The 55,287-nt window shown below is 67.5% G+C and carries 57 protein-coding genes, 1 pseudogene and 1 riboswitch (2 of these 59 only partly in view); of the genes and pseudogenes, 26 read left to right on the forward strand and 32 right to left on the reverse strand.

The window, feature by feature from the left end; translation table 11 throughout:
• Together AC5RTY_RS06620 and AC5RTY_RS06625 are read left to right on the forward strand one after the other, a co-directional pair.
• On the forward strand, nt 1-81 hold the end of the coding sequence (locus AC5RTY_RS06620) for an MFS transporter (protein WP_494139264.1). The gene continues 1,245 nt to the left of window position 1, outside the view; the window shows 81 of its 1,326 coding nt (coding positions 1,246-1,326); its start codon lies off the left edge, out of view; it ends in the stop codon at nt 79-81.
• 9 nt (nt 82-90) lie between these two features.
• Nucleotides 91-1,359, forward strand: a complete 1,269-nt coding sequence (locus AC5RTY_RS06625; protein WP_494025900.1) for an ArgE/DapE family deacylase — start codon at nt 91-93, stop codon at nt 1,357-1,359.
• A gap of 64 nt (nt 1,360-1,423) precedes the next feature.
• On the opposite strand, the gene AC5RTY_RS06630 is transcribed toward AC5RTY_RS06625, so the two are convergent.
• On the reverse strand, nt 1,424-2,707 hold the full coding sequence (locus tag AC5RTY_RS06630; protein WP_494025899.1) for a M20 family metallo-hydrolase: 1,284 nt from the start codon (nt 2,705-2,707) through the stop codon (nt 1,424-1,426).
• Between the two features lie 332 nt (nt 2,708-3,039).
• On the opposite strand from AC5RTY_RS06630, the pseudogene AC5RTY_RS06635 reads away from it, so the two are divergent.
• Nucleotides 3,040-3,216: pseudogene (locus tag AC5RTY_RS06635) on the forward strand (IS21 family transposase); the annotation flags it as partial.
• Between the two features lie 156 nt (nt 3,217-3,372).
• A complete protein-coding gene (locus AC5RTY_RS06640; protein ID WP_494109240.1) occupies nt 3,373-3,810 on the forward strand; it encodes a protein-tyrosine phosphatase family protein in 438 nt (145 codons plus the stop codon).
• A 13-nt stretch (nt 3,811-3,823) separates the two neighbouring features.
• Here AC5RTY_RS06640 and glgA read toward each other — a convergent pair whose 3' ends face one another.
• On the reverse strand, nt 3,824-5,020 hold the full coding sequence (gene glgA / locus AC5RTY_RS06645; protein ID WP_494109239.1) for a glycogen synthase: 1,197 nt from the start codon (nt 5,018-5,020) through the stop codon (nt 3,824-3,826).
• Nucleotides 5,021-5,109: 89 nt separating this feature from the next.
• Between glgA and glgC the strand changes: the two genes are divergently transcribed.
• The 4 genes from glgC to AC5RTY_RS06665 all read left to right on the forward strand — a co-directional run bounded on the left by glgC (nt 5,110) and on the right by AC5RTY_RS06665 (nt 11,104).
• Nucleotides 5,110-6,402 carry a glucose-1-phosphate adenylyltransferase gene (glgC, locus tag AC5RTY_RS06650; RefSeq protein WP_494109238.1) on the forward strand — a complete coding sequence of 431 codons (1,293 nt, stop codon included), beginning with the start codon at nt 5,110-5,112 and terminating at the stop codon, nt 6,400-6,402.
• Nucleotides 6,403-6,596: 194 nt separating this feature from the next.
• Nucleotides 6,597-7,616, forward strand: a complete 1,020-nt coding sequence (locus AC5RTY_RS06655; protein WP_494109390.1) for a YeiH family protein — start codon at nt 6,597-6,599, stop codon at nt 7,614-7,616.
• Nucleotides 7,617-7,655: 39 nt separating this feature from the next.
• Complete coding sequence (pepN, locus tag AC5RTY_RS06660; protein ID WP_494109237.1) at nt 7,656-10,271, forward strand: aminopeptidase N; 2,616 nt, start codon at nt 7,656-7,658, stop codon at nt 10,269-10,271.
• A 179-nt stretch (nt 10,272-10,450) separates the two neighbouring features.
• The gene (locus AC5RTY_RS06665; protein WP_493999681.1) at nt 10,451-11,104 is read left to right on the forward strand and encodes a dihydrofolate reductase family protein; all 654 of its coding nucleotides are present in this window, start codon (nt 10,451-10,453) and stop codon (nt 11,102-11,104) included.
• Nucleotides 11,105-11,133: 29 nt separating this feature from the next.
• On the opposite strand, the gene lplAB is transcribed toward AC5RTY_RS06665, so the two are convergent.
• The 4 genes from lplAB to AC5RTY_RS06685 all read right to left on the reverse strand — a co-directional run bounded on the left by lplAB (nt 11,134) and on the right by AC5RTY_RS06685 (nt 13,601).
• A complete protein-coding gene (gene lplAB, locus AC5RTY_RS06670) occupies nt 11,134-12,195 on the reverse strand; it encodes a lipoate-protein ligase LplAB (RefSeq protein WP_493999680.1) in 1,062 nt (353 codons plus the stop codon).
• 286 nt (nt 12,196-12,481) lie between these two features.
• Nucleotides 12,482-12,817 (reverse strand): DMT family transporter, encoded by a 336-nt coding sequence (locus AC5RTY_RS06675; RefSeq protein ID WP_493999679.1) that lies wholly within the window; start codon nt 12,815-12,817, stop codon nt 12,482-12,484.
• A gap of 10 nt (nt 12,818-12,827) precedes the next feature.
• Nucleotides 12,828-13,142 carry a DMT family transporter gene (locus AC5RTY_RS06680; RefSeq protein ID WP_493999678.1) on the reverse strand — a complete coding sequence of 105 codons (315 nt, stop codon included), beginning with the start codon at nt 13,140-13,142 and terminating at the stop codon, nt 12,828-12,830.
• Nucleotides 13,143-13,152: 10 nt separating this feature from the next.
• Nucleotides 13,153-13,218: riboswitch (guanidine-III (ykkC-III) riboswitch) on the reverse strand.
• An 89-nt stretch (nt 13,219-13,307) separates the two neighbouring features.
• Complete coding sequence (locus AC5RTY_RS06685) at nt 13,308-13,601, reverse strand: hypothetical protein (RefSeq protein WP_493999677.1); 294 nt, start codon at nt 13,599-13,601, stop codon at nt 13,308-13,310.
• A 122-nt stretch (nt 13,602-13,723) separates the two neighbouring features.
• Between AC5RTY_RS06685 and AC5RTY_RS06690 the strand changes: the two genes are divergently transcribed.
• Nucleotides 13,724-14,104 (forward strand): hypothetical protein, encoded by a 381-nt coding sequence (locus tag AC5RTY_RS06690; protein ID WP_494109236.1) that lies wholly within the window; start codon nt 13,724-13,726, stop codon nt 14,102-14,104.
• A gap of 292 nt (nt 14,105-14,396) precedes the next feature.
• Complete coding sequence (locus AC5RTY_RS06695) at nt 14,397-15,242, forward strand: HNH endonuclease family protein (protein WP_493999675.1); 846 nt, start codon at nt 14,397-14,399, stop codon at nt 15,240-15,242.
• A 7-nt stretch (nt 15,243-15,249) separates the two neighbouring features.
• On the opposite strand, the gene AC5RTY_RS06700 is transcribed toward AC5RTY_RS06695, so the two are convergent.
• The 3 genes from AC5RTY_RS06700 to AC5RTY_RS06710 all read right to left on the reverse strand — a co-directional run bounded on the left by AC5RTY_RS06700 (nt 15,250) and on the right by AC5RTY_RS06710 (nt 17,498).
• Nucleotides 15,250-15,819 (reverse strand): DapH/DapD/GlmU-related protein, encoded by a 570-nt coding sequence (locus AC5RTY_RS06700; protein ID WP_494109235.1) that lies wholly within the window; start codon nt 15,817-15,819, stop codon nt 15,250-15,252.
• Nucleotides 15,820-16,355: 536 nt separating this feature from the next.
• Nucleotides 16,356-16,493: a hypothetical protein gene (locus tag AC5RTY_RS06705; RefSeq protein WP_493999673.1), complete on the reverse strand. Its 138-nt coding sequence runs from the start codon at nt 16,491-16,493 to the stop codon at nt 16,356-16,358.
• A 519-nt stretch (nt 16,494-17,012) separates the two neighbouring features.
• Entirely contained in the window at nt 17,013-17,498 is a 486-nt protein-coding gene (locus AC5RTY_RS06710) for a hypothetical protein (RefSeq protein WP_494109233.1), read from the reverse strand.
• A 531-nt stretch (nt 17,499-18,029) separates the two neighbouring features.
• Between AC5RTY_RS06710 and AC5RTY_RS06715 the strand changes: the two genes are divergently transcribed.
• Complete coding sequence (locus AC5RTY_RS06715; RefSeq protein WP_493999671.1) at nt 18,030-18,824, forward strand: hypothetical protein; 795 nt, start codon at nt 18,030-18,032, stop codon at nt 18,822-18,824.
• Nucleotides 18,825-18,890: 66 nt separating this feature from the next.
• On the opposite strand, the gene AC5RTY_RS06720 is transcribed toward AC5RTY_RS06715, so the two are convergent.
• From AC5RTY_RS06720 to AC5RTY_RS06740, 5 genes are all read right to left on the reverse strand, one after another.
• Complete coding sequence (locus tag AC5RTY_RS06720) at nt 18,891-19,385, reverse strand: hypothetical protein (protein ID WP_494074514.1); 495 nt, start codon at nt 19,383-19,385, stop codon at nt 18,891-18,893.
• A 158-nt stretch (nt 19,386-19,543) separates the two neighbouring features.
• Nucleotides 19,544-19,801, reverse strand: coding sequence for a type B 50S ribosomal protein L31 (locus AC5RTY_RS06725; RefSeq protein WP_493978504.1), 258 nt, complete (start codon nt 19,799-19,801; stop codon nt 19,544-19,546).
• Between the two features lie 105 nt (nt 19,802-19,906).
• Entirely contained in the window at nt 19,907-20,719 is an 813-nt protein-coding gene (locus AC5RTY_RS06730; protein WP_494139265.1) for a TrmH family RNA methyltransferase, read from the reverse strand.
• Complete coding sequence (locus AC5RTY_RS06735) at nt 20,716-21,492, reverse strand: sulfite exporter TauE/SafE family protein (protein ID WP_494049978.1); 777 nt, start codon at nt 21,490-21,492, stop codon at nt 20,716-20,718. The genes AC5RTY_RS06730 and AC5RTY_RS06735 overlap by 4 nt, the downstream gene beginning before the upstream one ends.
• Nucleotides 21,493-21,506: 14 nt before the next feature.
• Complete coding sequence (locus AC5RTY_RS06740) at nt 21,507-22,295, reverse strand: ABC transporter ATP-binding protein (protein ID WP_493999667.1); 789 nt, start codon at nt 22,293-22,295, stop codon at nt 21,507-21,509.
• A 106-nt stretch (nt 22,296-22,401) separates the two neighbouring features.
• Between AC5RTY_RS06740 and serB the strand changes: the two genes are divergently transcribed.
• Together serB and AC5RTY_RS06750 are read left to right on the forward strand one after the other, a co-directional pair.
• Nucleotides 22,402-23,295, forward strand: a complete 894-nt coding sequence (gene serB, locus AC5RTY_RS06745) for a phosphoserine phosphatase SerB (protein ID WP_494025890.1) — start codon at nt 22,402-22,404, stop codon at nt 23,293-23,295.
• Between the two features lie 192 nt (nt 23,296-23,487).
• Nucleotides 23,488-25,374: a transketolase gene (locus AC5RTY_RS06750; RefSeq protein WP_494049979.1), complete on the forward strand. Its 1,887-nt coding sequence runs from the start codon at nt 23,488-23,490 to the stop codon at nt 25,372-25,374.
• 18 nt (nt 25,375-25,392) lie between these two features.
• On the opposite strand, the gene AC5RTY_RS06755 is transcribed toward AC5RTY_RS06750, so the two are convergent.
• Entirely contained in the window at nt 25,393-26,145 is a 753-nt protein-coding gene (locus AC5RTY_RS06755; protein WP_494025888.1) for an SDR family oxidoreductase, read from the reverse strand.
• A gap of 154 nt (nt 26,146-26,299) precedes the next feature.
• Nucleotides 26,300-27,022 carry a beta-ketoacyl-ACP reductase gene (locus AC5RTY_RS06760; protein ID WP_494049980.1) on the reverse strand — a complete coding sequence of 241 codons (723 nt, stop codon included), beginning with the start codon at nt 27,020-27,022 and terminating at the stop codon, nt 26,300-26,302.
• Nucleotides 27,023-27,151: 129 nt separating this feature from the next.
• Between AC5RTY_RS06760 and AC5RTY_RS06765 the strand changes: the two genes are divergently transcribed.
• Genes AC5RTY_RS06765 through AC5RTY_RS06775 form a run of 3 tightly spaced genes read left to right on the forward strand, consistent with a single transcriptional unit; the run spans nt 27,152 to nt 28,881 of the window.
• Nucleotides 27,152-27,754, forward strand: a complete 603-nt coding sequence (locus AC5RTY_RS06765) for a DUF3099 domain-containing protein (protein WP_494049981.1) — start codon at nt 27,152-27,154, stop codon at nt 27,752-27,754.
• Nucleotides 27,751-27,981 carry a hypothetical protein gene (locus tag AC5RTY_RS06770; protein WP_493999662.1) on the forward strand — a complete coding sequence of 77 codons (231 nt, stop codon included), beginning with the start codon at nt 27,751-27,753 and terminating at the stop codon, nt 27,979-27,981. Before AC5RTY_RS06765 ends, AC5RTY_RS06770 begins: the two co-directional genes overlap by 4 nt.
• The gene (locus AC5RTY_RS06775) at nt 27,982-28,881 is read left to right on the forward strand and encodes an SURF1 family cytochrome oxidase biogenesis protein (protein ID WP_494049982.1); all 900 of its coding nucleotides are present in this window, start codon (nt 27,982-27,984) and stop codon (nt 28,879-28,881) included.
• Between the two features lie 111 nt (nt 28,882-28,992).
• On the opposite strand, the gene abc-f is transcribed toward AC5RTY_RS06775, so the two are convergent.
• Nucleotides 28,993-30,591 (reverse strand): ribosomal protection-like ABC-F family protein, encoded by a 1,599-nt coding sequence (abc-f, locus tag AC5RTY_RS06780; protein ID WP_493999660.1) that lies wholly within the window; start codon nt 30,589-30,591, stop codon nt 28,993-28,995.
• A 145-nt stretch (nt 30,592-30,736) separates the two neighbouring features.
• On the opposite strand from abc-f, the gene ypfJ reads away from it, so the two are divergent.
• The gene (gene ypfJ, locus AC5RTY_RS06785) at nt 30,737-31,636 is read left to right on the forward strand and encodes a KPN_02809 family neutral zinc metallopeptidase (RefSeq protein WP_494049983.1); all 900 of its coding nucleotides are present in this window, start codon (nt 30,737-30,739) and stop codon (nt 31,634-31,636) included.
• A gap of 43 nt (nt 31,637-31,679) precedes the next feature.
• Here ypfJ and AC5RTY_RS06790 read toward each other — a convergent pair whose 3' ends face one another.
• From AC5RTY_RS06790 to AC5RTY_RS06820, 7 genes are all read right to left on the reverse strand, one after another.
• A complete protein-coding gene (locus tag AC5RTY_RS06790) occupies nt 31,680-32,504 on the reverse strand; it encodes a Pr6Pr family membrane protein (protein WP_494049984.1) in 825 nt (274 codons plus the stop codon).
• A gap of 85 nt (nt 32,505-32,589) precedes the next feature.
• Nucleotides 32,590-32,919, reverse strand: coding sequence for a metal-sulfur cluster assembly factor (locus tag AC5RTY_RS06795; protein WP_493978517.1), 330 nt, complete (start codon nt 32,917-32,919; stop codon nt 32,590-32,592).
• A 2-nt stretch (nt 32,920-32,921) separates the two neighbouring features.
• Nucleotides 32,922-33,683 (reverse strand): Fe-S cluster assembly ATPase SufC, encoded by a 762-nt coding sequence (gene sufC / locus AC5RTY_RS06800; RefSeq protein WP_493999656.1) that lies wholly within the window; start codon nt 33,681-33,683, stop codon nt 32,922-32,924.
• 59 nt (nt 33,684-33,742) lie between these two features.
• Nucleotides 33,743-34,102: a non-heme iron oxygenase ferredoxin subunit gene (locus AC5RTY_RS06805; RefSeq protein ID WP_493999655.1), complete on the reverse strand. Its 360-nt coding sequence runs from the start codon at nt 34,100-34,102 to the stop codon at nt 33,743-33,745.
• The gene (gene sufD, locus AC5RTY_RS06810) at nt 34,102-35,385 is read right to left on the reverse strand and encodes a Fe-S cluster assembly protein SufD (protein WP_494013932.1); all 1,284 of its coding nucleotides are present in this window, start codon (nt 35,383-35,385) and stop codon (nt 34,102-34,104) included. The genes AC5RTY_RS06805 and sufD overlap by 1 nt, the downstream gene beginning before the upstream one ends.
• Nucleotides 35,385-36,869: a Fe-S cluster assembly protein SufB gene (gene sufB / locus AC5RTY_RS06815; RefSeq protein WP_493999653.1), complete on the reverse strand. Its 1,485-nt coding sequence runs from the start codon at nt 36,867-36,869 to the stop codon at nt 35,385-35,387. Before sufB ends, sufD begins: the two co-directional genes overlap by 1 nt.
• The gene (locus AC5RTY_RS06820) at nt 36,869-37,639 is read right to left on the reverse strand and encodes a helix-turn-helix transcriptional regulator (RefSeq protein ID WP_493999652.1); all 771 of its coding nucleotides are present in this window, start codon (nt 37,637-37,639) and stop codon (nt 36,869-36,871) included. Before AC5RTY_RS06820 ends, sufB begins: the two co-directional genes overlap by 1 nt.
• A 107-nt stretch (nt 37,640-37,746) precedes the next feature.
• Between AC5RTY_RS06820 and AC5RTY_RS06825 the strand changes: the two genes are divergently transcribed.
• From AC5RTY_RS06825 to AC5RTY_RS06835, 3 genes are read left to right on the forward strand one after another with little or no spacing between them, the layout of a single operon-like run.
• A complete protein-coding gene (locus tag AC5RTY_RS06825; RefSeq protein WP_494139266.1) occupies nt 37,747-38,697 on the forward strand; it encodes an ABC transporter ATP-binding protein in 951 nt (316 codons plus the stop codon).
• Nucleotides 38,694-39,440: an ABC transporter permease gene (locus tag AC5RTY_RS06830; RefSeq protein ID WP_494139267.1), complete on the forward strand. Its 747-nt coding sequence runs from the start codon at nt 38,694-38,696 to the stop codon at nt 39,438-39,440. The genes AC5RTY_RS06825 and AC5RTY_RS06830 overlap by 4 nt, the downstream gene beginning before the upstream one ends.
• Nucleotides 39,441-39,444: 4 nt before the next feature.
• Entirely contained in the window at nt 39,445-40,380 is a 936-nt protein-coding gene (locus AC5RTY_RS06835) for a COX15/CtaA family protein (protein WP_494139268.1), read from the forward strand.
• A gap of 57 nt (nt 40,381-40,437) precedes the next feature.
• On the opposite strand, the gene AC5RTY_RS06840 is transcribed toward AC5RTY_RS06835, so the two are convergent.
• Complete coding sequence (locus tag AC5RTY_RS06840) at nt 40,438-41,376, reverse strand: dihydrodipicolinate synthase family protein (protein ID WP_494139269.1); 939 nt, start codon at nt 41,374-41,376, stop codon at nt 40,438-40,440.
• Between the two features lie 105 nt (nt 41,377-41,481).
• Nucleotides 41,482-42,441: a heme o synthase gene (locus AC5RTY_RS06845; protein ID WP_493978526.1), complete on the reverse strand. Its 960-nt coding sequence runs from the start codon at nt 42,439-42,441 to the stop codon at nt 41,482-41,484.
• A gap of 406 nt (nt 42,442-42,847) precedes the next feature.
• On the opposite strand from AC5RTY_RS06845, the gene tkt reads away from it, so the two are divergent.
• Genes tkt through pgl form a run of 6 tightly spaced genes read left to right on the forward strand, consistent with a single transcriptional unit; the run spans nt 42,848 to nt 50,976 of the window.
• On the forward strand, nt 42,848-44,953 hold the full coding sequence (gene tkt / locus AC5RTY_RS06850) for a transketolase (protein WP_494139346.1): 2,106 nt from the start codon (nt 42,848-42,850) through the stop codon (nt 44,951-44,953).
• 10 nt (nt 44,954-44,963) lie between these two features.
• Nucleotides 44,964-46,088 (forward strand): transaldolase, encoded by a 1,125-nt coding sequence (gene tal / locus AC5RTY_RS06855; protein WP_494139270.1) that lies wholly within the window; start codon nt 44,964-44,966, stop codon nt 46,086-46,088.
• Entirely contained in the window at nt 46,085-47,698 is a 1,614-nt protein-coding gene (locus AC5RTY_RS06860) for a phosphoglucose isomerase-related protein (RefSeq protein WP_493999644.1), read from the forward strand. Before tal ends, AC5RTY_RS06860 begins: the two co-directional genes overlap by 4 nt.
• On the forward strand, nt 47,698-49,257 hold the full coding sequence (gene zwf / locus AC5RTY_RS06865) for a glucose-6-phosphate dehydrogenase (RefSeq protein ID WP_494139271.1): 1,560 nt from the start codon (nt 47,698-47,700) through the stop codon (nt 49,255-49,257). Before AC5RTY_RS06860 ends, zwf begins: the two co-directional genes overlap by 1 nt.
• Before the next feature lie 53 nt (nt 49,258-49,310).
• On the forward strand, nt 49,311-50,195 hold the full coding sequence (locus AC5RTY_RS06870) for a glucose-6-phosphate dehydrogenase assembly protein OpcA (RefSeq protein ID WP_494001252.1): 885 nt from the start codon (nt 49,311-49,313) through the stop codon (nt 50,193-50,195).
• Complete coding sequence (pgl, locus tag AC5RTY_RS06875) at nt 50,185-50,976, forward strand: 6-phosphogluconolactonase (protein ID WP_494025879.1); 792 nt, start codon at nt 50,185-50,187, stop codon at nt 50,974-50,976. The genes AC5RTY_RS06870 and pgl overlap by 11 nt, the downstream gene beginning before the upstream one ends.
• Nucleotides 50,977-51,019: 43 nt before the next feature.
• On the opposite strand, the gene AC5RTY_RS06880 is transcribed toward pgl, so the two are convergent.
• The 6 genes from AC5RTY_RS06880 to AC5RTY_RS06905 all read right to left on the reverse strand — a co-directional run.
• The gene (locus AC5RTY_RS06880; protein WP_493999641.1) at nt 51,020-51,406 is read right to left on the reverse strand and encodes an RNA polymerase-binding protein RbpA; all 387 of its coding nucleotides are present in this window, start codon (nt 51,404-51,406) and stop codon (nt 51,020-51,022) included.
• Nucleotides 51,407-51,546: 140 nt separating this feature from the next.
• Nucleotides 51,547-51,798 carry a preprotein translocase subunit SecG gene (gene secG / locus AC5RTY_RS06885; protein ID WP_127515609.1) on the reverse strand — a complete coding sequence of 84 codons (252 nt, stop codon included), beginning with the start codon at nt 51,796-51,798 and terminating at the stop codon, nt 51,547-51,549.
• A 46-nt stretch (nt 51,799-51,844) separates the two neighbouring features.
• On the reverse strand, nt 51,845-52,660 hold the full coding sequence (tpiA, locus tag AC5RTY_RS06890) for a triose-phosphate isomerase (RefSeq protein WP_493999640.1): 816 nt from the start codon (nt 52,658-52,660) through the stop codon (nt 51,845-51,847).
• A gap of 139 nt (nt 52,661-52,799) precedes the next feature.
• On the reverse strand, nt 52,800-54,038 hold the full coding sequence (locus AC5RTY_RS06895) for a phosphoglycerate kinase (protein ID WP_493999639.1): 1,239 nt from the start codon (nt 54,036-54,038) through the stop codon (nt 52,800-52,802).
• Between the two features lie 35 nt (nt 54,039-54,073).
• Entirely contained in the window at nt 54,074-55,084 is a 1,011-nt protein-coding gene (gene gap / locus AC5RTY_RS06900; RefSeq protein ID WP_494025877.1) for a type I glyceraldehyde-3-phosphate dehydrogenase, read from the reverse strand.
• An 81-nt stretch (nt 55,085-55,165) separates the two neighbouring features.
• Nucleotides 55,166-55,287, reverse strand: partial view of a hypothetical protein gene (locus tag AC5RTY_RS06905; RefSeq protein ID WP_493999637.1) — the 3' portion only. It continues 73 nt past the right edge of the window; only the last 122 of its 195 coding nucleotides appear in the window; its start codon lies off the right edge, out of view; its stop codon occupies nt 55,166-55,168.

The raw sequence follows: 55,287 nt of genomic DNA on the forward strand, positions 1-55,287 counted from the left end.
ATGGCCGTGTCCCTGATCACCGCTGCCGGCGGATTCTACGGCGAGCGGCTCCGGGTCAAGGACAAAGCGATCGTACGGTAGGGCGGCGCCATGCTGAACCCAGAAACAGCCCGTCGAGTTATCGACAGCGTTGATGCGGCCTTCGACCGCCAGCTCGAGTTCACGGCGGAGCTGATCCGCCATCCCTCGCTGCGGGCCGCCGAGTCCAGCGCCCAGGACCTGATGTTCGCGGAGCTCCAATCCCGCGGGTTCGCCATGGACCGCTGGACTCTCGACGGCGAAGCCCTCGCTTCGCACGTCGGTTACGGTCCCAGCACAGTGGCCTTCGAAGACCTCACCAACGTCGTCGGAACCTATACGCCCCCGGCGGAGAACGGCCGTTCACTCATCCTGAACGGGCACATCGATGTAGTTCCCACCGGCCCGCTGGAGACGTGGGAACGCAGCCCCTGGGACGCCGTCGTAAAGGACGGCTGGATGTATGGACGTGGGGCAGGTGACATGAAGGCCGGGCTCGCTGCCAACCTCTTCGCCTTCGACGCCATCCGGGCTGCCGGCTTGGCGCCGGCAGCCACCATCCACTTCCAGTCAGTCGTGGAGGAGGAGTGCACGGGCAACGGGTCCCTTGCAGCGCTGCTGCGCGGCTACACGGCCGATGCCGTCATCATCCCGGAACCGGAAGAGAACATGCTGGTCCGCGCCAATGTGGGGGTGATCTGGTTCCGTGTGCGTGTTACCGGCAAACCGACCCATGTGCGGGAAATGGCATCCGGGTTTAACGCCATCGACGCCGCCTACACCGTCATGGGTGCGTTGCGGGAGCTCGAAGCCAAATGGAACGCCGATAAGGGCAGCCACCCGTACTTCGAGGATCTTGACCACCCCATTAACGTCAATATTGGCATGATTTCCGGCGGTGACTGGCCCTCAAGTGTCCCGTCCTGGTGCGAGTTCGACGTCCGCGCGGCCCTGTATCCCGGGGTTCCGGCCGCGGATGCCTGGGACGAGATCCAGAAGTGTCTCCGGACCACCACCGCGGCCGGGGCAGCAGTTTCGGCCGAGCGGACGGGTTTCTTTTCCGAGGGCTACGTCCTGGAGGAAGGATCGGAAGCTGAGGCAATGCTGGCCGCTGCGCACCAGGACGTCTTCGGCTCAGCGTTGCAGAGCTTCACAACCCCGGGCTATCTGGACGGCCGGGTCTTCACCCTGTACGCGGGAATCCCGGCACTGGTTTACGGGCCGGTGTCCGAGGCGATTCACGGGTTCGATGAGCGTGTGAGCATCGAGTCGGTGCGTCACGTGACCAAGACCATCGCCCTGTTCATAGCCGACTGGTGCGGCGTGACCGAGACAGCGTAAACCCTTTTCGGCAGTATAGAAGCCGCCCTGTCATTGGCAGGGCGGCTTCTATACTGCGTGCTCGCTAACGAGGGTCGAGTTCCCCGAGGCAGAGGCTACGGACGACATCCGTCAGCACGTGCAGCCCGCTGACGACGTCCTGGTCGGTGGTGTACTCGTGCTCGTTGTGCGAAATGCCCTCCACGGACGGGACGAACAACATCACCGTGGGGACGACGTCCTTCAGATTGGTGGAGTCATGTCCGGCCAGCGTCTTAACCCGCGTGTAAGTGAATCCGCGGTTTGCCGCGATCTTTTCGGCCAGCGCAACTCCTTCCGGCTGATAGGGAGTGACCGGCCAGCAATGGGATCCGGTTTTGTTGATCTCCACCCGGGCAGTCTGTTCAATCTGTTCGATACGGTCGTGCAGCATCCGGTCCGCCTCGGCGAGAAGATCCTCATCGGCCGACCTCAGGTCAAGAAGCAACGTGACCAGGGACGGCACCACGACCGGCGAGTTCGGGTAGACATCAAGCTGACCTACCGAGGTGTGGACGGCGCCGTCTGCAAAGTGGTCCGCAATCTCCCTTGCAGCAACAACCAGCATTGACCCTCCGAGGAGGGCATCACGCCGGTCCGCAATGACTGTCGAGCCGGTGTGCGCCTGTTCGCCGCGGACCTCGAACTGGTACTTGTTGGCCGCCCAGTTGGAGTCCACCACGCCAATAGTGATGCCGTCCCGCTCCATGCTGCGGCCCTGTTGAATATGGATTTCGGCAGCGTAGGCCGCCCTCGGCCCGGTGCCCTCGCCGAGTGCGGCGGTTGCTTCCAATGCCTCACGGACACTGATGCCTGCCGCATCCGTAATGGCGAGGACGTCCGCGGGCGACATTTTTCCGGTGTAGACGGAGCTGCCCATCATCGACGGTTTGAAGCGAGCACCTTCCTCATTGAACCAATTCACAACCGCCAAGTTGTACCGGGGAGTTGTTCCCGCGGCACGCCACTCTGCCGCGAGGCTGAACGCTACATGGGTCGCGGCAAGCACACCATAAGCGCCGTCATACCGCCCGGCCGTTGGCTGCGAATCAAGATGGGAGCCGACCAGCACGTAGGGTGCACCGGGATTCACCTCGAGCAGGCCAAACTGGTTACCCACTTGGTCAAAGGAAACATCGAAGCCCTTCTCCCGAAGCATGGCGGTCAGCCATGCCCGCTGTTCCCCGTCTGCAGATGAACCCGCCTGCCGCTCCACTCCCCCGCCAGGCGTAGCGCCAAAAGCGCTCAAGGTGGCGAAGTCCCGCAGGAACACGGCATCAGCTCCTGTGAACTTGCGTGGATCTGGTTCCGGCACAGCACCGTTGCTCATGATGGCTTGTCCTTCACGCTGGATGATTGGCGTACCTAAATAGTCTCAGGAGCGCGCGGGGGGAGGCACTGGGTCGAGGCAACCAATTCAGCCAGCGGCAATGTGAATCTGCAGACCAGTGTAAGCGGTCATGAAAAACTGCCCGTAGGTGGCCACGGAATTACCCGTTGACGGCCACGGGGACTGCCCGTAGGTGGCCACGAAAACTGCCCGGTTGTGGCCGTTGGTTTGCCCGCATTGTTCACTTTCCCCGCCGCGTCGTGAGACGGCGGGGGCCTCTTCCCGGTTGGATATCGGTGTCGAATCGAATCCTGAGCAGGAAGAGACCCTGAATGAAGGATGCCGTAGAAACCGTGAAAATACGCGCTGCTTATGACCTGACCAAATTACTGAGGGGTGGCCGCCGAACTTTCCGGCTGCTCCCACCACACTGTGGACCGCCTTGTGAAGGCTCGCGATGCCGGTCGCCCGCCCGGGGCCAGCGCCGGCCGCGGCCCCGGGTCACCGATCCTGGTTGCTGGCCCAAGGCGAACGGAGTAGTGGCGACATGACTGCAGCGGACAAGTTCTTCGCCTACTACACGCAGTCGAGCGCGCTCTTCGCGTGAACCCCAAGCATCCAGAGTGGTGCGACAAAGCCCTCCGTCCGGGACTATCCTCGCTGCCATGGGATCACCGTGGGAGCTTGGGCTGCCGGGAGTGCTGCGGCTGCCGTCGGGGAGGCTGCTGCGAGGCCGGGCGCTGCGTGTTCCACTGCCGCCGGGGCCCGCGCCGGAATTCGCGCTGTACTTGAAGCACCGGCCACCGGCACCCACCCTGTGGGAGCAGCGGTGGGTGCGCTGGCGGGATCTCCGGCTGCCGGAAGACCTGTCGGACGCCGAGGCGGCATTCCGCGAAGCGTGGCTGCGCGCCGGCAACGAACGGGTGGAGGTCGCCTGCTACGGAGGCCGGGGGCGGACCGGCACGGCCCTGGCCTGCCTTGCCATTCTCGACGGCGTTCCCGCCGCCGACGCCACCCGCTATGTCCGTGAGCACTACCGCCCCGGCGCCGTCGAAACCCCGTGGCAGCGACGGTTTGTGCGCCGGTTCCCCGGACGCCTGTAGCAGGCTGCTCCTCCTACGCGAGCACGCTGCGGTAAAGACCCAGGGTCTTCTCGGCGATGGAGTCCCAGGAGAAGTGCTCCTCGGCGCGCCGGCGGCCCGCCTCGCCCTGGCGGCGGGCCGCGGCCGGGTCATCCAGCGTCTTGTTGAGTGCGTCGGCGAAATCGCGGACGAACTGTTCCTCGTCCAGCGGGGTTCCCGTCCCGTCGCTCGCCTGCTCCAACGGCACCAGGGTGCCGGTGACGCCGTCGTCGACCACCTCCGGAATGCCCCCGGTGGCGCTGGCCACCACCGGGGCGCCGCAGGCCATGGCTTCAAGGTTCACGATGCCCAGCGGTTCGTAGATCGACGGGCACGCGAAGACGGTGGCATGGCTGAGCACCTGGATCAGTTCCGGCCGCGGGAGCATCCGCTCGATCACCACGACGCCGTCGCGGGCCCCGCGCAGCCCAGCCACCAGGGCATTCACCGCGGCCGCCAGCTCCGGTGTGTCGGCAGCTCCGGCACAAAGCACCAGTTGTACTTCCGGCGGCAGCAACGCCGCTGCACGCAGCAGGTACGGCACGCCCTTCTGCCGGGTAATCCGCCCCACGAAGACCACGCTGGGCCGGTCCGGGTCGATTCCCAAGGCGCGCACCGCGTCGTCGTCGTCATCCGGTTTCCATTCCTGCACGTCCACGCCATTGTGGACCACGTGCACCCTGTCCGGATCCACGTCGGGGTAGCTGCGCAGAATGTCCCTGCGCATCCCGGCGGAAACGGCCACGACGGCGGCGGCCGCCTCATAGGCGGTGCGCTCAGCCCAGGACGAGAGCCGATAGCCCCCACCCAACTGCTCCGCCTTCCACGGCCGCAACGGCTCCAGCGAATGCGCGCTCAGCACGTGCGGCACATCGTGCAGCAGCGACCCCAAATGCCCGGCCATATTGGCATACCAGGTGTGGGAATGAATCAAGTCCGCACCGGCGAAGCCGTCCAGCATCTCAAGGTCGACGCCGAGGGTCTGCACCGCGGCATTGGCTTTCCGCAGTCCGGCCGGGACCCCGTAGCTGCGCACCGTCGCGCCATGGAAGTCGGACGGCCGGTCGGCCCCGAAGGCATGCACGTGCAGATCCACCCTGCCGGCCAGCACCCGGCTGAGCTCGGCCACGTGTACGCCGGCTCCGCCGTAGATTTCCGGCGGGAATTCTTTTGTCACAATGTCTACACGCACGACACCTAACGTAGTGCACGCCCGGCCCTTCCTCTACTGTGTGTTGACAAGGGGGACGTGTGTCGGTCCGGCACTGGACCGCGAATGCGATGGGATGGACGATGCCACAGAAGAAGGTTTTGGCCGTTGTGCTAGCCGGCGGCGAGGGAAAGCGCCTGATGCCGCTCACAGCCGACCGGGCCAAACCGGCCGTGCCCTTTGCGGGCAGCTACCGGCTGATCGATTTCGCGTTGTCCAACCTGGTCAATTCCGGATACCGGGAGATCGTGGTGCTGACGCAGTACAAATCGCACAGCCTGGACCGGCACATCTCCGAAACCTGGCGCATGGCCGCGCAGCTGGGCAACTACGTTGCCTCGGTACCGGCGCAGCAACGGCGGGGCAAGAGCTGGTTCCTGGGCAGCGCCAATGCCATCTACCAGTCCCTGAACCTGATCCACGACGCCCGGCCGGACATCGTGGTGGTGGTCGGCGCGGACCACGTCTACCGGATGGACTTCTCCCAGATGGTGGAGGAGCACATAGCGTCCGGCGCGGCCGCCAGTGTGGCCGCGGTGCGCCAGCCGCTCTCGCTGGCCAATCAGTTTGGCGTGATCGAGTCCGAGCCCGATGCCCCCACCAAGATCCGCGCCTTCGTGGAGAAGCCCGCGACCACTCCCGGCCTGGCGGATGACCCGGACAGCTTCCTGGCGTCCATGGGAAACTACGTCTTCAACACTGACGCTCTGCTGGAGGCCTTGGAGGCCGACGCCGAGCGCCTGGACACCAACCACGACATGGGCGGGGACATCATCCCCTACTTCGTGGAACGCGGCGAAGCGGCCGTCTACGATTTCACCGCGAACGACATTCCCGGCTCCACCGGGGCCGACCAACAGTACTGGCGCGACGTCGGCACGCTGGATTCCTACTACGAGGCCCACATGGACCTGATCAGCCCGCTGCCCGCCTTCAACCTCTACAACCTGCGCTGGCCGATCTATACGCGCCAGTCGGTGTCTCCCCCGGCCAAGCTGGTGCGCGGAGTCAGCGGCACCGCCGGCACGGCGCACGACTCCCTCCTGTCCCAGGGCGTGGTGGTTTCGGGAGCAGAAGTCACCGAGTCGGTGCTCTCCACCGACGTCTTCGTTGCCGAAGGCGCCCAGATCCACGGGAGCGTGCTGTTGGACAAGGTGACGGTGGGTGAGGGAGCCGTGGTCCGGAGGGCCATAGTGGACAAGAATGTCCGCATCCCGGCCGGTGCCACCATCGGCGTCGATCCGGAACTGGACCGCGCACGGGGCTTCACTGTCACCGAGTCCGGGCTGACCGTCCTGAGCAAGGACCAGAAGGTGATCCTCGGCCCCACGGCGAGCGCCGAGCACAAGGCTGCTTCTTTGTAACAGCGGGCACAAGTTCTTGGCCTTGTCCCCCCGCCCACCCTTTCTGTTGAAGGGAGGGTGCCGATTGTGCCCGGACCGCGGACTGCAGGCGGTACGGTAGCGAAGTGCCTCAACCTCAGTCACCGAAGCCCCGCCCTGCCCGGCCCGGACAGTCCGCGGGGCCGCAGGATCCGGGTCCGCGCGCCACGCCCTGGCTGCTCCGCGTCGGTCCGGGACTGCTCTTTGCAGCGGCCGCAGTAGTTGCCGCCCACGGCCTGCACTGGCTCGCGCCGGCCGTCCCGGTGATGAGCTTCGCCGTGGTCCTGGGGATCCTGGCGGCGAACCTGCCGCTTACTGCTTCGTGGACGCGTGGAGCGGCGCTTCCCGGGCTGGCTTTCTGCGGGCGGACGTTGATGCGTGCAGGGATTGTGCTGCTGGGTGCCCGGTTGGCGCTCTCGGACCTGGCCGAGCTGGGCTGGTTCGCCCTGGTGCTGGTGGTCCTGGTTCTGCTGCTGGCGTTCGGCGGAACCTACCTGCTGGCGCGCTGGCACCGTTTGCCCGGCGACCAGCCCGTGCTGCTGGCCGCCGGATTCTCCATCTGCGGGGCCTCGGCCATCGGCGCCGTCGCCGCTGCCCGGGGCAGCCGGAGCCAGGACACGCTGATGCCCGTCGCCCTGGTGACGCTGTGCGGCACGCTGGCCATCGGCGTCCTGCCGGCCGTCATGGCGGTCACCGGCATGACCCCGGAAGTGTTCGGCTTCTGGGCCGGGGCCTCCGTGCACGACGTCGGACAGGTGGTCGCCACCGCCCAGAGTGCCGGCACGGCGGCCCTGACCATCGCCGTCGTCGTCAAGCTCGCCCGCGTGGTGATGCTGGCACCCGTCACGGCCGCCTCGGCCTTGCACAGCCGGCGGAGGGCCAAGGCCGGCGCCGTCCACGCGGACGGGACCGTCGGGCCCGGCAAGCAGCCGCTGCTGGTGCCGCTCTTCGTGCTCGGTTTCCTCGCCCTGATGATGCTGCGCAGCGCGGGGTGGTTGCCGCAGCCGGTCCTGGACGGGATGGCGTCCGTGCAGGAACTCTTGCTGGCCGCAGCACTGTTCGGGCTGGGCGCTGCCGTCCGCCTGCGGGAACTACTCCGCTCCTCGCTGCCGGCCGTCTCCACGGCCCTGCTCTCCTGGCTGCTGATTGCCGGACTGGGGATCGGCGCAGCCTGGCTGGCGATGGGCGGACGCTAAGGGGCCGCGACCGGGCCCGCGCATGGTTAAATGGGCCGGATGACGAACCAGAACCTCAGCCGCGACGAAGCGGCCGCACGGTCACGCATCCTGCAGGTGGAGCGCTATGAGGTCTCGCTGGACCTGCGCAACGCCGAGGACCCCGACGCGCCGGGTTTCGTCTCCAGCACCGTCATCACGTTCAGCTGCAGCGAACCGGGCGCCACGGTGTTTGCCGACTTCATCCACGGCGGTGTCCACTCCGTCACGCTCAACGGCCGGCCCCTGGACCTCGACGACGTGGTGGACGGTTCCCGGATCACGCTGCCCGGCCTCGAGGCCGAGAACCAGGCCACGATCACGGGCACCGCTCTGTACAGCAGCAGCGGCGAAGGGCTCCACCGGTTCGTCGATCCGGAGGACGCGCGAACGTACCTCTACACCCAATACGAACCGGCCGACGCGCGCCGCGTCTTCGCCAATTTCGAGCAGCCGGACCTGAAGGCCAGCTTCAGCTTCCACGTGGCAGCCCCCGCCCACTGGCTGGTGGCCTCGAACGCCGCGGTGGCCGTGACCGAGCCGATGGGCTCCGCGCCCGGCTACTCCGTGCGCCGCTTCGAGCCGACGCCACGCATCTCCACCTACATCACCACCGTCCTGGCCGGGCCCTACCACGCGGCCACGGACAACTGGCAGGGCACCCTGCCCGACGGCGGACAACTGAGTGTGCCGCTTGGCGCCTACTGCCGGGCCTCGCTGGCCGACTCCTTCGATCCGGAGCAGATCTTCGCCGTCACCAAGACCGGCCTGGATTTTTTCCACGAACTTTTCGACTACCCCTACCCGTTCGGCAAGTACGAGCAGGCGTTCGTGCCCGAATACAACCTGGGCGCCATGGAGAACCCCGGCCTGGTCACCTTCACCGAGGCCTACGTGTTCTCCTCCCGGGCCACCGACGCCCAGTACCAGGCCCGCGCCAACACCATCCTGCACGAGATGGCGCACATGTGGTTCGGCGACCTGGTCACCATGAAGTGGTGGGACGACCTCTGGCTGAAGGAATCGTTCGCCGACTACATGGGGTCCCTGGCGTCCGCCGAGGCTACGCAATGGACCAACGCCTGGATCACCTTCGCCAGCCGGCGCAAGGGGTGGGCGTACGTGCAGGACCAGTTGCCCACCACCCACCCCATCGTCGCCGACATCCCTGACCTGGAAGCGGCCAAGCAGAACTTCGACGGCATCACGTATGCCAAGGGCGCCTCGGTGCTCAAACAGCTGGTGGCCTATGCCGGTTTCGACTCCTTCGTCGGTGCCTCGCGCCGGTATTTCCGCGAACATGCCTACGGCAATACGTCGCTGGCGGATTTCCTCACCGCCCTCAGCGCGGCTTCCGGCCGGGACATGGAGCAGTGGGCGCGGCAGTGGCTGCAAACCGCCGGCATCTCCACCCTGGGCGTGGACCTCGAGTACGACGGCGGTGCGATCGCCTCCGCGGGCGTCGTTCAGGAGGCGGTGGATCCGGTGACGCAGGAGCCGTCCTTCCGGCCGCACCGGTTGCGGCTGGGCCTGTACAACCCGGACGCCTCCGGCCGGTTGGTCCGCACGGACCAGCTGGAGCTGGACGTGGCGGGGCCGCGGACCGAGGTTCCGGAACTGGCGGGCCGGGACGTTCCCGCCCTGCTGCTGCTCAACGACGAGGACTTGAGCTACGCCAAGGTCGTCTTCGACGCCCGCTCCCTGGAAACGGTGCTTTCCGCCCTGGACCAGGTCACCGATCCGCTGGCCCGTGCCCTGTGCTGGTCGACCCTGTGGGACATGGCCCGCGACGGGCGCCTCCCCGCCGCCGACTACGTGGAGGCCGTGCAGCGGTTCGCACCGGCAGAAACCGAGAACAGCGTGCTGCAGGTGGTCTTGGACTGCGCCAAGACGGCGATGGACCGCTACGCGCCGGCGGGCCTCCGGACAGGCCTGCGGGAAGCCTTTCTGGCTGCCGCCCGCCGGGAGGCGGAAGCGGCGGAGCCGGGCAGCGACCGGCAGCTGACCTGGGCACGGTCGCTGGCAGCGGTCGCCCGCGCCAATGACGGCCAGGCGCCTTTCCTGCGCGGCCTGCTGGACAAGACCACCGTGCTGGAGGGGCTGAAGCTGGACACCGATTTACGCTGGCGCCTCTGGCAGGCGCTGGCGGCCACCGGCCACGCCTCGGCGGCGGAGCTGGATGCGGCCCTGGAAGCCGACCGCAACGCGGCGGCGCGTGCCGGCCATCTGGCCGCCATGACCGCGCGGCCCGCTCCGGAAGTGAAGGCCGAGGCCTGGCACACCGCGGTGCATACCGATTCGCTGTCCAACGAGCTGCTGGACGCCACCATCGATGGTTTCTGCCAGGGCCCGCCCGGGCTTCACGCCGGGTATGCCGAACCGTACTTTGAGGAACTCGATCGGATCTGGTCGGCGAAGAGCATCGAGATAGCGGGCAGGCTGGTTCGGGGGCTCTACCCCATCGCCCAGGACCTGGTCCCCGGACAGGCCCCTGCGGACCACCCCCTCGTCGTACGCACCGATGCCTGGCTCGACAGCCACGCGGAGGCGCCGGCCGCGCTTCGCCGCATCGTCGTTGAACAGCGCGACCATCTGCTCCGGGCACTGCGCGCGCAGCAGGCCGGCGCCCGGGGCTGAGCGCAGGGCGGCCGAGCGGACGACGGCTGCGGACGGCGGGCGAGCGGCTGCAGGTGTATCGGCGGCCTTTGGCGCGCCGGTAGCCGCTGCACGGTTCCCTGCGCAGCCTCCGTGGAATAGGCTGTCGTCTTCCAGGGACCCGGCCCCTTGGACGCCGGGGTTCAGGAGCAGGAGGATTCGTGCCGAGACTGCGAGTGCACAATTTTTCCGTATCGCTCGACGGCTACGCAGCCGGCCCGAACCAGAGCGTTGAGGACCCGTTGGGAGTGGGCGGCGAACAGCTGCACGAGTGGGTGTTCCGGACCGCGGCCGGCAAGCGGATGGGCGGCGAGGGCGGGGGTTCCACCGGGCTGGACAACGACTTTGTCGAGGCCGGGCAGGAGGGCATCGGGGCCACCATCATGGGCCGGAACATGTTCGGGCCGGTGCGCGGTGAGTGGCCCTCCGTGGAGTGGCGGGGCTGGTGGGGCGAAGACCCGCCGTTCCATCATCCGGTCTTCGTGCTGACGAACTACCCGCGGCCGCCCATCACCATGGCCGGCGGAACCGTCTTCCACTTTGTCGACGACGGGATCGAGTCCGCCCTGCACCAGGCCTTCGACTCCGCCGCCGGGCAGGACGTCCGGCTCGGCGGCGGCGCATCTGCAGTCCGTCAATACGTGCGAGCGCGGCTCGTGGACGAACTGCACCTGGCCATGGTGCCCGTTCTGCTCGGCTCCGGCGAGCGCGTGTTCGAGGATCTGGACGCCGCGGCTCTCGGCTACGAATGCGTCGAATTCGCCGCCTCGCCGGCCGCGGCTCACGCCCGCCTGGTCAGGAGCAGGGACCGGTAGCCCGGCCGCTTTGGCTACCGCCGCTCACCCTACGGTACGCGGTGCAGCCATTCTTCCGTGCCGAACTTGGTCTCCACGAGTTCCCGGGCCATGGCCAGCTCTTCCTCGGAAAAACCGCTGTCCTCGGCGGCATAGCGGTCCTTGAAGGTTCGGATCATCACGTCGATGATTTCCTCGCGGGTCAGGCCGGTCTGCCGGCGCAGCGGATCCACCCGCTTCTTGGCGCTGGCGATGCCCTTGTCGGAAATTTTTTCCTTGCCGATCCGAAGGACATCGGTCATCTTGTCCGCGTCGATGTCGTAGGACATGGTCACGTGGTGCAGCATCCCGCCATTGGCCAACCGCTTCTGCGCCGCGCCGCCGATCTTGCCCTCCGGCGTGGCGATGTCGTTGAGCGGCTGGTAGAACGCCTTGATGCCCACCTTCTCCAGCGACGCCATGACCCAGGCGTCGAGGTACGCGTAGGACGCTTCAAAGCTCTGCCCGTCCACCAGCGTCTGCGGCAGGTACAGCGAGTAGGTAATCGCGTTACCGCGTTCCATGAACATGGCGCCGCCGCCGCTGATCCGGCGCACCACGGTGATGCCGTGGCGTTCCACCCCGTCCGGGTCCACTTCGTTGCGGACCGATTGGAAGCTGCCGATCACCACCGACGGCGCCTCCCATTCCCAGAACCTCAGCGTCGGCGGGCGCTTCCCGGCCCCCACCTGGCGGGTCAGGACCTCGTCCATCGCGACGTGCAGGTGCGTCGGCAGCGGGGTGGGTGGAATAACCTGCCAGTGATGGTCAAGCCAACCGGTGGCCTTGTTGAGCGCGCGGCGCACGGCCACGGCAACCGCATCGGCCGAGAAGCCAAACATTTGCGCGTCCGGCCGCAGCGCGGCGTTAATCGCGCTGGCATAGTGGCCGTGGGGGCTTTCGATGCTCATCCCGTCAAGCGCTGCGTTGATGTCCGCCAGTGCTTCATCCGGTTCCAAAAAGAAGTCGCCGCTGACGGACGGCCGGGTGATCTGTCCGTCCGCCACCTCGAAGTCCACGACCACGAGCTTGCCGCCCTGGACCTTGTACTCTCCATGGCGGTGGTCGGTCATGTGCGCTCCTTGGCAGTCTTCGGGCTATCGTGGCGGGGACGGTACCGGCAGCCAGGCGGCTGCGGTCGACGGTTTTCCCAGTCTAATCAAGGCCCGCGGGCAGCCCGTCCGCGCGGGACTCAGGTTCCTCCCAGCTGCTGCCGGGGCTGTGCCCAGAACCCCCTCGTAGTGTCATAGACACCTCATCACGGTGCGAGTGAAAGAGGGGCCGGACGTGCCCGGTCCAAGCGCCGGCGGGTATTGGAGTAACCCCCCCCCAACCTCTCCACTACCCGCCGGCGCTTTTTCATGCCTTCTTCCCGTCGCCCGTATCGGCAAGCTTCAGCCCGATCACGCAGCCGATGATCCCGGCAACGAAGAGCAGTTTGAGCACGCTCGCGGGTTCTCCGCCGAACAGCATGGCGTAGCCGACGGTCAATGCTGCCCCGGCGCCGGTCCACACTGCATACGCCGTACCAATGGGGATGCCGCGCATGGCATAGCCCAGACCCACCATGCTCAGGGTCAGGGCCACGAAGAACACCACGGCGGGCCCCGTGCGGCTCAGTCCGTCCGACATCCCCAGCGCTGTTGCCCACACGGCTTCCAGGACGGCACTGATCAACAAAACAGTCCAATGCATGCCAGCCCCCTTAACCGATCGCCTTGAGGCCGACGACGCAGCCGATGATGCCCAGCAGCAGGAGTACGCGTATCAAGGTCGCCTTCTCGGCGCCGGTGACCATGGCAACCGCCGCGGTCAGCACCGCACCGATGCCGACCCAGACCGCATAGGCGGTCCCCACCGGTATGGCAGTCATGGCGTAGGCCAGGCCGGCCATGCTCAGGGCCATGGATACTACGAAAATGACGGTGGGCCAGAGCCGGCGGAAATTCTTTGATGCGCCCAGCGCCGTGGCCCAGACGGCTTCCAGGACGCCGGACAGAACAAGTATCAGCCATTCCATGTGTGATTCCTTTGGCCAGTCTTGTCGCACACCGGGTACTGAACCGTCGTCCGGAGACCCAAGGAACAGGTCTTGGACTTGAAAATAGCAAAGTACGACGCCGGTGCGCAGCTTTGGTGGCCAACCTCACCAGCCTGTGGCCTGGCCCCGGTCGTTGATGGCCCTCTAATCGTTTGTTGCTTTCCTGCGTTTCGCCAGGTGCCACGCAGCTCGAAGGGCCGATACAACTGCCATCACGAAGCCGAGCGCGCCTAGCCCGAGGAAAACCAGAACGAAACCGATCCTGAGAGGGGCAGGAGCCAGTCCTTGATCGGCCTCGCTGATTCCCCCGAAACCAATCCACGTAAACAAGGCCAACACGAGGCCAAGGAACACCATGGAGATGCCGGATGCGAAGGCTGCCGCAACGGGGATTTTTTTCATGAACTGCCCGCCCCTTTCGCTGCGTTTTAGGTGCATGCTGCGGACTCCTTGGGACATTGAACGGACGGCCACTCCTCGAACTATCGAATGATACGTCCTGTGGGGATACCCTGATCAGAAAAGCCTGGGCGCTGGAAGGCCGAAATTGGAAGAGGGCAATGCGTAGAACATTCAAGATCGCGGTTGCCTTAGTAATCGGCATGATCCTGGTCAGCGCCGGGTTATTCTTCATTGGATATCCGAAATGGGGAGGATATGCCATCGAGGGTTTGATGCTCATCGCCGTGGTGGTATTTGTAGCCCGGCTTGCGCTTGGAGGTAGAAAGAGCATGTCTCAACCGATGGCGGAGCCCGGAGAGACGCTCAACGATCTATACCTGGGCGCCACCTACACAGGCCCAAGACTCCTCGCCCCTCCCCGAGGAACGCCTGCAGAGTTGGTCATCGATGATGATGAGCGGTTGCAGTTCCTTGAGGCTGTCAAGAACGCAGACGAACGCTCACCACGTGACGTCCCTGGGGAACCGCACCGCCCCTAGGCTTTCCCGCAGCGCGTTCCCGGGAATTCCAATAACCAGCGCTCAGCCAAGCGAAACCACTTTCCTACTCGCCCTGCCTCGTTTTATCGATAGTTGGATTTGGGCCTGCATCACTCGACCATTCCGTCTGCGTAGTCGATGAGCTCCGGATCTTCGACGTGGGAAACGAAGGCCTGCCGCACAAAGGCAGGCCTTTTGTATGGCAGGATAATTCCCAGGCAATCGCACTGAATCCGTGCGTGACTGTTGCCGGACATATTCGGGGGAATACTTGCGCAAGACTCCGGGCCGAATGCTGGCCTCCATCCTTACCGCCGGAGCCCTGCTGCTTGGCGGGTTCACGTCCGCAGCCCCGGCTGAGGCCCTCGGGCCGAAAGCCACGGGGCCGAACGCCTCCTCGGTGCTGAACACCCTGCCGGTCAAGGGCAAGGCCGCCAAGACCGGCTATTCCCGGGACAAGTTCGGACCCTCATGGAAGGACACCGATCGCAACGGCTGCGATACCCGGAACGATATCCTCAAGCGCGACCTCACCAGGGACAGGTTTAAGCCCGGCACGAATAACTGCGTCATCGCTTCCGGGACCCTGAAGGATCCCTACACCGGCAAGACCATCAGCTACGTCCGCGGCGGCAACAAGGTCGACATCGACCACGTCGTGGCTCTGGGCCAGGCCTGGGTGTCCGGTGCCCAGAAGCTCTCCAGCGCCCAGCGCACCGCGCTGGCCAACGACCCGCTGAACCTGCTGGCCGTGGATTCCTCCGCGAATCGGGCCAAGGGCGACCGCGAGGCCAGTGCGTGGCTGCCCAAGAACAAGTCCTTCCGTTGTCCCCTCGTCGCCACCCAAATCGCGGTCAAGAAGAAGTACGCCCTGTCGGTCACTCCCGCAGAGAAGGCCGCTATGAAGCGGGTCCTCACCTCCTGCCCCGGGCAGAAGACGGTGAAGGTCACCGCCATCAAGCCGGCCAGCAAGGCAACGCCGACGAAGGCCGCCAAGCCCTCCACTGCATTGGAGGTCTCCCCCGGTGCTTTCTGCGCCTCGTCTATGAAGGGCAAGCGGGGCATCGGCAAGACCAATGGCAAGACCTACACCTGCAAGGCGTCCTCCACGGACAGCCGCCTCCGGTGGCGGGCCTGAACGGGGTTCAGGAGGAAAGGAAGCGCACGACGCGTGCGGGTGAACCTACAACGATGGAATTTTTGGGCACGTTTTTCGTAACTACGGAGGCAGCCGCCACGACAGCATTTTCGCCAATGGTCACGCCGGGCAGGATGGTGGCGTTCGATCCGATCCAGACATTGCGGTTGATGACGATGGGAGCCGGGTGCATGTCCCCGCGGCGGCTCGGCGCAAGGTCGTGGTTGAGTGTGGCCAAAACGGAGTTGTGCCCGATAAGACAGTCGTCACCAATCACCACGCCGCCCTGGTCCTGAAATTTGCAGCCTGAGTTGATGAAAATCCTCTTCCCGAGCGTGATGTTCTTCCCAAAGTCGGCGTAGAAAGGCGGGAAAACCGTCACGGATTCGTCAATCGGCTTGCCGGTCAGCTGAGTCAACAGCTCCCTCACCCGCGCAGGTTCCTGGTAGGCGCCATTAAGCTCGCCGGTAATACGCAGCGCATCCTGGCTGACCCGGTGCATGACGGCATGGAACGGCGAGCCCCCCGTGATGGTTTGGCGGGCGTTCAGGGCTTCAAGGAGATCTTCGAGTTCCATGGTGTCCTTCATGTTCATCCCGGAAGAGCTCGCCCAGACGTGGCCATGCATCCAGCGTATGTTGCAGCCGGCAGATGGCGACACCTCTCGGGGCATTACAATCCCCGGATTCGAAGGAACGCCGCGGCCTACAGCAGATCACTCGCCAGAGTCGTGTGCACATGCCGCTGTTGGTGGTGCTAACGAACCACCCACACATTGCGGCGAAAGCTGCCAACCATACGCCCATACCGTCCTAACGGGTGCGGTTATTGACTCTGTCCCTGTACCGTCCCGACCTGTTTCGGGGCCTACAGGCACAGCTCTGCCCTCCACCTCCCGAGCCTTCTAATGCGGTGTCCGATTCTCCAGAAACGTTCCTAAGCCCAGGCGCTCATGGAGAGACAGACAAACCCTACGGGCAGTACCCCAGACAGGGGACCACGACGGCAGGGGCTGGCAAATGCGTAGATGATTTTGGAAGGTTGTTCCGCTGGCGCTGCGCAACCCCAGCAGAAGTTAGAGGCCGAGGACAAGCGGGTTCCCGGCGGAGCCGCTTAGTTGATGTGCGGGGTGATGAGAGGCATGACATAGAGGGGTAGGACAAGGTTCACCAGGAGGCCGACGAAGCCGGTGGCGCCGATGCCGACAGCGGCACCCGACAGTGCCGGCCCGTTGCGCTGCCGCAAGCACATGGCCCGATGATGACCGCCGCAAGATCCAGGGCAATAACGACGCCCAAGCCGATGTACATCACGGTGAAGATGTTGTCGTAGTCCTCATGGTCGAGAGCCTATGCTGCCGGGCCTGCAGCCGTTGGAGGATGGCGTCACAGGCTCGACCCGCGTGGCACAAGTCGCCCCTACTCGGGGGCGCTGCGCTAGGCATCACATGGCTTAGCCATGGCCACTCCGCTGGAGCTATGCGGCCAAACCATGCATGCTGTGCGTCCGACCGGACCACCTCATGCCAATGACACTGTTGAGCGAACACTCGGAAGGAACGCGACGGACGACATCGCCCGAGTGCTCTTGCTAATTCCTGAGATGCCGATGAACATCACTGCGTGGGCTGTGCTGAAGGGCCTCCCAATCGGCCAGACGCAGTCAGTGAAGCCGTTCGGGGTCAGGCTCGATGGCCAGCCCGTGCACCGGTATCCCGGAACAACTTCCTACCCTTCGGCTGTGAGGCTGGCGCGAGCTTGAAGCCCTGTCCTAGCGAAGCTGTAGCTCGCACTCCCTGCCCGTCGGTATTCCGTCCAAGGTGAACCGTATCCTGAGGCTTCGTGCTGCTTCCGGGGGGTTGGGGAGATAAACCCAGGAGGCATCCCATTCGGTTCCGTCCCCGGCCACCTGCCCCTGTACGCACCGATACTCGGTGCCGCGGCCGTCATCCAAGAGCGCATTCACCCGTTCCAAGACCGGTACTCCAGGCATTGTGGGAGAAGGGCCCGCAGCTTCAATGCCCTGAGCCTTCATTCGCCTGATCCACGCGTCCCGTGTGTCTAGGAAGAGCACATCACGCCGCTGTGTCTCTTCGCCCCGGACGCCCGCCAGCCTGAGCCGTATACCCTTGCCACCCTCCGGGTGCTGAGGGCCGGGTGGCACATCGGTGTCGAGTTCGATGCCTCCAAAGCGCACATCAATACCGTCGCTGGTGGCAATGACGAGGTCGGCTGGGGCAAACACGATCGATGTCATAGCCCCCAGCATAGGAAAGTTCCCCCACGCGACGTATGGCCAGTGCAGAGGACCGACGAACTCCCTCTGACCGCCCCAGCGCAAACACCAAACTTTTGGAGCCACCGTCTGGGTGTTGGCCTATCCGGGCAAGAGTCGATTCCGATGTCGAGCATGCGACCAGGGCCTATCACCGGTGCGAGCATCCAGAGACTCTGGCTAGCCGCGCCGCCGTCTGAAATTAACCCGCACGGCCTCTCCAGGTGCGACGATGATCGAATGCAGAACAGGGCCGACTTGCTCCTTGAGGGACCGCGCGGGCGACGCCTATGCCTCGAGCTGGCGAAGGCGCTCAGCCCGGACGTCAGAACGGCCGCATCCAGGCTGGCATACGAACTCGATTCTGGAAGGGGCTCCTCAACAGTCCTGCTGACCGCCGGTCAAGGTGTTGCTCTCCCTCCTGCATCACCGAAAGAGTTTGCGGCAGCGATTGCTTCCCTGGATCCGGGTGCCCTGAAGGGTGTACTCATTCAATCGGCGCTGCAACTAGCCGTGGCGTCGGCCAGGTACTGGCAGGAGCCGGAGGGTGAAGACGTGCTCGCCGGGCAGCCCGACGTCGTCGGCGCCCTCTACCCCGTGGCCGAACAGGTCATGGATTCGTCGACGGGGCGGCAATGGGGTCTGCCTCGCCGGATCGAGCAGTGGGCAATTGACTGGCGATCGGCGGAGGATCCGTCGCCGCTGCCCAAAGACCCCCAGCGAACCTTGGCTGAGTGGGGACGTGGAGAGCGAGCCGAAGAAGCTCGGGCTGCGAAAGACCGGCCCGATGACCCCGGGGCACCTTGGTCCGGCACGTGGTGGTCTATCCCGCAGGGGTTGCTCCAGACCGTCGGGCAGATTCCGTCAGGGTTGGACCTCGTCGAAGACAGCCTTGGCGGGGAAGATGCCACCACCATCCCGGTCCGTGGAGTGGGGCGAACCTATGAGATCCGCACGGGGGATGACTGGATCCGCCTGTGCCGCGCCTTCCCCCTGGAGGTTACCGCCTCCCGCCGGCACGACTGGTACCGCACTACCGGACGGACCGGCCGATGGGTGATTCCGGACTGGGCACAAGTTGCGCAGGAATGGGATGCCGTCCACCTGACTGTTGTCGCATATCTCAACGGCGCCACGCGCCCGCTCCGGATTGATTCAGCCACGGCAAGTGTCGTCGCCGGGTGGAACCCCGATACCACGATCTGGCTCACCGACGTCGCACGCGAATGGGAAGGGCCCCGGCAAACGTGGCATCGTACGCCGCAGGGCGGCTGCTGGTCTCCGGGGTCACCGCAGACCGAGCCATGAACCAGCTGGCGCAGCACGGACTGAGCTGCGCCTCTTTGGTCACGCGATCAGCTCCCGCCCGGCAACCTACCCGTCGGCGGCGCAGAACAGCTGCAGTTCAGCGTCTCCGTCACGGATGTAGTGCAGCCCTGTGAACCCGTGTCCCCCGGCGAAGCGGGACTGCAGGGAGGCGCCGTCCTCCAGCTGGTACAGCATGGTCGCCAGCGCTTTGCCGGACTCGTCGGTAATGGCCAGCGAGACGGCGCGGCCGTCCGGGGCCTCCCCCGTGTAGCTTCCGGACAGCCGGAACGAGCCGGCGATCAACTGCTGCCGGTCCCCCGTCGTGCCGTCGACCCTGGGCAGGACCAACTGGCCGGCCTCTTCTCCGGCGCTGCCGCCAAAGTCCGGACGGTACTGCGTGGTGCAGGTGATTTCGGCCGGCAGTTGCTGTTGCCCTGCTGCGCATGCCGTGAGCAGAAGGGCGGAAACGGCCAGCGTGACCGGGCCCCCGATCGCCCGCGGGCGGCGATGGTCCCGGTGCCGCCCAGTGCGGACCGCTTCACGGTGTGGAGTTGGTGCCATGCCAGCAGCCTAACGTCGCGGCCGGCAGGGGACGCCAGGAGCCGGTGCACGACGCTCCAGGCCCCGGGCCACAAACCCGAGCCAATAGGCCGCCGCATTAAACGGCAAAGCCCGCACCGGGCGGTGCGGGCTTCGCTGAAGACTTGCGGGGAGAAGTGTTACTTCTTGCCGCCGAAGCCCTTGAAGCGTGCGTTGAAGCGCTCCACGCGGCCGGCGCTGTCCATGATGCGCTGCTTGCCGGTGTAGAACGGGTGGGACTCCGAGGAGATTTCAACCTCGATCAGCGGGTAGCTGTTGCCGTCTTCCCACTCCACCGTCCGCTTGGACGTCGCGGTGGACTTGGTCAGGAAGGAAACGCCGGAGGCCAGGTCGCGGAACACGACCGGGGCGTATGCCGGATGGATATCAGACTTCATAGTTGTACCTTTTCTACGCGCCCCTGGATTTTGCCAGCGGCTAGAAGGATGGAAAGATGGCAGCCCCATCAGGGCCAGCACACAACTCTACCGCATTCGGCGGGCTCACGTCGAAGTGACACGGCAGGCCCAGAACGCGACCGCGCTGGCGGCCGCAACGTTCAGGGAGTCCACTCCCGCACGCATGGGGATCATCACGGTCCAATCCACCCGGTCGAGCGTTTGCTCCTTCACGCCGGCGCCCTCGGTGCCCAGCACCAGCGCCAGCTTGTCGTAGCTGCGCCGTTCCAGCTCATCCAGGGCGATGGCGTCCTCGGTCAGCTCCAACGCCGCCGTGATGAACCCGGCGTCGCGGAGCGCGGCAATACCCTCCGGCCACTCCGTCAGCCGGGCCCACGGAATCTGGAAGACCGTGCCCATGGAGACCCGGATGCTGCGCCGGTACAACGGGTCGGCGCACTGTGGACTGAGCAGCACCGCGTCCATGCCCATGGCGGCGGCGGAGCGGAAGATCGCGCCCACGTTGGTGTGGTCCACGATGTCCTCCAGCACTGCCACCCGGCGGGCACCGGCCAGCACGTCCTCGACGGGCAGCGGTGCGGGCCGGTGCATGGCGGCCATCGCGCCGCGGTGCAGGTGGAATCCGGTGATCGCCTCCAGCACCTCGGGCGTCCCGACGAACACGGGCACCTCGGGGAACCGGTCGATCACATCCCGCAGGTCGTCCAGCCACTTGTCGGTCAGGAAGAAAGACCGCGGGGTGTGGCCGGCGGCGATGGCGCGGCGCAGCACCTTGGAGCTTTCGGCGATGTACATACCCTCGGCGGGCTCGCGGCGGCGGCGCAGCGCGGTGTCCGTCAGCTGCGCGTAGTCGGCCACCCGCGGATCGGCGGCGGAGTCCAGGCGCACCAGGTTCATGCGACGAGGTTCCTGACCAGCACGAACAGCGCCACCAGGCCAAGGGTGACAATGATGCTGCGCAGCACCACCGGCTTCAGCCGGCGTCCCACGGCGGAGCCAATCAGCGCACCGATCAGCGAACTGATGGCGATGACCAGCACCACCGGCCAGTCGATCCGGTCGAACGCGAAGAGCATGTAGGAGACGGCGGCGATGATGTTCACGCCCAGCACCAGCACGTTCTTCACCGCGTTGGCCTGCTGCAGGGTGCCGTGCAGGAAGACCCCGAGGATTCCCACCAGCAGCACGCCCTGCGCGGCCACGAAGTAGCCGCCGTAGACACCGGCGAAATAGACCAGCCCCAGCAGCAGCCACGGCCGCGGCCGGGTCCGGGCCTGCGCGGCCTGGCGGTCCCGCACCCAGGCCTGGAGCTTCGGTTGGAACACCACGAACAGCAGCGCCACCACGATCAGGAACGGGGCCGCCACGCCGAAGACTTCCTCCGGCAGGTGCAGCAGCAGCCAAGCGCCGGTGATCCCGCCCAGCAGTGAGGCCGGAAGCAGGATGGCCAGGGTGCGGCGCAGCCCGGCCAGTTCCCTCCGGTAGCCGTAGACGCCGCCCACATTGCCGGCGATCAGGCCCATCGCGTTCGAAATGGTCGCGGTCACCGGCGCATAGCCCAGCGCCACGAGAATGGGGAACGTGACCAGCGTGCCGGAGCCGACAATGCTGTTGATGGTGCCGGCCCACAGCCCGCCCAGCCCGATCAGGGCAGCGTTCAGCACATCCATGAGGCGGGCGCCGCCTAGGCGCGCTTGGCTACGGCAGTGTAGCGGCCGCCGTCGTGCTTGACGCTCAGCGGCATGTCGAAGGCGGTGCTCAGGTTCTCTTCGGTCAGCACCTCCGCGATGGGCCCCTGGGCCACCACCCCGCCCTCGCGCAGCAGCATGGCGTGGGTGAAGCCCGGCGGCACTTCCTCCAGGTGGTGGGTGACCAGCACCAGCGCCGGCGCGTCCTCGTCCCGGGCCAGTTCGCTCAGCCGCCGCACCAGATCCTCGCGGCCGGCCAGGTCCAGGCCGGCACCCGGCTCGTCCAGCAGCAGCAGTTCGGGATCGGACATCAGGGCCCGGGCAATCTGCACGCGCTTGCGTTCGCCCTCGCTCAGGGTGGCGAAGGTGCGGTTCATGAAGGTGGACATGCCCCAGGCGTCCAGCAGCCGGAAGGCCCGGCGCTCGTCCATCTTGTCGTACTGTTCGCGCCAGCGGCCGGTCACCCCGTAGGCGGCGGTGACCACCACATTGAGCACCTGCTCGTGCTCGGGGATCTGGCCCGCCAGCGCGGCGGAGGCCAGGCCGATCCGCGGCCGCAGCTCGAACACGTCGACCTTGCCCATGGTCTCGTCCAGGATCCCGGCGATCCCGCGGGTGGGATGCAGGCGTGCGCCGGCGATCTGCAGCAGCGTGGTCTTGCCCGCCCCGTTGGGGCCGAGCACTACCCAGCGCTCCCCCTCCTTGACCTGCCAGTCAATGCCGTCGAGCAGGGTTTTCCGCCCGCGGACAACAGTGACCCCGGCAAATTCAAGTACATCGCTCATATCAGTAGACAGTAGGCTAAAACGCGTAGTATTCGCCAAACGCGGCGCCGGAGCCTGCCATGATGGACCCGGCCCTCCCCCAAGCTTTGCGTAGAACGGAATCATCATGCCCTCGCTCCTCCGTGTCGTCTCCTACGGCCGGGAACTCCCCGACGCCTACCTCGCTGCCGTGCAGGCAGCGGTCACCGGAGCCGGCGGGAGCATCAGGGAGCTGGAGAACGCGGCCAACGACCGTTTCCAGGTCACCGTCCTGACGGTGGAGTACGACGGCGGTGCCTCCGACGGCGTCGCAGCCTTGCGGGCGGCGCTGGCCCCCGTCCTCACCGACGACCTGGGCACGGCCGTGATGGACGCGTCGCTGGCCGGGCCGCAGCGCAAGCTGCTGCTCATGGACGTGGACTCCACGCTCATCCAGCAGGAGGTCATCGAACTGCTGGCCGAGCATGCGGGCAAGCGCGAGGAGGTGGCCGCCGTGACCGAGGCGGCGATGCGCGGCGAACTGGACTTCGCCCAGAGCCTGCACGCCCGGGTGGCCACCCTGAAGGACCTTCCGCTCGACGTGATCGACCGTGTCCGTGCCGCGGTGCGGCTGACGGACGGCGCCCGGGAACTCGTGGAGGCTTTCCTGGCCGCCGGCCACGCGGTGGCCGTAGTCTCCGGCGGCTTCAGCCAGATCCTGGATCCGCTGGCCGCCGAGCTCAAGCTGACCTACCACCGGGCCAACCTGCTGGGCACCGACGCGGAGCTGCTGACCGGCACGGTGGACGGCGACGTGGTGGACCGGGCGGTGAAAGAGGCAGTGCTGCGCGAATGGGCCGCCGCGGAGGCCATCGACCTGGCGCAGACCATTGCCATCGGCGACGGCGCCAATGACCTGGACATGCTCGCGGCCGCCGGTCTCGGCGTGGCGTTCAACGCCAAGCCGGCGGTCCGGGCGGCCGCCGACGCCGCCATCAACATCCCCTACCTGGATGTGGCCCGCTACTTCGCCGGCGTCTGACACCGCCCGCGGAGTCTGACCCCGCCCGCGACGGCCGGACCCGCCATCCCGTGCCGGCCGGTTTTCGCCGGACGCGGACCCTACCGCAGGGCCACGTGCCGGAGTAGGGTCGGTTGAACCTCCCCGGACCGCGCCCGTGCTGCCGTCCTCCGGGCAGGGGTTCCCGGAACCTGCCGTGAAGGAGAACCAGCGATGGTCACGCACTCCACACCAACCGCCACCCTGGATCCGGACGCGGCCGAGACGTGCCGGCGCTTGGCGGCGCAGCTGCGGGTCGACTCCATCCGGGCCACCACCCGCGCCGGCTCCGGCCACGCCACCTCGTCGCTCTCGGCGGCCGACCTCATGGCGGTGCTCCTGGCGAACCACCTGCACTATGACTGGCAGCGGCCGGAGCTCGCCGCGAACGACCACTTGGTGTTCTCCAAGGGGCATGCCTCGCCGCTGCTCTATGCCATGTTCCGGGCCGCCGGAGTGATCGACGAAACGGAGCTGCTCGATTCCTACCGGCAGTTCGGCGGCCGGCTGCAGGGACATCCCACGCCGGCCCTGCCCTGGGTGGATGTGGCAACCGGATCACTCGGCCAGGGGCTGCCCGTGGCCGTCGGCATCGCCCTGGCCGGCAAGTACCTGGACCGGCTCCCCTACCGGACATGGGTCCTCTGCGGGGACAGCGAGATGACCGAAGGATCCATGTGGGAGGCGCTGGACAAGGCCGCCTACTACCGGCTGGGAAACCTGACGGCGATCGTGGATGTGAACCGGCTGGGCCAGAACGGGCCGACCGCACTGGGCTGGGACCTGGACCGGTACTCCGCAAGGATCAGGGCTTTCGGCGCGCAGCCGCTGCCGATCGACGGCCATGACCTCGCCGCCATCGACGAAGCCTTCGCCACCGCGCGTGAGACCACCGACCGGCCCAGCGTCATCCTGGCCCGCACGGTCAAGGGCAAGGGCGTTCCCGCGGTGGAGGACAGGGACGGCTGGCACGGTAAGGCGCTGCCGGAGGACGTCGCCGCGACCGCCATCGAGGCACTGGGCGGCCCGACCAGGCTGCGGATTACCCCGCTGCCGCCGGAACCCGGCGACCCGGCCATCACACCCAACCCCGCGGCCGCCGTCGCGCTGCCCGCCTACACGGCGGGCGATTCCGTCGCCACCCGGACCGCCTTCGGCGAGGCTCTGGCTGCCCTCGCCGCCCGGCCCGAGGTGGTGGTCCTGGACGGCGAGGTGGGCAACTCCACCAAGGCCGGGGAGTTCAGCAAGGCGGCGCCCGAGCGCTTCTTCGAGATGTTCATCTCCGAACAGCAGATGGTGGCGGCGGCGGCCGGACTCTCCGTGCGCGGGTATGTGCCGTTTGCCGCCAGTTTTGCAGCGTTCCTCGTCTCCCGCGGCTACGACTTCATCCGGATGGCCGGGGTATCCGAGGTGGACATCCGCCTGGTCGGCACCCATGCCGGCGTCGAAATCGGCCAGGACGGGCCGTCGCAGATGGCGCTGGAGGACCTGGCCGCGATGCGGGCGATCCACACCTCGACCGTCCTCTACCCCGCCGACGCGCCCTCGACCGCCGGTTTGGTCCGCGCCATGGCGGACACTTCCGGCATCTGCTACCTCCGGGCCACGCGGGGCGATTACCCCGTGCTGTACGGGGAGGGCGAAGAATTCCCCATCGGCGGGGCGAAGGTGCACCGGGCTACGGACGACGACGTCACCCTCGTCGGAGCGGGCGTCACCCTGCACGAATGCCTGGCCGCGGCCGCCCGGCTCGCCGACGACGGCATCGGCGCGCGGGTGGTCGATCTCTATTCGATCAAGCCCATCGACCACCAGACGCTGCTGGCGGCGTGCCGGGCCACGGGCGGCCGGATCATCACGGTGGAGGACCACTATCCGGAAGGCGGGCTCGGTTCGGCCGTGGCCGATTCCCTGACCCAGGCGCGGGTACCGGACCTCAAACTGGTCCGGCTGGCCGTGGAAGGCTTGCCGACTTCCGGTGCGCCACAGGACCTGCTGGACGCGGCGGGCATCTCGGCGCGGCACATAGCCGCCGCCGCGCGCCGACTGGTCCGGGAGTAGTCGGGTTCTTGCGGGCCCTTAGTCCTGCGCCTGCAGGAAGGACTCAGCCCCGCCCACGTATTCCGTGTGACCGGAGGGGACATCGGCGGTAACCATCTTGGCCACTTCCGCGCCGAACTCTTCCACCGAGTAGAGCTTGCCGGCCTCTGCCCGGCGGGCCTCGATCGCGCCGGGGCGGGCACGGTCCAGCAGCGTCGCGGTCACCGTGCCTTCGATCATGTCGCCGGACACGACCACCAGCGAGATGCCCTTGGCCTCCAGCTCCGGCAGCAGTTCGCGCAGCGCGTCTTCGCCGGCGCGCTTGCTCAGGGCCACCGGCTCATACTCCGGCATGGTCGGCACGGTACGGATGAAGTGGGCCTGATGGCTGGTGACGAACACAACCCGGGAGCCGGCCGGCATCGCCTCGGCCGCGGCCTTGAGCATGTTCACCTGCGCGTCGCGGTTCAGGCGCAGGGCATAGTCCTCGCCCATGCTGGACTCCATGCCGCCCGACGCGTTGAGCACCAGCACATCGACGCCGCCGAAGTTCTGCCTGGCGGCCTCGACCAGCGCCTCGGCGCCCTCTGCCGCGGTGAGGTCGGCGGCAACGGCGACGGCGCGGCCGCCGGCTTCCTCGATCTGCGCCACTACCTTGTTGGCGCGGGGTGCCTTCTGGCGGTAGTTGACTACCACCGACGCTCCCTCGGCGGCCAGGAGCTTGGCCACCTCCGCGCCGATGCCGCGCGATGATCCCGTTACAATTGCTGCTTTGCCGTCCAGTGCGCCCATGGCTGCTCCTCGAGGTTCTCAGTGGTGGTCCGGCCGGGCGCGTTGTAGGAAACGCCCAACCGGAAAAGGCTTCGGGTTCCATCTTGCCAGTCCCCGAAGCCTTATCCGTTGTCGGGAGCCGACAAAACGCAGGCCGAACACCTGCCCGAGCTGCCTAGTGGCCCATTCCCAGTCCGCCGTCCACCGGGATGACCGCGCCGGAGATGTAGGCGGCTTCTTCGCTGGCAATCCAGCGGACCACCTTCGCGACTTCTTCGGGCTCGGCGAAGCGGCCGGCCGGTATGGACGCCAGGTAGTTCTTCTGCGTGTCTTCCGGCAGCACGGCCGTCATTTCCGTGTTGACGAAGCCCGGGGCCACCACGTTGGCGGTGATGTTGCGCGATCCGAGCTCGCGGGTCAGCGAACGGGCGATGCCCACCAGGCCGGCCTTGGACGCGGCATAGTTGATCTGACCGGGCGACCCGTAGAGGCCCACCACCGAGGAGATCAGCACCACGCGGCCCTTCCGCAGCCTGATCATGCCCTTGGAGGCCCGCTTGATCACCCGGAACGCACCGGACAGGTTGGTATCCACAACGCTGGTGAAGTCTTCTTCGCTCATCCGCAGCAGCAGCATGTCGCGCGTGACGCCCGCATTCGCGACCAGGACCTCCACGGGACCGTGGGCAGCCTCGACCTCGGTGAAGGCAGCGTCCACGGACCCGGCATCGGTCACATCGGCCTTCACACCCAGGAGTCCGTCGGGAACCTCGCCGCTGCGGTAGGTGATCGCCACCTTGTCCCCGTTCGCTTCGAAGGCCCGGGCAATCGCCAGCCCGATTCCCCTGTTGCCGCCGGTGACCAGCACGCTGCGGCCGGGCTGCTGTTCGTTGCTCACTCTTACCTCCATCACGCTGCTGTTTTCCTATGGAATCCTAGCCCGGGATATCCGCCGCCCGGTCATCGTCGCGCGGCTTTAGACATTCCGGCCATCGTGGGAGAATTGATACAGCCCTGATGGAGTGTGATGAGCAAGCAGCCTGACGAGAAGCCGGAAGTCCTGAGCATTACGGACGTCCCCGAAAGTCATACCGATGAGATGCACCGGCGCATGGTCCAGTACACGCTCGCCATGGGTATCCGGCTGGCATGTTTGCTGCTCTTTTTCTTCATCGACAGCTGGTTCCGCTGGTTCTTCGTGGGCGGCGCCGTTTTCCTGCCGTGGATCGCCGTGATCATCGCCAATGGCGGCAGCGACAAGTCGAACCTGCAGCACAGCACCGCCCTGCTGGACCAGGCGCCGCAGCCGGAGTTGGAGGCCCCCTCCGCTCGGGCGGGAGACGCAGGGGCCGACCCGGACGAAGTCCTCACCGGCGAACTTATCGACGACGCCGGGCAGGGACCGGACGACAGCCCCGGCCCGTCCTCCCCGCCCGCTCATCCCGCCTCCGACCGGTCGGAGCCGCAGGGCCCGGCCCCGACGGCGGCCGACGCACCCGCCGCAGCCGACGCTCCCGACCCAGGGGACGTTCCTGCGCCCGACGGCAGCCAGGCCGACGACCAGCCATCCGCGTTTCTCGGAAACCTGAGCCCCGTCACCAAGCGGCGCCGGCGGAAGGCGGCCGCGTGAACCTCCTGGACCAGCTCGGCGGCGGGCTGGCGGCCGACTCCCCCGTCTGCTCGCGCAAGGGCTGCCGTCAGGCCGCGCAGTGGCAACTGCTGTGGAACAACCCGAAAATCCATACCCCCGAGCGCCGCAAAATCTGGCTGGCGTGCGGCGGACACCGGGAGTGGCTGCAGGACTATCTCATCCAGCGCAGCCTCTGGCGCGAAACGCTCCCCTTGGAAGGTGCCTGAATGTCCTACCGATTCCTGCTCAGCGGCAAGTGGCTGGGCTGGCTGCTGATCGTTGCCCTGCTGGCCGCGGTGTGCGTGCTGCTGGGCAACTGGCAGATGGACCGCCGGGACCAGGCCCGCGACGTCATCGCAGCGGTGGAGAACAATTACGACGCCGATCCGGTGCCGTTCAGCGAGGTGCCGGACATCTTCGCCAGCGCCGATGACGCGGTGGAATGGACGCCGGTGGTCCTCGCCGGCGAGTACGACGACGCCGGGCAGCGGATCGTGCGCAACCGCCCGCTGAACGGCCGGCCTGGCTACGAGGTACTTGTCCCGCTGCGCCTCGAGGACGGCAGCGCCGTGGTGATCAACCGGGGCTGGCTCCCGATCGGCAACCACCAGGCCGGCCATCCGGACACCATTCCCGCCGCCCCGGAAGGCGACGTCACCGTCGTCGCGCGGGTCAAGCCAGGCGAAGGCCCGGTCAGCCGCGGTGCCCCGGACGGCCAGCTCGCGTCCATTAACCTGGACGCCTATGCGGCCGAGCTGGGGTACCCAGTGCATACGGGCAGCTACGGCCTGATGGCGGCGGAATCCCCCGCCGCGGCCGTACAGCCCGTGCAGATCCCCAAACCGGCCATCGACGAAGGACCGCACCTGTCGTACTCGATGCAGTGGTACGCCTTCGGTGTGCTCCTGTTTGTCGGCTACGGCTATGCCGCCCGCCAGCAGGCGCACCACAGCCGGTACGCGGAGGAAGAGGAGGCGCTGAGCGGATACCACCAGGCCAATCCGGCGCCGCGCGCCGCTGCCCCGAAACGCCGGAGCAAGCGGCCGACGGCCGAAGAAGAGGAAGACGCCCTGCTGGACGCCCAGGGGTTCCGCACCGACGGCACCCTGCTCAGCCGCGACGACTGAACTGCAGCGCCGTCTATAACCGAAATTGCACGGCGCTTAGACACCTCGCTCGTTCCTCGCTCGGCGATGCGCGCCTAGGCAATTTCGATTGCGACGGCGCTGTGCCCGGAATCAGGCCAGCGTCACCAGGTCCAGGTAGTCCTCATTCCAGAGGTCCTCGACGCCGTCCGGCAGCAACACGACGCGCTCCGGGTTCAGTGCCGCCACCGCCCCTTCGTCGTGGCTCACCATGACGACGGCGCCGCTGTAGTTGCGCAGTGCGCCCAGGATTTCCGCCCGGCTGGCGGGGTCCAGGTTGTTGGTCGGCTCATCCAGCAGCAGCACATTGGCCGACGACGCCACGATGGTGGCCAGGGCGAGCCGGGTCTTTTCGCCGCCGGAGAGCACGCCCGCGGGCTTGTTCACGTCGTCCCCGGAGAACAGGAAGGAACCGAGGATGTTCCGCACCTCCGCATCCTGCAGGTCGGGGGCGGCCGAGCGCATGTTCTCCAGCACGGTCCGGTCCACGTCCAAGGTTTCGTGTTCCTGGGCGTAGTAGCCGATCTTCAGTCCGTGGCCGGGCAGCACATCGCCGGTGTCGGGGGTGTCCACCCCGGCCAGCATACGCAGCAGCGTGGTCTTGCCGGCGCCGTTCAGGCCCAAAATCACCACGCGGGAGCCGCGGTCGATGGCCAGGTCCACATCCGTGAAGATCTCCAACGAGCCGTAAGACTTGCTCAGGCCTTCGGCGGTGAGCGGAGTCTTGCCGCACGGTGCGGGATCGGGGAAGCGCAACGCCGCCACCTTGTCCTGTGCGCGCACCTCGTCCAGGCCGCTGAGCAGGCGTTCGGCGCGCTTGGCCATGTTCTGGGCCGCCACCGCCTTGGTGGCCTTGGCGCGCATCTTGTTCGCCTGGTCCATGAGGACCTGGGCCTTCTTTTCGGCGTTGGCGCGCTCACGCTTGCGGGCCCGCTCGTCGGTCTCGCGCTGGGACAGGTAGCGCTTCCAGTTCATGTTGTAAATGTCGATGGTGGCGCGGTTGGCGTCCAAGTGGAACACCTTGTTGACGGTCGCTTCCAGCAGCCCGGTGTCGTGGCTGATCACGATCAGCCCGCCCTGGTGGTTCTTCAGGAACTCGCGCAGCCAGCTGATCGAGTCGGCGTCCAGGTGGTTGGTCGGCTCGTCGAGGAGCATGGTGTCAGCGCCGGAATACAGGATCCGCGCCAGCTCGACGCGGCGGCGCTGGCCGCCTGACAGCGTCCGCAGGGGCTGGTTCAGGATCCGCTCCGGCAGGGCCAGGTTGGAGGAGATGGCGGCCGCCTCGGCCTCGGCGGCGTAACCGCCGCCGGAGATGAACTCGGCCTCCAGCCGGTCGTAGCGGCGCATCGCCTTGGCCTGGACGTCGGCGTCGGTGCTGGCCATGTCCGACTGCGTTTCCCGCAGCTTGCGGGTCACCACGTCGAGGCCCCGCACCGAGAGGATCCGGTCGCGGGCCAGCTGTTCCATGTCGGGGGTGCGCGGGTCCTGGGGCAGGTATCCGATTTCACCGGTGCGCACAACGGTCCCGGCGGCAGGCATGCCTTCTCCGGCGAGGACGCGGGTCAGCGTGGTTTTGCCGGCGCCGTTGCGGCCCACCAGCCCGACCTTGTCGCCCTTGTCCACACGGAAGGACACCGCCTCCATGAGCAGACGGGCCCCGGCACGCAGCTCAAGATCGTTGACGGTAATCACAGTGGAAGCCTTTCGAAGGGGTGCGGGGGGATGCCCGGGCGCCGTCCAGACGGGACGGGCGGAAATCAACCTTTCCAGTCTACCGGCAACCCAAAGCCGTCCCCACCCCTCCGCCCCGCTCTGATCGGACGGTTATCCTTGGCGAATGAGTTTCTCCCGCGGCTCCCAGTTGGATACGTCACAGGTTCAGGACCGCCGCGGCGGCCTGGGCGGCAAGATCGCCATCGGCGGCGGCGGCCTCCTCGTCCTCATTGCCAGCCTCCTGGGCGTTTCGCCCGAAGTGCTGGAAGGCTTCGGCCTGGGCGCCGGCCAGGAACAGCAGCAGCCGGGTGGTTCGGCCCTGCAGGAAGAATGCCGCACCGGCGCCGACGCCAACGAGCGCACCGACTGCCGCATCGTGGGGACCGTCAACAGCCTCAACGATTTCTGGGCCGGCTATCTCCCCCGCTACAACATGCGGTACCCGGCCCCGCAGACCGTCCTGTTCGACGGCGGCGTCAGCACCGGCTGCGGCAGGGCCAGCAGCGCGGTGGGCCCTTTCTACTGTCCATCCGACCAGACCGCGTATTTCGACACCTCCTTCTTCACCGAACTGACCACCCGCTTCGGCGCCAGCGGCGGGCCGCTGGCCGAGGAATACGTGGTGGCGCACGAGTTCGGGCACCACATCCAGAACCTCACCGGTGCCATCGACTACGCCCGGCAGGATCCCCAGGGACCCGAATCCGGCGCAGTCCGGGTGGAACTGCAGGCGGACTGCTATGCCGGGGTGTGGGCCGGCAACGCCACCGAGCAGATCGACGAACGGACCGGGGAACCCTTCATGCAGCCGCTGACCCAGCGGGACCTGCAGGACGCCCTCTCCGCCGCGGCCGCCGTCGGCGACGACCGCATCCAGCAAGCCGCCGCGGGGCAGGTCAACCCCCACACCTGGACGCACGGCTCCAGCGAGCAGCGGCAGCGCTGGTTCCTGCACGGCTACCGGACCGGTGACGCCGGCCGGTGCGATACGTTCTCGGCCCCGGACCTCGACCGACCCGCCTGACGCAGGGGCGAAGGCTGCAGGTCCCGGACGCAGCCCGCGATGGCTACAGGTCCCGCGGATCCACGGGGTCCGCCTCCCGGGTGCCCGCGGCAAACGGCGGTGCACCCCCGGAGACCCCGGCCGGCGGGGTGCCCCCGGAGGTCCCGGCCCTGCCCTCGTCGGGATCCCCGGGCCCGAATCCCGGAAGATATCCGTCGGGCTCGCGGCCCATCGTCGTGTCCAGCAGCAGGAACACCATGCCCGCCCCCAGCCAGACCAGGATCAGGCCGATGCCCGTCATCAGCAGCTCCCCCGGCTCCGCCGTCCCGGGGCTGTACGGCAGCCAACCCGTCGCGGCACCCCTGATGCCCGTCCAGAGCAGCCAGAAACCCGGGAAGGCCAGGCCGACCGTCACGGCGCCGGCGCCGATGCGGGGCCGCGGACCAAAGATGAGCCAGCCGGTCACGACGACGACGGGCAGCACGTAATGCAGGAGCCGGTCCGCCATCACCCCGGCAGGGGTCAGCGCGGCGGTTTCGGGAAAGCCCCGGAACGGGGTGAACTGGGCCAGGAAGACCAGCAGCATGGCCGCCAGGGTGGCGGCCCGGGCTGCCCGCCAGAGCCGTCCCCCGGCCATGGTCGAATCCATCAGCAGCGTCAGGCTCACCACAAAGACGAGCAGCGCGGCCTGCACCCCCGGGGCGCTGGCGTAGTTCCACCAGGCATGCGCGGCGGCGGCGCCATAGCCGGGCGCCGCCGGCACGGCGGTGATGCCGACGGCGAGGCCCACGACGGCCAGCAGGGCGGTCAGGCCGTGGTAGGCGGCGGCGACGTGGACCTCGTCATAGCGTCCCCGCCGCCGCTTTGATACCGCACTCGACGCACTCATGACCCGATCCTAGCCCGCGGGACGGCGTCAAGACAGGAGCGGACCGGCCACCCGAAGGTGACCGGTCCGCCGTCGATTCGTCGAATCAGATATTGAAGCCGAGGGCGCGCATCTGGTCGCGGCCGTCGTCGGTGATCCGCTCCGGACCCCACGGCGGCATCCATACCCAGTTGAGGCGCCATTCGTCCACCACGCCGTCCAGCGCCTGGCCGGTCTGCTCCTCGAGGACATCGGTGAGCGGGCAGGCGGCGGTGGTCAGCGTCATGTCGATGAGCAGGGCACCGTCGTCGGCGTACTTCAGCCCGTACAGCAGGCCGAGGTCCACGATGTTGACGCCCAGCTCAGGGTCGATGACGTCCTTGAGCGCTTCCTCGACGTCCTCCAGGGACGTCTGCGGGGCTTTGGCTTCTGTCATGATCAGGCCTTCGCTGCTGTCAGGTAGCGGTCGTAGCCCTCTTCTTCGAGACGGTCGGCCAGTTCGGGGCCGCCCTCTTCGGCGATGTGGCCATCCACGAAGACGTGCACGAAGTCGGGCTTGATGTAGCGCAGGATGCGCGTGTAGTGGGTGATGAGCAGGGTGCCCATCGCGCCGCCGGCATGCACGCGGTTGTGGCCTTCGGAGACCACCTTGAGCGCATCCACGTCCAGACCGGAGTCGGTTTCGTCCATGATGGCGAACTTGGGCTTGAACAGTTCGAGCTGGAGGATCTCCACGCGCTTCTTCTCGCCGCCGGAGAAGCCCTCGTTCACGTTGCGCTGGGCGAAGTCGGCGTCGATGCGCAGCTGGCTCATCGCTTCCTTGACGTCCTTGGTCCAGGTACGCAGCTTCGGGGCCTCGCCGTCGAGAGCGGTCTTGGCGGTCCGCAGGAAGTTGGTCATGGTCACGCCGGGAACCTCGACCGGGTACTGCATGGCCAGGAACAGGCCGGCGCGGGCGCGCTCGTCAACGCTCATGGCCAGCACATCTTCGCCGTCCATGGTGATGGAGCCGGAGTCGACGTTGTAGCGCGGGTGTCCGGCGATGGTGGCCGCCAGGGTGGACTTGCCGGAACCGTTCGGGCCCATGATGGCGTGGATCTCGCCGGTGTTGATCGTCAGGGACACGCCCTTGAGGATCTGCTTGCTGCCCTGCTCGGTGTCGATGCTGACGTGCAGGTCCTTGATTTCAAGAGTAGACATCTGTCTGCTTTCTCCTTTGCGCCCGGTGCGGGCGGGCGCCGTTCACGTGATTGAAGTTTTTAGTTAAGGTCCGGGGCAGGCGCCCCGTTGAGGACGTTCGTGACGTCCACGTAGACGCTGTCGCCGTCGAGCGCCAGCGCGAACACCGGGACGGGTTCGAACGCCGGCAGGCTCAGCGGCTCGCCGGTGCGCAAATCGAACTGGGAACCGTGGCCCCAGCATTCGATCGCGCAGCCTTCGACGTCGCCTTCGGAGAGGGAGACGTCCGCGTGCGAACAGGTGTCCCCGATGGCGTGGAGTTCGCCCTCGGAGTCCCTGACGATGGCTACCGGGTAGTCATCGATCAGGATGCGCACTGCCTGGTTGACCTGTATGTCGGAGGCCTGGCACACCAGTTCGCCGCGCGGCGTCCCGCTCATCAGAGGTTGCCCGCCTCGAGTTCCCGCTCGAGCGCCGCATTGAGGCGCTCTTCGAGGGCGGGCACCCGGATCTGCTGAATGACCTCGTTGAGGAACCCGCGGACCACCAGGCGGCGGGCGACGTCCTGCGGGATGCCGCGCGCCATCAGGTAGAACAGGTGCTCGTCGTCGAAGCGGCCGGTGGTGCTGGCGTGGCCGGCGCCTTCGATCAGGCCGGTCTCGATTTCGAGGTTCGGCACCGAGTCGGCGCGCGCGCCGTCGGTCAGCACCAGGTTCCGGTTTGCCTCGTAGCTGTCGGTGCCCTCGGCTTCCTTGCGGATCAGCACGTCGCCCACCCAGACGGTGTGCGCGTTCTTGCCCTGCAGGGCGCCCTTGTACAGCACCCGCGACTTGCAGTTCGGCACCGCGTGGTCCACGAACAGGCGGTGCTCTAGGTGCTGTCCGGCGTCGGCGAAGTAGAGGCCGTACATTTCCACATCGCCGCCGGTGGCGGTGAACCGGGTGGACGGCGTGACGCGGACGAGGTCGCCGCCCAGGCTGACGGTCACGTGCTTGAACTTCGCGTCGCGGCCCACGCGGGCCTGCTGCGAGGAGGCGTGAACGGCGTCGTCGGCCCATTCCTGCACCGAGACGACGGTGAGGTCGGCGCCGTCCTGCACGTCGATCTCCACGTTCTGCGAGACCGTGGCGCTGCCCTTGTGGTCCAGCACGACGACGGCCTTGGAGAACTTTTCGGCCACGATGACCAGGTGCTGCGCGGACAGCTCGGTGCTGTTGCCTTCCACCACCACGGCGACGCCGGAGTCCAGCTGGGCCTCGGCCGGGATGGTCACCACTGTCGCTTCGCGGAAGGCCTCCCAGGCGGCGGCGGAGACGCGGTCCTCGGGGATGCCGGCGACGCCGATGCGGGCATCGGCGCGGCCGACGGTCTCGACCAGGACGCCGGCCGGCAGCTCGGCGCCTTCGGGGCCGGTGACGGTGACGGCCGGGGCGGTACCGGTCAGCGCGTCGCTCTGCAGGCCGCGCAGGCGCTTGAGCGGCGTGAACCGCCAGTCTTCTTCGCGTCCGGTGAGCGGGCCGAAGTCTTCCGCCTTGTACGAGGTCAGGCGGCCGGCGCGGGAGCTGTCGGGAACACCGACGCCGCCTCCGTGGCTGTGGCTTTTGGCGCTGTCGCCTGCCAGCGGGCCTGCGGCAGCGTTGGCCGGGGAGAGATTTTCGCCTTCCTCCGTGAATCCGTCGATGGCCGGAGCACCGATGCGTGCCTTCTCAGTGATCTCAGTCATTAACCTACGGATCCTTCCATCTGCAGTTCAATCAAGCGGTTCAGCTCGAGGGCGTATTCCATCGGCAGCTCGCGGGCGATCGGTTCGATGAAACCGCGCACGATCATGGCCATTGCTTCGTCTTCGGCCAGGCCGCGCGTCATCAGGTAGAACAGCTGCTCTTCGCTGACCCGGGACACGGTCGCCTCGTGGCCCATGGTGACGTCGTCCTCGCGGACGTCGATGTACGGGTACGTGTCCGAGCGCGAGATGGTATCCACCAGCAGGGCGTCGCAGACCACGCTGTTCTTGGTGTTCTTCGCGCCCTCGCGCACCTGGACCAGGCCGCGGTAGGCCGAGCGGCCGCCGCCGCGCGCCACGGACTTGGCCACGATCGCGCTGGACGTGTTCGGCGCAATGTGGACCATCTTCGAGCCGGTGTCCTGGTGCTGGCCCGCACCGGCGAAGGCGATGGACAGCGTTTCGCCCTTGGCGTGCTCACCGGTGAGGTAGACCGCCGGGTACTTCATGGTGACCTTGGAGCCGATGTTGCCGTCGACCCACTCCATGGTGGCGCCCTCGTGGGCGATGGCCCGCTTGGTCACCAGGTTGTACACGTTGTTCGACCAGTTCTGAATCGTCGTGTACCGGACGCGCGCGCCCTTCTTCACGATGATCTCGACGACGGCGGAGTGCAGCGAGTCCGAGCTGTAGATCGGCGCCGTGCAGCCCTCGATGTAATGCACGTAGGAGTCTTCGTCGGCGATGATCAGCGTGCGCTCGAACTGGCCCATGTTCTCGGTGTTGATCCGGAAGTAGGCCTGCAGCGGGATATCGACGTGGACGCCCTTGGGGACGTAGACGAAGGAGCCGCCGGACCAGACGGCGGTGTTCAGCGAGGCGAATTTGTTGTCGCCCACCGGGATGACCGAGCCGAAGTACTCCTGGAAGATCTCCGGGTGTTCCTTGAGGCCGGTGTCGGTGTCCAGGAAGATGACGCCCTGGGCTTCCAGGTCTTCGCGCAGCTGGTGGTAGACGACCTCGGACTCGTACTGGGCCGCGACGCCGGAAACCAGGCGCTCACGCTCGGCCTCGGGGATGCCCAGCTTTTCGTAGGTGACCCGGATGTCCTCGGGCAGGTCCTCCCACGTCTTGGCCTGCTTCTCCGTGGACCGGACAAAGTACTTGATGTTGTCGAAGTCGATGCCGGACAGGTCGGCGCCCCAGGTGGGCATCGGCTTGCGGTCGAAGTACTTCAGGCCCTTCAAACGCAGGTCCAGCATCCACTGCGGCTCGCCCTTCTTGGCGGAGATGTCGCGGACCACTTCTTCATTCAGACCGCGGCGGGCGTTGGCGCCGGCGGTGTCGGCGTCGGCCCAGCCGTATTCGTAGGTCCCGATGCCATGCAGCTCGGGGTTCTTTTCCAGGATTTCGGAAATGGTGGTGTCGGCTACATCGGTCGTCCCGACCGCGTTCCTCATGCTCTGATCCACTTGGTCCGTCATCACGGCCTCTCTTGCAGATTGATGGATACTCGTCTCGTGCCTGTCGCCGGTTCGACGGGTCGAACCGCAGACCTTGTTCGACCCACCGGGATGTGGGTCGTACACACATGTCCCCCGCTGGCCAGCGTGGACAGTCGCCTGACGTCCACCCCGAGCAGCCGGGAGAAAACTTCGGTTTCGCTGTCGCAGAAGTCCGGGAAATCTGCTGCCAGCTGCTGTACCGGGCAGTGCCCCTGGCACAGCTGAACGGCCAGCATGGTGCTGTGCGGCGCCTGGGTTCCCACCACGTTGGTGGACCCGACGAAGCCGTCGGCGCTCAGCGCCTCCGCCAGCGCCTTGGCCCGCTCTTCAATTCCGGGCCCTGCCGCCTCCACCACGGGGCGGTAGCGTTCTTCCATGTCCCGGTAGCGGTTCCGCGCGAACTCGGCGACCGCCTCGCGGCCGGCGGCCTCGCCCAGGGCCGCCAATGCGGTTCGCGCAATATCCAGGTAGTCGTTGCCGAGGCGCGTCTGGCCCTGCCGGCTCAGCACGTACTTGCGGGCCGGGCGACCGGCACCGGTGGCCGAATTCGCGGTGAGCTTGACCTCGATCAGGCCCTTGCGGGACAGGGCATCCAGATGGCGCCGCACGGCCGCGGGGGTAAAGCCCAGTATCTCGCCGAGCCCGGCGGCACTGACGGGTCCGTGTTCCAAAACGGCATTCAACACCCGGTCCCGGGTCCGCTCCTCGGACTCCGGTGCCTGGGCACGCAAAGAAGCACTACTGGTCATGGAATACACAACACAATCATGACGTATTCTATTCCGCGCTACCAGTAAGGCAGGCCTTAGCGGAGCGTGCTCTGCGTCGACCGCTCTACGTCCCGTAGAATGTTCGGGTGCCTACCTCCGAACCCTGCCTGGATATCCAGGGACTCGTGAAAGATCTGGGACCGGTGGAGGCCCTGGACAACAAGATGATCCGCGTGATCGACGGGGTCCACCTGCGCGCCTACCCCGGGCAGGTCACTGCCTTGCTCGGGCCCAACGGCGCGGGCAAGACCACCACCTTAGCCTGCGCGCAGGGCCTCATGCGTCCCAACGGCGGCACCGTTCGGCTGCTCGGCCAGGATCCCTACCAGGCGGGAGCGGAGCTGCGCAGCCGGGTGGGCGTCATGCTGCAGGAAGGCGGCCTGCCGCAGGCCATCCGGCCGCTGGCCCTGCTCCAGCATGTTGCCGGGATGTACCGGGACCCCCGCAGCGTGGACGAGCTGGCGGAGCGGCTGGGCATCAACGGCTTCGCCAACACACCCATCCGCAGGCTCTCCGGCGGCCAGAAGCAGCGGGTCACGCTGGCCGCCGCCCTGGTCGGCGATCCGGAGGTCCTCTTCCTGGACGAACCGAGCGCGGGCCTGGATCCGCAGTCCCGGGCCGTAGTGTTCGACCTGATCCAGGAACTGCGGGCCGAGGGGCTGGGCATCATCCTCACCACGCACCTCATGGACGACGCGCAGCGGCTGGCCGACTACGTCTTCATCATCGATGCCGGCAGGACCGTGGTGCACGGCACGGTGGCCGAACTCACGGCGGCCACGGACGAGAGCGCCGGCGTCGAACGCTTGCTGACGTTCGATGCCGCCCCGGGCCTGTCCTTCACCCTGCCCGAGCCGTTCTTCGCCGTCGAGAACGTTCCCGGCCGCTACATGGTGGCCGGCCACATAACCCCCGCGCTGCTGGCCGCCCTGGCGGCGGAGTGGGCGGCGCACAATGTCATGCCGGCGTCCATCCACATGGCACCGCGCTCACTGGAAGATGTCTTCCTCGATATTTCCGGGAAGGACCTGCGATGAGCGCGCCCGCCGCCTTGATCCGCCGGATCGCCCTGCAGGGCCGCTACGAGACGTTGGGCATGCTGCGCAACGGCGAGCAGCTGCTGATCGCCATCATCCTGCCGCTCCTGGCGCTCGTCGGCCTGACCGTCACGCCGCTGCTGGACACCTTCACGGACGACAGGATCGCCATGGCCGCCCCGGGCGTCCTCGCCTTGTGCACGGTATCCACGGCCCTGACCGGCCAGGGAATCGCCACCGGCTTCGACCGCCGCTACGGGGTCCTCCGCTTCCTGTCCACCACGCCGTTGGGACAGAGCGGCCTGATCCTGGGAAAGATCCTCGCCGTGCTTGCCATCATGGTCATCCAGGTGGTGGTGGTGGGCGGGACAGCCCTCGTCTTCCTCGGATGGGAGCCCGCGCTCGGCGGCCTCCTGCCGGCGGCCGCCCAATTGGTGCTCGGTGCCGCGGCTTTCACCTCGCTGGGCCTCCTGATCGCCGGTACCGTCCGGCCGGAAGCCACGTTGGCGATCACCAACCTGCTGTGGGTGCTGTTGGCGGCGGCCGGGGGTATCCTCTTTCCGGTGGCCAGTTGGCCCGACGTTTTCGAGCCGGCCGCCCATGTGCTGCCCTCGACGGCCTTGGGCGACGCCCTGCGCAGCGCCCTGATCGACGCGCAGTTCAATCTCACCGCCTCAATCGTGCTGCTGGCCTGGACCGTAGTGGCCAGCCTTGCCGCCATCCGCTGGTTCAAATGGAGCTAAGTCAATGACCACCGCCACCCCGAAGTCCCGCGACCTCAAGGATCGGCTGCCCGTCTCGGTCACCCGGACCGTGCACGGGCTGGCCATCGCCTCGCTGGTATCGCAGATGGGCATCATCATCACCGGCGGCGCCGTGCGGCTGACCCAGTCCGGCCTGGGCTGCTCCGAGTGGCCCAACTGCGTGCCCGGTTCGATGACGCCGACGCCGGAGATGGGCATCCACGGGCTGATCGAATTCGGCAACCGCACGCTGACGTTCATCCTGGTCCTTATCGCCGTGGCCATGCTCGTGTCGCTGTGGCGGATGCGCCGTTCGCACCGCACCCTGTTCGGCCTGGCGGTGGCCCTGCTGTGCGTCATTCCGGTGCAGGCCCTGATCGGCGGCATCACCGTGTGGACCGACCTTAACCCGTGGGTGGTGAGCCTGCACTTCCTGGCCTCGGCGGCACTCGTGGCCGTCGCCACGCTGCTGGTGAACCGCACCGGCATGTACCTGCGCGGCCGCTCCGCCGTGGCCGTCGCTCCGGTCCCGCGCATCCAGGCAACCCTGGGCTGGACCATCGCCGCTACCTCCGCTGCCTCCATCGTGCTGGGCACGATCGTGACCGGCACCGGCCCGCATGCCGGCGACGCCAGTGCCCCGCGGCACGACTTCAGCGCCGACCTGGTCACGCGGATCCACGTGGTGCCGGTCTACCTGCTGGTCGCGGCCATAGTGCTGGCGCTGGTGCTCGCCTACCGCCGCGCCACCTCCCCGCAACTGCGCACCGCCCTTTGGTGGCTGGCCGCCGTGGTCGTGCTGCAAGGCGGCATCGGTTACCTCCAGCACTTCACCGGCCTGCCCGTCGGCCTCGTGCTGCTGCACATGCTCGGGTCCGCCCTGCTGACCGTCGCGGCCACGAACGTCTGGGACCGTTCGACGGGCAAGTTCCCGCTCTAGTACGCCGGTCGACGGGCAAGTTACCGCCCTAATCCGCCCGGTTCGGCGGGGCCGGCGCTATTGTCCTGCCGGCGCCCGGTCAGCCGGGCGGAACGCCTCGATATCCTCGAGGAGCCGCGCGAGTTCGCGCCGGCTGCTCCCGGGCAATGGGTGCAGCGGCAGCCGCGGATCGCCCGCATCGATCCCGGCGGCCCTGGCCAGCGAATAGAGATTGCTGAGCGGGCGCAGCGACCCGAAATAGGCCATGAGCGGAGCCAACGCGGCCCGTGCCGCGGCGGCGGTTTCCTCATCTCCGGCCACCACGGCGTCGCGCAACACCCGGTAATGTGCAGGCAACACGGCAATCGGCCCGCCATGCCACGCGTCGGCCGCGAAGCCGGCGTCGGCGATCAGCGCGTCGCCGCTCATGCCGTGGCTGAAGTCGCCGGCCCCGACCGGCAGCAGGCGGCGGAGTTCTTCATATCGGCCGCGGAATACTTCGGCGGAGGGTGCCGATTCTTTCACGGCCACGATGTTGGGTTCCGCGGCCAGCTCGGCCACGAGCTCCAGGCTGAAGCTGAACTGCGTGGTGCGGGGATTGCTGTACAGGCAAACGGGGAGGCCGGACCGGCGGGCAGCCGCGACACACTGGGCCGCCACTTCCTCGTCCGTCAGGGGATAGTAGGACACCGTGGAGACCAGGAGGCCGTCGGCGCCGGCTGCGTTGGCGTCGTCGATGTTCTGCAGGAGTTCACGGGTGCCCACCGCGCTCACGCCGACGCAGACCGGCAGCCCGGGCCGGACCGCCCTAACCGCCTCCACCGCCGCCGTGACGACATCCCGTCGTTCCGCCCGGTCCAGATACGCGAAATTGCCCGAACTGCCCAGCACCGTGATCGCGTCGACGGGCGCCTCGCTCACGGCCGCGATATGGCGGATCAGCTCCGGGAGGTTGACGCCGCCGTCGTGATGGAAGGGGGTCACCGGATAGGCGATCAGGCCGCGGAAGGGATTCATGCCGCAATCTTAGGGCAGCGGGGCCGCCCCGCAGGCCCGGCACGTGCAGCAGGGCCCCCTGCGGCACCGCCGGTAGGCAGCAGGACGGCGTCGGGCGGGTTGCGCCTAGCCGAAGACGGGACCGCCGATAAAGGGATCCAGGGCCAGGGCCAGGAACAGCACCGTGAGGTAGCTGATGGAGCCATGGAACACGCGCATGGCGCTCTTGTTCGTGACGGCGGTGCTTTCGGTTCCGCGCTTGGTCAGCGCGTAGAGCCGGTGCGATTCGTAGACGAACCAGGAACCGCTGAGCAGGGCCACGATGGTGTAGACCCAGCCGGCGCCGCCGACCGGAGCCAGCAGCAGCGAGCAGACCAGGGTGGCCCAGGCATAGAGGACAACCTGCACGGAGACCTGCCGTGCGCTGGCGATCGCGCCGAGCATCGGCACGTTGGCCGCGTTGTAGTCGTCGCTGTATTTCATGGACAGCGGCCAGTAGTGCGGAGGCGTCCACAGGAAGATGACCATGAACAGGATCACCGCCGGCCACGCCACCGTGTTGGTCACCGCGGCCCAGGCGATGAGCACGGGGAAACACCCGGCGGCGCCGCCCCAGACGATGTTCTGCGAGGTGCGGCGCTTGAGGATCAGCGTGTAGATCACGACGTAGAAGAAGATCGCGCCGACGCCCAGCATGCCGGCCAGCGGATTAGCCCCGAACCAGAGGAGCGCCACGGCCACCACGGCGAGCACCCAGGAGAACACCAGCGCCTCGCGCGGAGTCAGTTCCCCGGTCACGAGCGGGCGGTTCTCGGTCCGGTGCATGAGCTTGTCCATGTCCCGGTCGATGTAGCAGTTAAAGGACCCGGCCGCGCCGGCGGCGAGGGCACCGCCGACCATCGTGGCAGCCATCAGCCAGAGGTCGGGGAAACCGCCCTGGGCGAAGATCATGGTGGGCAGGGTGGTCACCAGCAGAAGTTCCATCACGCGGGGCTTCGTGAGCGACAGGTAGGCCTTGGCCTTGCGCGAGAAGCCGGGCTTGGCCGGAACGGCCAACGCCTGGTCCGGAACGGTCTGGATATTCAAGGAAAAACCACTCAGTTCTGCTGGAGTTCGTCTGACACACGAAAGCGCCCAGCCGTTAAGGACGGGCCAAGGTGCACCTACATCATACTCCTTCTATGTCTCGTAGAAACCGGTTTCCTGCCCGTGGAAACCGGTGTCGCCTGCCCTCGCCGAAACCCGCGCGGGCCGGGGGCGGCCGCTGGCGTCAAACAGTGACCGCTGTGACTGCTGGCACTGCACCACGTCCTGCGCATTGCAGACGCAACGGATAGAGTGGGGAAGGAGCGCCAATCCGCGGTTATGGGCGCAACAAGCTTGAGGCAGCAACAACGGCGAATGGCCCAATCGGTCCGCGGCCACGGCTGTTTTCCGGCCCGTCGGCTGCCGCCTAGACGTAGATCAGAAAGGGGCCCACCCGGTGCCACACATGGAAGATGAGGAATTGTCCTGGACATCGCTGGACCAGCGGGCGGTGGACACGGTGCGTGTCCTCGCTGCGGATGCAGTCGAGAAGGTCGGCAACGGCCACCCCGGCACCGCCATGAGCCTGGCCCCGGCCGCGTACCTGATCTTCCAGAAGTTCATGCGCCACGACCCCACCGATCCGCACTGGGTGGGCCGCGACCGGTTCGTCCTCTCCCCCGGCCACACCTCGCTGACGCTGTACATCCAGCTGTTCCTCTCCGGCTACGGCCTGGAACTGGAGGACCTGAAGGCGCTGCGGACCTGGGGATCGCTCACGCCGGGCCACCCGGAGTACAAGCACACCCCGGGTGTCGAGATCACCACCGGCCCGCTGGGCCAGGGGCTCGCCTCCGCCGTCGGCTTCGCCTATGCGCAGCGCCGCACGCGCGGCTTGTACGACGCCGATGCTGCCGCCGGCGAGAGCCCGTTCGACCACACGGTCTGGGTGATCGCGTCCGACGGCGACCTGCAGGAGGGCGTCACGTCGGAGGCCTCCTCCCTGGCCGGCCATCAGGAGCTGGGCAACCTGGTGGTGCTCTACGACGACAACAAGATCTCGATCGAAGACGACACCGACATCGCCTTCAGCGAAGACGTGCTCAAGCGGTACGAGGCGTACGGCTGGCACACCCAGCGGGTCGACTGGACCGAGACCGGCGAATACGTCGAAGACGTCCCGGCCCTGTTCGAGGCCTTGAAGGCTGCGAAGGCCGAGACGTCCCGGCCCTCGATCATCTCGCTGCGTACCATCATCGGCTGGCCCGCCCCCAAGAAGCAGAACACCGGCAAGATCCACGGCTCCGCCCTGGGTGCCGAGGAGGTCGCCGCCGTCAAGGAGGTGCTCGGCTTCGATCCGGAGCAGCATTTCGCGGTCGAGCCGGAGGTCCTGGATCACGCCCGGCAGGTGGCCGTCCGCGGCAAGCAGGCCCGCGCGGACTGGGAGTCCGGCTACCAGGCCTGGCGCGAGGCCAACCCGGAGAACGCCGCACTGCTGGACCGTGTGCAGGCGTCCGAGTTGCCGGAAGGCTGGGAGGCGGCGCTGCCCGAGTTCCCGGCCGGCAAGGACGTCTCGACCCGGGCCGCCTCCGGCAAGGTGCTCAACGCCATCGGCCCGGTGCTGCCGGAGCTGTGGGGCGGTTCGGCGGACCTGGCCGAGTCCAACAACACCACGATCGAAGGCTCCCCGTCGTTCGTTCCCGAGTCACGGCAGACCGATATGTGGTCCGGCGGGCCGTACGGCAGGGTGCTGCACTTCGGCATCCGCGAACATGCGGCCGCTTCCATCGTGAACGGCATTGTGCTCAGCTCCAACACCCGCGCCTTCTCGGGCACGTTCCTGATCTTCAGCGACTACCAGCGGCCGGCCATCCGGCTGGGCGCCCTGATGGGCGTTCCCTCCATCTATGTGTGGACGCACGATTCCATCGGGCTGGGTGAAGACGGACCGACCCACCAGCCGGTGGAGCAGCTGGCAAGCCTGCGTGCCATTCCGGGCCTCGACGTCGTCCGCCCGGCCGATGCCAACGAGGTGGCGCAGGCCTGGAAGGCCGTGCTGGAGAACCACAGCAACCCGGCCGGCATCGTGCTCACCCGGCAAAACCTGCCCGTCTACGAGCGCGGCGAGAACGGCTTCGCCTCCGCCGAGAACGTGGCAAAGGGCGCCTACGTGTTGGCCGAGGCGCAGTCCGGCGGCACGGACACGACGCCGCAGGTGATCCTGCTCGCCACCGGTTCCGAGGTGCAGCTGGCCGTCCAGGCCCGCGAAACGCTGCAGGCCGACGGCATCGCCACCCGCGTGGTCTCCGTCCCCTGCCTCGAGTGGTTCAACCGGCAGGACCCCGCCTACCGCGAGTCCGTACTCCCGGCCGGCATCAAGGCCCGCGTGTCGGTTGAAGCCGGCATCGCGCAGTGCTGGGACGGCCTGGTCGGCGACGCCGGCCGCAGCGTGTCCCTGGAGCACTACGGCGCCTCCGCCGACTACAAGACCCTGTTCCGCGAATTCGGACTCACGGCCGAGGCTGTTGTCGAGGCCGCCCGCGACTCGCTCTCCCAGACCACCGATTCCTAAGGAGGACGCAATGTCCAACCCGAATACCCAGGCACTCTCCGACGCGGGCGTTTCCATCTGGCTCGACGACCTTTCGCGGGAGCGGATCAACTCCGGGACCCTGAAGGCCCTGATCGACGAACGGAACGTGGTGGGCGTCACCACCAACCCCTCCATCTTCGCCGCCGCCCTGCAGGACGGCCGCAGCTACGAAGCGCAGGTCCAGCAACTGGCCGCCGACGGCGCGGACGTGGATACGGCGGTCTTCGCCATCACCACGTCCGACGTGGCCGAGGCCTGCGACCTGTTCTCCCCGCTCGCCGCCGATACGGAGGGCGTGGACGGCCGCGTGTCGATTGAGGTGGATCCGCGGCTGGCCCGTGACGCGCACGGCACGGCCGCCGAGGCGCAGCATCTGCACAAGGCCGTGGGCCGCACCAATGCCTTCATCAAGATCCCGGCCACCAGCGAAGGCCTGGAGGCCATCACCGAGACCCTCGCGCTCGGCATCAGCGTCAACGTGACGCTGATCTTCTCGCTGCAGCGCTACCGCGAAGTGATCAACGCCTTCATGCTGGGCTTGGAGCAGGCCAAGGAAAACGGCAAGGACCTGTCGACCATCCACTCGGTGGCTTCGTTCTTCGTCTCCCGCGTCGATACCGAGATCGACAAGCGCCTGGACGCCGCCGGGTCCGCGGAGGCGGCCGCGTTGAAGGGCAAGGCCGGCGTCGCCAACGCCCGCCTGGCGTACCAGATCTACGAGGAGCAGTTCGCGACCGAACGCTGGCAGGTGCTGGCCGCTGCCGGCGGCCGGCCGCAGCGGCCGCTGTGGGCCTCCACCGGCGTGAAGAACCCGGACTACCCGGACACCCTGTACGTCACCGAACTGGTGGCCCCGAACGTGGTCAACACCATGCCGGAGCCGACGCTGGAAGCCCTCGCCGACCACGGGAAGGTCGAGGGAGACCAGGTCACCGGCACCTACGCGGAAGCGAACAAGGTGCTCGACGACATCGCGCAGGCCGGAATTTCCTATAACGAGGTGGTGGAACTGCTCGAGGAGGAGGGCCTGGAGAAGTTCGTGGCCAGCTGGCAGCAGTTGCGGGAGACCGTCCAGAACGCCCTCGACTCGGTGCACGGAGCCCGGCAGTCATGAGTTCGCTGGCTTTCGAAGCGTCGGGAGCCGCACTGGCCGCCGTCCGCCGTCATATCGGCACCCTGGTGGAGGACCGCGTCGCGTCCCGCATCGCGACGCAGGACAACACCCTGTGGGGCCCGGAGGCAGAAGCCGAGGCGGCCGTCCGCCTCGGCTGGGTCGATGCAGCGGCGCTGTCCCGGCCGCTGGTTCCGGAGATCCTGGAGCTGCGCAAGGAGCTTGCGGCCGAGGGCGTGACGCGCTTTGTGCTGGCCGGGATGGGCGGCTCCTCGCTGGCGCCCGAAGTGATCGCCAATACCGCCGGCGTGGAGCTCACCGTGCTCGACAGCACGGATCCCCAGCAGGTGGGTGCCGCGCTGGCCGAACGGCTGGCCGACAGCGCCATCATCGTGTCCTCCAAGTCCGGTTCCACGCTGGAAACCGATTCCCAGCGCCGTGTCTTCGAGCAGGCTTTCGCCGACGCCGGGCTGGACGCCGCCTCGCGCATCATCGTGGTCACCGATCCCGGCTCCCCGCTGGATGAGGCGGCGCGGGAAGCCGGGTACCGTGCGGTGTTCAACGCCGACCCCAACGTCGGCGGACGGTACTCCGCGCTGACCGCGTTCGGGCTGGTCCCTGCCGGACTGGCCGGCGTGGACATCGAGAGGCTGCTCGACGACGCCGAAGAGGCCGCCGAGGTGCTCTCCGAGGATTCCGCCGACAACATGGCCCTGGCCCTGGGCGCCGCGCTGGCCGGCACGGAGCCGCTGCGCAACAAGGTAGCCATCGCCGACGACGGTTCCGGAATCGTCGGCTTCGCGGACTGGGCCGAGCAGTTGATCGCCGAGTCCACCGGCAAGCTGGGAACCGGACTGCTGCCGGTGGTGGTCAACGCCGGCGACCCGGAGACCGTCTCGGGAGCCAAGGATGTGCTGGTGGTCCGGCTGGTCTCCCCCGATCACGAGGTGACGGTCGGAGCCGACGAGGTTGCCGTCGGCGGGAGCCTGGGCAGCCAACTGCTGCTGTGGGAATACGCCACGGCGGTGGCCGGCCGCCTGCTGGGCATCAACCCCTTCGACCAGCCGGACGTCGAGGCGGCGAAGGCCGCGGCACGCGGACTGCTGGACGAACGCCCGGCCGCGGCGCTGCCCGACTTCACCGACGGCTCCGTCCAGGTGCGCGGCAGCGGCCTGGCCATGGGTGCGTCGCTGGACGACGCGCTGCGCGGCCTGCTGAGCCAGCTGGGGCCGGACGGCTACGTGAGCGTGCAGGCCTACCTTGACCGCTTCGGCCAGGCCGAGTTGGAACGCATCCGGCCCCTGCTGGCCGAGGCGACCGGACGGCCCGTCACCTTCGGCTGGGGCCCGCGGTTCCTGCACTCCACCGGGCAGTTCCACAAGGGCGGGCCGGGCATCGGGGTCTACCTGCAGCTGACCGGCGAGGCCGCGACGGACATCCCCATTCCGGGACGCGAGTTCAGCTTCGGCGAACTGATCGATGCCCAGGCCGCCGGCGACGCCAACGTGCTGCGGGAGGGCGGCCGCCCCGTCCTGCGCCTGCATTTGGCCGACCGGGCCGCCGGTGTGCGCCAGGTGATGGACGCGGTGTCCCGACTGGGTGGAAAGCAGTAATGGCCCCTTCCGAACGACGGCGGCGTCAGGTCAACCCGCTCCGGGACCCGCGCGACCGCCGGCTCGACCGCATTGCCGGCCCCTGTTCCCTGGTGCTGTTCGGGGTCACCGGAGACCTTGCCCGCAAGAAGCTCATGCCGGCGGTGTACGACCTGGCCAACCGCGGGCTGCTGCCGCCGAGCTTCGCGCTGGTCGGTTTTGCCCGCAGGCCGTGGGACGACGACGAGTTCGCGGCCCAGGTGAAGGAATCCGTGCAGCGGCATGCCCGCACCCCGTTCCGCGAGGACATCTGGACGCACCTGGCGGCGGGCATCCGGTTCGTCCAGGGCGCGTTCGACGACGAGGATGCCTTTGAGCAGCTCCGCGGCACCCTGGAAGAGCTGGACGAGCAGCGCGGGACGCAGGGCAACCACGCGTTCTACCTCTCGATTCCGCCCAAGGCCTTCGAGCAGGTGTGCAAGATGCTCTCCTCTCACGGCCTGGCGCAGGCACCGGAGGAAGTTGACGGCATGCCCTGGCGGCGGGTTGTCATTGAGAAGCCCTTCGGGCATGACCTTCAGTCCGCACGCGAACTGAACAACATCGTCGAATCGGTCTTCCCGCCGGACGCGGTGTTCAGGATCGACCACTATCTGGGCAAGGAGACGGTCCAGAACATCCTGGCCCTGCGCTTCGCCAACCAGCTGTTCGAGCCGCTCTGGAACGCGAACTACGTGGACCACGTGCAGATCACCATGGCGGAAGACATCGGCATCGGCGGCCGCGCAGGCTATTACGACGGCGTCGGGGCGGCGCGCGACGTCATCCAGAACCACCTGCTGCAGTTGCTCGCCCTGACCGCCATGGAGGAACCCATTTCCTTCAACGCCGAGGACCTGCGGACGGAAAAGGAAAAGGTGCTGGCCGCCGTCAAGCTCCCCGAGGACCTGTCGGCCCATTCGGCACGCGGCCAGTACACCGGCGGGTGGCAGGGCGGAGAAAGAGTGGCCGGCTACCTGGAGGAAGAAGGCTTCAACCCGGACTCGGTCACCGAGACCTATGCCGCGCTGCGGCTGGACATCCACACCCGGCGCTGGGCCGGTGTGCCGTTCTACCTGCGTGCCGGCAAGCGCCTGGGCCGCCGGGTCACGGAGATTGCGGTGGTGTTCAAACGCGCGCCGAACCTGCTGTTCCCCAACCACCACGAGGACGACTTCGGCCAGAACGCGGTAGTGATCCGTGTCCAGCCCGACGAGGGCGTCACCATGCGCTTCGGGTCCAAGGTGCCCGGCACGCAAATGGAGGTCCGGGACGTCACCATGGACTTCGGCTACGGGCACGCGTTCACCGAGTCCAGTCCCGAGGCCTACGAACGGCTGATCCTGGACGTACTGCTCGGCGAGCCGCCGCTGTTCCCCCGCCACCAGGAAGTCGAGCTGTCCTGGAAGATCCTGGACCCGTTCGAGGAGTACTGGGCCACCAGCCGTACCCGGCCGGAACCCTACTCCCCCGGCAGCTGGGGACCGGCGTCGGCCGATGAGCTGCTGGCCCGCGACGGACGCACTTGGAGAAGGCCGTGATCAAAGAGCTCAAGGACACCACCACATCGAAGGTCTCCAAGGAAATCGTGGCCATGCGGGAACAAGGCGGCGTTGTGGCCCTGGGGCGCGTGCTGACCCTGGTGGTCGTGACCTCGCTCGGGTACGAAGAAGAGGCCATCTTCGCCGCCAACGCCGCGAGCCGGGAACATCCCTGCCGGATCATCGCCCTGGTCGACGCCGGGTCGGAGGCGGAGACCAAGCTGGATGCCCAGATCCGGGTCGGCGGCGACGCCGGAGCGGCCGAGGTGGTGGTGCTGTACGGCTACGGCCAGCTGGCAGCCGAGAGCGAGTCCCTCGTGGCCGCGCTGCTGCTGCCCGACGCCCCGATCGTCGCCTGGTGGCCGCACGGCATGCCGAAGGATGCTTCGCGCACGTCGATTGGCCGGATTGCGCACCGCCGCATCACGGATTCAGACAAGGAGCCGGACCCGCAGCAGGCGCTGTTCAGCCTGCGCGAGACTTATACCGCCGGCGACACGGACCTGGCCTGGACGCGGCTGACCAGTTGGCGCGTGCAGCTGGCCGCCGTCTTTGACCAGCTGGAACCTGCCCCGGTCACCTCGGTTGCCGTGGAGGGCGCCTCGGACTCCCCCAGCACCGTCCTCTTGGCGGCGTGGCTGACGCTGGCACTGAACGCGCCGGTGACCATCGTGGAGGACACGGCGGGGACCGGCATCAGGGGCGTGCGCATTTCACGGACGACCGGCGACATCCGGATCCTGCGTCCCGGCCCGTCCGTGGCCGAACTGATCATGCCCGGCCTGCCGGTGCAGCGTATTACGCTGCCGCGCCGCCCGCTGGAGGAATGCCTGGCCGAGGAACTGCGCCGGCTGGACCCGGACGAAGTGTTCGGCGAGGTGCTGATACACGGATTGCCCCGAACCAATTTGAGGAGCGTGCGCCGCAGTGACCGCTGAACCACACGTCATCGTCCACCCCGACACCGCCGCCGTCGCCGGCTCGGTGGCCCGGAGGCTGGTGGAGCGCCTGGCGGCGGCCCAAGCCGCCCGCGGCGACGCCACGGTGGTGCTCACCGGCGGCAGCCTGGGCATCAACACCTTGAAGGCGGTAGCCGCCGTCGATACCCCCGCCGGCTTCGATTGGTCCAAGGTGAACATCTGGTGGGGCGACGAGCGGTTCGTCCCCAAGGACAGCCGCGACCGCAACGAACGGCAGGCACGCGAAGCGCTGCTGGACGCGCTCCCCCTGGACCCGGCCCGGGTGCACCCCTTCGGGGCCGCCGGAGAACACGCCGACCCCCACGCGGCCGCCGTGGCCTATTCCGCGGCGCTGCGCCAGGCCGCGGCCGAGGAGGGCACCAGCGGCCCGGTGCCGAGGTTCGACGTGCTGCTGCTGGGCGTCGGGCCGGATGCGCACATCGCCTCGTTGTTCCCCGAGATGGGCGGCATCCGCGAGGAAGAGCGGTCCGTGATCGGCGAGACCGATGCGCCGAAACCACCTCCGGAGCGCGTGTCCCTGACGCTCCCGACGATCAACTCCGCGGACGAGGTCTGGCTGGTGGTGGGCGGCCAGGACAAGGCCGGCGCCGTGGGACTCGCCCTCGCCGGCGCCAACCCGGTGCAGGTTCCCGCCGCCGGTGCCCGCGGGCGCAAACGCACCGTGTGGCTGCTGGACCGGGACGCCGCGTCCAAGCTGCCCGACGCACTGCTGTCCGCGGCCGAGAGAGGCGACGGCTGACAGCAGTTGCTCCGGGCGGCGGCCGGGCCGGCGGGTTCGACCGCTAGCGCGCCTCCCGACGCCGGCGCCGCAACTTCTCGAGCGCCTGTTCCACCACGGCCTCCGCCTCGTCAGGGCTGCGCCGTTCCTTCGCGTATTCCAGATGGCTCTTGTAGGGCTCGTCGCTGCTGCGGGCGTCGGTGACGTACGCGCCCGGTTCCCTGGCCGCCGTCTGGCCGCAGTGCGGGCAGTCCCAGGACGGCGGGATGTCGGCTTCGCTCAGATTGGCGAAGACCGGAGTGGTCTCGTGTCCCTTCGGACACCAATACGTGACGGGAACCTTGGTCACCGGAACTACCGTCCGCCCGGTCACGGCCTGCCAGCCTGCGAGCCCGGCACCCGATTCGGAGCCCACCCGGACCGCGCGGAAAGAATTCGACGGATCAACCATGTTTGCTCCCCCGCTGAGAAGAATCGATGCCCCCTGCATCGGGCACCAGTCTACGGGTCGAACAGCGAAGGGTTAAGGGGTTGGGCCAAGTCGTCGGCCCGCCGGTCCCGGACAGCGGAGCCGGGCCCCGGAAGCGTCGGTCAGGATTCCGCGCTGAAACGCATCATGAGGCCCAGGGCCACGATGACCGTGCCCCAGACCAGCCCCAGGACCACCGTGAACCGGTTGAGGTTGCGCTCCGCGACGCCGGACGATCCCAGGCTGGTGGTCATGCCGCCGCCGAACATGTCGGACATGCCGCCGCCGCGCCCCTTGTGGAGCAGGATGAGCAGGGTCAGCAGCAGGCTCGTGATGCCGAGCAGGATTTGCAGCGTGATCTTCAGAGCTTCCACAGTGGCCTTTCGTCAGCTGTCGGGATATCCCAGTGGCGGGCAGACATCACTTTGTCAGCAGGTGTTGTTCGAACCTGACAATATTAGCAAATTCGCCTGCATCCAGGCTGGCGCCACCGACCAACACGCCGTCCACGTCGCGCTCGTTCAGGATCGCGGCCGCGTTCGCCGCCTTCACGGAGCCGCCGTAGAGCAACCGCACCCCCGCCGCCACGCTGTCATCGAAGAGGACGGCCATCTCCGCGCGGATGGCGGCGCACATCTCCTGGGCGTCCTCCGGACCGGCCACTTCCCCGGTGCCGATCGCCCACACCGGTTCGTAGGCGATGACCAACCGGGCGGCCTGACCGGCGTCCAGGCCTGCCACATCCGCCCGCAACTGACCCAGCGTGTGCTCCACATGGTTCCCGGCCTGGCGCACCGCGAGGCCTTCCCCGACGCACAGCACCGGGGTCAGCTTGTGCCGGTAGGCCGCCTTCAGCTTCCCGTTCAGCAACGTGTCGTCCTCGCCGTGGATCTCGCGCCGCTCGGAATGCCCGACCAGCACGTACCGGCAGCCCAGCTTGGCCAGGAACTGCCCGGAGATGTCACCGGTGTAGGCGCCGGCATCGTGCGGCGAGAGGTCCTGGGCGCCGTAAACCAGCTTCAGGTCGTCGCCATTGACCAGCGTCTGCACGCCGCGCAGATCGGTGAACGGCGGGAACACGGCGACCTCGACCCGGGCATAGTCGTGCCGGGCATCGCTGAGCGTCCACGCCAGTTTCTGCAAGAGGGTGATGCCCTGGACATGGTCCATGTTCATCTTCCAGTTGCCGGCGATCAGCGGGGTGCGGTCGAACTTTCCGTTGGTCGAGCTGGTCACTGAGGTCTCCATCTGTCGGGGGCGCCGCGGTGGACGCCGTGCTGAGCGGTGTGGCGGGGCAATCCGGAGGCGCCGCGCGCGCCGCGGGCCTGGGCGATGCCGGCATCTCCTGCCGCCGGGGGCAGGAGATGCCGCTCGATCAGTTCTCCAGTGCCGCCAGGCCGGGCAGGGTCTTGCCCTCGAGGTATTCGAGGCTGGCGCCGCCGCCGGTGGAAATGTGTCCGAAGGCGCCGTCGTCGAAGCCGAGGGCACGCACAGCGGCGGCGGAATCGCCTCCGCCGACGACGGTGAAGCCGTCGCTGCCGGTGAGGGCCTTGGCGACCGTGCGGGTGCCGTTGGCGAAGGCGGCGAACTCGAACACGCCCATCGGTCCGTTCCAGAAAACGGTGTTCGCCGAGTGGATCTGGTGGGCGAAGGCCTCGGCCGACTCCGGGCCGATGTCCAGGCCGATGCCGGCGGAGCCAAAGGATGCCGACTCGATGCTGTCCGCTGGAACTACTTCCCAGGCCGCATCGGCGGCAAACTTCTCGGCGACCACGATGTCGGTCGGCAGGATGAACGTGCAACCCAGTTCCTTGGCGCGTGCCAGATAGCCGCGCACGGTGTCCAGTTGGTCCTGCTCCAGCAGGCTGGAGCCGACCTTGTAGCCCTGGGCCGCCAAGAAGGTGAAAACCATGCCGCCGCCGACCAGCAGGTAGTCGGCCTTGCCCAGCAGGTTCTCGATCACGGCCAGCTTGTCCGAGACCTTGGAACCGCCCAGGACCACCACATACGGCCGCTGCGGCGCCTCGGTGAGCTTGTTCAGGACCTGGAGCTCCGTCCGCACCAGGTCGCCCTGGTAGGCCGGAAGCCGGCGGGCAATGTCGAAGACCGAAGCATGCTTGCGGTGGACAGCACCGAAGGCGTCGTCCACGTAGGCTCCGTCGGCGCCGGTCAGGGCGGCGAGTTCGGCGGCGAAGGCCTCCCGGTCGGCGTCGTCCTTGCTGGTTTCCCGGGGATCGAACCGCACGTTCTCCACCACCAGCACTTCCCCGTCCTGCAGCCCCGCGGCCGCCTCCCGGGCGGCCGGGCCCACCGTGTCCGCGGCGAACTTGACCGTGACCGGTGCCAGTTCCTTCAGCCGTGCGACGGCGGGGCGCAGCGAGAACTTCTCCTCGGGTGCGCCCTTGGGGCGGCCGAGATGGGCCGTCACGACCACCCGCGCCCCGGCTTCCGCGAGCTTGACGATGACCGGCAGGGACGCCCGGATCCGCCCGTCGTCGGAGACCGCCAGGTCCGGGAGTTCGCCCTCCAGGGGGACATTCAGGTCCGAGCGGACCAACACGTGGCGTCCGCGGACCCCGGCGGCCAGCAGGGCATCAAGAGAATGTGCAGTCATTTCTTCCTTCGTGCGGAGGACGGGACGGGCGGGACCTAGGACAGCTTCGAGGCGATCAGAGCCGTCAGGTCCACCAGGCGGTTGGAGTAGCCCCACTCGTTGTCGTACCAGCCAACAACTTTCACCTGATTACCCATTACCTTAGTCAGTCCCGAGTCGAAGATCGAAGACGCCGGGTCTGTGACGATATCGGAGGACACGATGGGGTCCTCCGTGTACGTGATGATCCCGGCCCAGTGCGGGTCGCCGGCGGCCTCCTTGAACGCCGCGTTGACCTCTTCCACGTCGGTTTCGCGGGACACGGTGACGGTCAGGTCGGTCATCGAGCCCGTCGGCACCGGCACACGGACCGCGAAACCGTCCAACTTGCCCTGCAGTTCCGGCAGGACCTGCCCGATGGCCTTCGCCGCGCCGGTTGATGTCGGCACCAGGTTGATGGCCGCCGCCCGGGCGCGCCGCAAGTCCCGGTGCGGCCCGTCCTGCAGGTTCTGGTCGGCGGTGTAGGCGTGGATGGTGGTCATGAGGCCGTGCTCGATGCCGAACTTCTCGTGCAGCACCTTCGCCATGGGCGCGAGGCAGTTCGTGGTGCAGGAGGCGTTCGAAATCAGGTGGTGGGAACCGGCGTCGTACTCGCTGTCATTGACGCCCATCACGATGGTGATGTCCTCGTCCTTGGCCGGAGCCGAGATCAGGACTTTCTTCGCCCCGGCGTCAAGGTGCTTCCGGGCCCCGCCGCCCTTGTTGAACCTGCCGGTGGATTCGATCACGATGTCGACGCCGAGGTCGCTCCACGGCAGCGCGGCGGGTTCCTTTTCGGACAGGACGCTGACCTTCCGGCCGCCGACGATCAGGTTGCCGGCATCCACCTCGACCGTTTCTGCCAGCACGCCGAGCACACTGTCGTATTTGAGCAGGTGGGCCAGGGTATGCGCATCGGTCAGGTCGTTGACCGCCACGACCTCCAGGTCCGTGTCTTGCGCCAGGACGGCGCGGAAGTAGCTGCGGCCGATCCGGCCGAATCCGTTGATTCCAACTCGAGTAGTCATGAGCCTCTACCTCGTGGATGGGCCGTGACCGGAAGGGCTCCCCCGGTCCGTGCCCTTGTTGTTGGCCTGCTGGCCGGGTGGTCAGCGCGGAAGCGCCGGTGCGGGCGGCGGCGAAGCGGGCGGCGACGTCGGCCCGGTGGACGGTACCGGCGCGGTGTCCGCCGCCCCGGCCCCGTGGCTGGCATGCATGAAGTCGTTCAGTT

Source organism: Arthrobacter sp. Y3224055 (genome assembly GCF_059090825.1).

Bases quoted from the DNA above. Each gene is read 5' to 3' on its own strand.
- AC5RTY_RS06705 (WP_493999673.1), bottom strand. From the start codon at position 16,493: ATGTGCTTGCGGCAGCGCAACGGGCCGGCACTGTCGGGTGCCGCTGTC.
- AC5RTY_RS06755 (WP_494025888.1), bottom strand. From the start codon at position 26,145: ATGGGCGCACTGGACGGCAAAGCAGCAATTGTAACGGGATCATCGCGC.
- AC5RTY_RS06840 (WP_494139269.1), bottom strand. From the start codon at position 41,376: ATGAATCCCTTCCGCGGCCTGATCGCCTATCCGGTGACCCCCTTCCAT.
- AC5RTY_RS06830 (WP_494139267.1), top strand. From the start codon at position 38,694: ATGAGCGCGCCCGCCGCCTTGATCCGCCGGATCGCCCTGCAGGGCCGC.
- AC5RTY_RS06870 (WP_494001252.1), top strand. From the start codon at position 49,311: ATGCGGGAACAAGGCGGCGTTGTGGCCCTGGGGCGCGTGCTGACCCTG.
- AC5RTY_RS06630 (WP_494025899.1), bottom strand. From the start codon at position 2,707: ATGAGCAACGGTGCTGTGCCGGAACCAGATCCACGCAAGTTCACAGGA.
- AC5RTY_RS06895 (WP_493999639.1), bottom strand. From the start codon at position 54,038: ATGACTGCACATTCTCTTGATGCCCTGCTGGCCGCCGGGGTCCGCGGA.
- AC5RTY_RS06675 (WP_493999679.1), bottom strand. From the start codon at position 12,817: ATGCATTGGACTGTTTTGTTGATCAGTGCCGTCCTGGAAGCCGTGTGG.
- tal (WP_494139270.1), top strand. From the start codon at position 44,964: ATGTCCAACCCGAATACCCAGGCACTCTCCGACGCGGGCGTTTCCATC.
- AC5RTY_RS06860 (WP_493999644.1), top strand. From the start codon at position 46,085: ATGAGTTCGCTGGCTTTCGAAGCGTCGGGAGCCGCACTGGCCGCCGTC.
- AC5RTY_RS06775 (WP_494049982.1), top strand. From the start codon at position 27,982: ATGTCCTACCGATTCCTGCTCAGCGGCAAGTGGCTGGGCTGGCTGCTG.
- AC5RTY_RS06765 (WP_494049981.1), top strand. From the start codon at position 27,152: ATGAGCAAGCAGCCTGACGAGAAGCCGGAAGTCCTGAGCATTACGGAC.
- AC5RTY_RS06790 (WP_494049984.1), bottom strand. From the start codon at position 32,504: ATGAGTGCGTCGAGTGCGGTATCAAAGCGGCGGCGGGGACGCTATGAC.
- AC5RTY_RS06625 (WP_494025900.1), top strand. From the start codon at position 91: ATGCTGAACCCAGAAACAGCCCGTCGAGTTATCGACAGCGTTGATGCG.
- AC5RTY_RS06725 (WP_493978504.1), bottom strand. From the start codon at position 19,801: ATGAAGTCTGATATCCATCCGGCATACGCCCCGGTCGTGTTCCGCGAC.
- serB (WP_494025890.1), top strand. From the start codon at position 22,402: ATGCCCTCGCTCCTCCGTGTCGTCTCCTACGGCCGGGAACTCCCCGAC.
- sufC (WP_493999656.1), bottom strand. From the start codon at position 33,683: ATGTCTACTCTTGAAATCAAGGACCTGCACGTCAGCATCGACACCGAG.
- sufB (WP_493999653.1), bottom strand. From the start codon at position 36,869: ATGACGGACCAAGTGGATCAGAGCATGAGGAACGCGGTCGGGACGACC.
- AC5RTY_RS06795 (WP_493978517.1), bottom strand. From the start codon at position 32,919: ATGACAGAAGCCAAAGCCCCGCAGACGTCCCTGGAGGACGTCGAGGAA.
- gap (WP_494025877.1), bottom strand. From the start codon at position 55,084: ATGACTACTCGAGTTGGAATCAACGGATTCGGCCGGATCGGCCGCAGC.
- AC5RTY_RS06695 (WP_493999675.1), top strand. From the start codon at position 14,397: ATGCTGGCCTCCATCCTTACCGCCGGAGCCCTGCTGCTTGGCGGGTTC.
- AC5RTY_RS06835 (WP_494139268.1), top strand. From the start codon at position 39,445: ATGACCACCGCCACCCCGAAGTCCCGCGACCTCAAGGATCGGCTGCCC.
- AC5RTY_RS06640 (WP_494109240.1), top strand. From the start codon at position 3,373: ATGGGATCACCGTGGGAGCTTGGGCTGCCGGGAGTGCTGCGGCTGCCG.
- tkt (WP_494139346.1), top strand. From the start codon at position 42,848: ATGGAAGATGAGGAATTGTCCTGGACATCGCTGGACCAGCGGGCGGTG.
- AC5RTY_RS06820 (WP_493999652.1), bottom strand. From the start codon at position 37,639: ATGACCAGTAGTGCTTCTTTGCGTGCCCAGGCACCGGAGTCCGAGGAG.
- AC5RTY_RS06735 (WP_494049978.1), bottom strand. From the start codon at position 21,492: ATGGATGTGCTGAACGCTGCCCTGATCGGGCTGGGCGGGCTGTGGGCC.
- AC5RTY_RS06720 (WP_494074514.1), bottom strand. From the start codon at position 19,385: ATGGCACCAACTCCACACCGTGAAGCGGTCCGCACTGGGCGGCACCGG.
- sufD (WP_494013932.1), bottom strand. From the start codon at position 35,385: ATGACTGAGATCACTGAGAAGGCACGCATCGGTGCTCCGGCCATCGAC.
- AC5RTY_RS06880 (WP_493999641.1), bottom strand. From the start codon at position 51,406: ATGGTTGATCCGTCGAATTCTTTCCGCGCGGTCCGGGTGGGCTCCGAA.
- AC5RTY_RS06805 (WP_493999655.1), bottom strand. From the start codon at position 34,102: ATGAGCGGGACGCCGCGCGGCGAACTGGTGTGCCAGGCCTCCGACATA.
- AC5RTY_RS06685 (WP_493999677.1), bottom strand. From the start codon at position 13,601: ATGCACCTAAAACGCAGCGAAAGGGGCGGGCAGTTCATGAAAAAAATC.
- AC5RTY_RS06680 (WP_493999678.1), bottom strand. From the start codon at position 13,142: ATGGAATGGCTGATACTTGTTCTGTCCGGCGTCCTGGAAGCCGTCTGG.
- AC5RTY_RS06730 (WP_494139265.1), bottom strand. From the start codon at position 20,719: ATGAACCTGGTGCGCCTGGACTCCGCCGCCGATCCGCGGGTGGCCGAC.
- glgC (WP_494109238.1), top strand. From the start codon at position 5,110: ATGGGATGGACGATGCCACAGAAGAAGGTTTTGGCCGTTGTGCTAGCC.
- AC5RTY_RS06700 (WP_494109235.1), bottom strand. From the start codon at position 15,819: ATGGAACTCGAAGATCTCCTTGAAGCCCTGAACGCCCGCCAAACCATC.
- ypfJ (WP_494049983.1), top strand. From the start codon at position 30,737: ATGAGTTTCTCCCGCGGCTCCCAGTTGGATACGTCACAGGTTCAGGAC.
- zwf (WP_494139271.1), top strand. From the start codon at position 47,698: ATGGCCCCTTCCGAACGACGGCGGCGTCAGGTCAACCCGCTCCGGGAC.
- AC5RTY_RS06740 (WP_493999667.1), bottom strand. From the start codon at position 22,295: ATGAGCGATGTACTTGAATTTGCCGGGGTCACTGTTGTCCGCGGGCGG.
- AC5RTY_RS06690 (WP_494109236.1), top strand. From the start codon at position 13,724: ATGCGTAGAACATTCAAGATCGCGGTTGCCTTAGTAATCGGCATGATC.
- pepN (WP_494109237.1), top strand. From the start codon at position 7,656: ATGACGAACCAGAACCTCAGCCGCGACGAAGCGGCCGCACGGTCACGC.
- AC5RTY_RS06750 (WP_494049979.1), top strand. From the start codon at position 23,488: ATGGTCACGCACTCCACACCAACCGCCACCCTGGATCCGGACGCGGCC.
- AC5RTY_RS06710 (WP_494109233.1), bottom strand. From the start codon at position 17,498: ATGACATCGATCGTGTTTGCCCCAGCCGACCTCGTCATTGCCACCAGC.
- lplAB (WP_493999680.1), bottom strand. From the start codon at position 12,195: ATGACCGACCACCGCCATGGAGAGTACAAGGTCCAGGGCGGCAAGCTC.